Annotated in this window: 55 protein-coding genes and 4 tRNA genes (2 of these 59 only partly in view); 41 read left to right on the forward strand and 18 right to left on the reverse strand. The window is 59.5% G+C overall.

The window, feature by feature from the left end:
* From hpf to ACE3SE_RS09465, 9 genes are all read left to right on the forward strand, one after another.
* Positions 1–233, forward strand: partial view of a ribosome hibernation-promoting factor, HPF/YfiA family gene (gene hpf / locus ACE3SE_RS09425; protein ID WP_045845546.1) — the 3' portion only. It extends 94 nt beyond the left edge of the window; the window shows 233 of its 327 coding nt (coding positions 95–327); the start codon falls outside the window, past its left edge; the stop codon is at positions 231–233.
* Between the two features lie 121 nt (positions 234–354).
* Positions 355–819 carry a PTS IIA-like nitrogen regulatory protein PtsN gene (gene ptsN, locus ACE3SE_RS09430; RefSeq protein ID WP_045845545.1) on the forward strand — a complete coding sequence of 155 codons (465 nt, stop codon included), beginning with the start codon at positions 355–357 and terminating at the stop codon, positions 817–819.
* Positions 812–1,768: an HPr(Ser) kinase/phosphatase gene (gene hprK, locus ACE3SE_RS09435; RefSeq protein ID WP_045845544.1), complete on the forward strand. Its 957-nt coding sequence runs from the start codon at positions 812–814 to the stop codon at positions 1,766–1,768. The genes ptsN and hprK overlap by 8 nt, the downstream gene beginning before the upstream one ends.
* Entirely contained in the window at positions 1,749–2,591 is an 843-nt protein-coding gene (rapZ, locus tag ACE3SE_RS09440; RefSeq protein WP_045845543.1) for an RNase adapter RapZ, read from the forward strand. The genes hprK and rapZ overlap by 20 nt, the downstream gene beginning before the upstream one ends.
* Positions 2,592–2,656: 65 nt before the next feature.
* Positions 2,657–3,277, forward strand: a complete 621-nt coding sequence (locus tag ACE3SE_RS09445; protein WP_045845542.1) for a flavin prenyltransferase UbiX — start codon at positions 2,657–2,659, stop codon at positions 3,275–3,277.
* 2 nt (positions 3,278–3,279) lie between these two features.
* Positions 3,280–4,740: an NAD(P)H-hydrate dehydratase gene (locus ACE3SE_RS09450; RefSeq protein ID WP_374554860.1), complete on the forward strand. Its 1,461-nt coding sequence runs from the start codon at positions 3,280–3,282 to the stop codon at positions 4,738–4,740.
* A gap of 139 nt (positions 4,741–4,879) precedes the next feature.
* A complete protein-coding gene (locus ACE3SE_RS09455) occupies positions 4,880–5,815 on the forward strand; it encodes a DMT family transporter (RefSeq protein ID WP_374554862.1) in 936 nt (311 codons plus the stop codon).
* 225 nt (positions 5,816–6,040) lie between these two features.
* Positions 6,041–7,588 (forward strand): sensor histidine kinase, encoded by a 1,548-nt coding sequence (locus ACE3SE_RS09460; protein ID WP_165494100.1) that lies wholly within the window; start codon positions 6,041–6,043, stop codon positions 7,586–7,588.
* A complete protein-coding gene (locus ACE3SE_RS09465; RefSeq protein WP_131355588.1) occupies positions 7,585–9,168 on the forward strand; it encodes a DUF3369 domain-containing protein in 1,584 nt (527 codons plus the stop codon). The genes ACE3SE_RS09460 and ACE3SE_RS09465 overlap by 4 nt, the downstream gene beginning before the upstream one ends.
* 66 nt (positions 9,169–9,234) lie before the next feature.
* On the opposite strand, the gene trhA is transcribed toward ACE3SE_RS09465, so the two are convergent.
* The 7 genes from trhA to ACE3SE_RS09500 form a co-directional block, all read right to left on the reverse strand.
* Positions 9,235–9,852, reverse strand: a complete 618-nt coding sequence (gene trhA, locus ACE3SE_RS09470) for a PAQR family membrane homeostasis protein TrhA (protein WP_045845537.1) — start codon at positions 9,850–9,852, stop codon at positions 9,235–9,237.
* Positions 9,853–10,078: 226 nt separating this feature from the next.
* Positions 10,079–10,735 (reverse strand): adenylate kinase, encoded by a 657-nt coding sequence (gene adk / locus ACE3SE_RS09475; RefSeq protein WP_062788051.1) that lies wholly within the window; start codon positions 10,733–10,735, stop codon positions 10,079–10,081.
* Between the two features lie 79 nt (positions 10,736–10,814).
* On the reverse strand, positions 10,815–11,576 hold the full coding sequence (gene kdsB / locus ACE3SE_RS09480) for a 3-deoxy-manno-octulosonate cytidylyltransferase (protein ID WP_374554865.1): 762 nt from the start codon (positions 11,574–11,576) through the stop codon (positions 10,815–10,817).
* Positions 11,573–11,755 carry a Trm112 family protein gene (locus ACE3SE_RS09485; RefSeq protein ID WP_045845534.1) on the reverse strand — a complete coding sequence of 61 codons (183 nt, stop codon included), beginning with the start codon at positions 11,753–11,755 and terminating at the stop codon, positions 11,573–11,575. Before ACE3SE_RS09485 ends, kdsB begins: the two co-directional genes overlap by 4 nt.
* A complete protein-coding gene (lpxK, locus tag ACE3SE_RS09490; protein WP_374554867.1) occupies positions 11,745–12,776 on the reverse strand; it encodes a tetraacyldisaccharide 4'-kinase in 1,032 nt (343 codons plus the stop codon). The genes ACE3SE_RS09485 and lpxK overlap by 11 nt, the downstream gene beginning before the upstream one ends.
* Positions 12,773–13,192, reverse strand: a complete 420-nt coding sequence (locus tag ACE3SE_RS09495) for an ExbD/TolR family protein (RefSeq protein ID WP_374554869.1) — start codon at positions 13,190–13,192, stop codon at positions 12,773–12,775. The genes lpxK and ACE3SE_RS09495 overlap by 4 nt, the downstream gene beginning before the upstream one ends.
* Positions 13,189–13,812, reverse strand: coding sequence for a MotA/TolQ/ExbB proton channel family protein (locus ACE3SE_RS09500; RefSeq protein ID WP_045845531.1), 624 nt, complete (start codon positions 13,810–13,812; stop codon positions 13,189–13,191). The genes ACE3SE_RS09495 and ACE3SE_RS09500 overlap by 4 nt, the downstream gene beginning before the upstream one ends.
* Before the next feature lie 381 nt (positions 13,813–14,193).
* Here ACE3SE_RS09500 and xseA point away from each other — a divergent pair, with 381 nt between their 5' ends.
* Both xseA and ACE3SE_RS09510 read left to right on the forward strand, forming a co-directional pair.
* Entirely contained in the window at positions 14,194–15,549 is a 1,356-nt protein-coding gene (xseA, locus tag ACE3SE_RS09505) for an exodeoxyribonuclease VII large subunit (protein WP_374554872.1), read from the forward strand.
* Between the two features lie 72 nt (positions 15,550–15,621).
* The gene (locus tag ACE3SE_RS09510) at positions 15,622–16,077 is read left to right on the forward strand and encodes a DUF4442 domain-containing protein (RefSeq protein ID WP_374554874.1); all 456 of its coding nucleotides are present in this window, start codon (positions 15,622–15,624) and stop codon (positions 16,075–16,077) included.
* Positions 16,078–16,113: 36 nt separating this feature from the next.
* On the opposite strand, the gene ACE3SE_RS09515 is transcribed toward ACE3SE_RS09510, so the two are convergent.
* Entirely contained in the window at positions 16,114–16,410 is a 297-nt protein-coding gene (locus ACE3SE_RS09515) for an ArsR/SmtB family transcription factor (protein ID WP_045845528.1), read from the reverse strand.
* Between the two features lie 113 nt (positions 16,411–16,523).
* Between ACE3SE_RS09515 and gpmI the strand changes: the two genes are divergently transcribed.
* From gpmI to ettA, 8 genes are all read left to right on the forward strand, one after another.
* Positions 16,524–18,044, forward strand: coding sequence for a 2,3-bisphosphoglycerate-independent phosphoglycerate mutase (gene gpmI, locus ACE3SE_RS09520; protein WP_374554876.1), 1,521 nt, complete (start codon positions 16,524–16,526; stop codon positions 18,042–18,044).
* 101 nt (positions 18,045–18,145) lie between these two features.
* Positions 18,146–19,474: a murein hydrolase activator EnvC family protein gene (locus ACE3SE_RS09525; protein ID WP_374554878.1), complete on the forward strand. Its 1,329-nt coding sequence runs from the start codon at positions 18,146–18,148 to the stop codon at positions 19,472–19,474.
* A gap of 45 nt (positions 19,475–19,519) precedes the next feature.
* On the forward strand, positions 19,520–20,932 hold the full coding sequence (locus tag ACE3SE_RS09530; RefSeq protein WP_131355603.1) for a S41 family peptidase: 1,413 nt from the start codon (positions 19,520–19,522) through the stop codon (positions 20,930–20,932).
* A gap of 153 nt (positions 20,933–21,085) precedes the next feature.
* Complete coding sequence (argA, locus tag ACE3SE_RS09535; RefSeq protein WP_374554880.1) at positions 21,086–22,393, forward strand: amino-acid N-acetyltransferase; 1,308 nt, start codon at positions 21,086–21,088, stop codon at positions 22,391–22,393.
* Between the two features lie 96 nt (positions 22,394–22,489).
* Entirely contained in the window at positions 22,490–22,762 is a 273-nt protein-coding gene (locus ACE3SE_RS09540; RefSeq protein ID WP_045845523.1) for an oxidative damage protection protein, read from the forward strand.
* Positions 22,763–22,830: 68 nt separating this feature from the next.
* A complete protein-coding gene (gene ppk1 / locus ACE3SE_RS09545) occupies positions 22,831–24,888 on the forward strand; it encodes a polyphosphate kinase 1 (protein ID WP_374554882.1) in 2,058 nt (685 codons plus the stop codon).
* 93 nt (positions 24,889–24,981) lie between these two features.
* Positions 24,982–25,461 (forward strand): DUF456 domain-containing protein, encoded by a 480-nt coding sequence (locus ACE3SE_RS09550; protein WP_374554884.1) that lies wholly within the window; start codon positions 24,982–24,984, stop codon positions 25,459–25,461.
* Positions 25,462–25,543: 82 nt separating this feature from the next.
* Entirely contained in the window at positions 25,544–27,211 is a 1,668-nt protein-coding gene (gene ettA / locus ACE3SE_RS09555; RefSeq protein WP_062788067.1) for an energy-dependent translational throttle protein EttA, read from the forward strand.
* Between the two features lie 58 nt (positions 27,212–27,269).
* Here ettA and ACE3SE_RS09560 read toward each other — a convergent pair whose 3' ends face one another.
* Positions 27,270–27,515, reverse strand: coding sequence for a CDGSH iron-sulfur domain-containing protein (locus ACE3SE_RS09560; protein ID WP_374554886.1), 246 nt, complete (start codon positions 27,513–27,515; stop codon positions 27,270–27,272).
* A 107-nt stretch (positions 27,516–27,622) separates the two neighbouring features.
* Here ACE3SE_RS09560 and ACE3SE_RS09565 point away from each other — a divergent pair, with 107 nt between their 5' ends.
* Positions 27,623–28,291, forward strand: a complete 669-nt coding sequence (locus ACE3SE_RS09565; protein WP_374554888.1) for a peptidoglycan DD-metalloendopeptidase family protein — start codon at positions 27,623–27,625, stop codon at positions 28,289–28,291.
* On the opposite strand, the gene ACE3SE_RS09570 is transcribed toward ACE3SE_RS09565, so the two are convergent.
* Positions 28,285–29,208: a 2-hydroxyacid dehydrogenase gene (locus tag ACE3SE_RS09570; RefSeq protein ID WP_374554890.1), complete on the reverse strand. Its 924-nt coding sequence runs from the start codon at positions 29,206–29,208 to the stop codon at positions 28,285–28,287. The genes ACE3SE_RS09565 and ACE3SE_RS09570 overlap by 7 nt on opposite strands.
* A gap of 153 nt (positions 29,209–29,361) precedes the next feature.
* Here ACE3SE_RS09570 and ACE3SE_RS09575 point away from each other — a divergent pair, with 153 nt between their 5' ends.
* Complete coding sequence (locus ACE3SE_RS09575) at positions 29,362–30,576, forward strand: DUF1615 domain-containing protein (protein WP_374554892.1); 1,215 nt, start codon at positions 29,362–29,364, stop codon at positions 30,574–30,576.
* Between the two features lie 150 nt (positions 30,577–30,726).
* Here ACE3SE_RS09575 and ACE3SE_RS09580 read toward each other — a convergent pair.
* The 5 genes from ACE3SE_RS09580 to fdhD form a co-directional block, all read right to left on the reverse strand.
* Positions 30,727–30,801, reverse strand: a tRNA-Glu gene (locus ACE3SE_RS09580).
* 2 nt (positions 30,802–30,803) lie between these two features.
* Positions 30,804–30,880 (reverse strand) — tRNA-Arg (locus tag ACE3SE_RS09585).
* A gap of 6 nt (positions 30,881–30,886) precedes the next feature.
* Positions 30,887–30,980 (reverse strand) — tRNA-Ser (locus ACE3SE_RS09590).
* Between the two features lie 59 nt (positions 30,981–31,039).
* A complete protein-coding gene (locus tag ACE3SE_RS09595; protein ID WP_045845515.1) occupies positions 31,040–32,266 on the reverse strand; it encodes an aspartate kinase in 1,227 nt (408 codons plus the stop codon).
* Positions 32,267–32,467: 201 nt separating this feature from the next.
* The gene (fdhD, locus tag ACE3SE_RS09600; protein ID WP_374554894.1) at positions 32,468–33,292 is read right to left on the reverse strand and encodes a formate dehydrogenase accessory sulfurtransferase FdhD; all 825 of its coding nucleotides are present in this window, start codon (positions 33,290–33,292) and stop codon (positions 32,468–32,470) included.
* A 194-nt stretch (positions 33,293–33,486) separates the two neighbouring features.
* On the opposite strand from fdhD, the gene fdnG reads away from it, so the two are divergent.
* The 13 genes from fdnG to ACE3SE_RS09665 all read left to right on the forward strand — a co-directional run bounded on the left by fdnG (position 33,487) and on the right by ACE3SE_RS09665 (position 47,586).
* On the forward strand, positions 33,487–36,543 hold the full coding sequence (fdnG, locus tag ACE3SE_RS09605; RefSeq protein ID WP_374554896.1) for a formate dehydrogenase-N subunit alpha: 3,057 nt from the start codon (positions 33,487–33,489) through the stop codon (positions 36,541–36,543).
* A 9-nt stretch (positions 36,544–36,552) separates the two neighbouring features.
* Positions 36,553–37,428, forward strand: a complete 876-nt coding sequence (gene fdxH, locus ACE3SE_RS09610; protein WP_062788080.1) for a formate dehydrogenase subunit beta — start codon at positions 36,553–36,555, stop codon at positions 37,426–37,428.
* Positions 37,425–38,054: a formate dehydrogenase subunit gamma gene (locus ACE3SE_RS09615; protein WP_045845510.1), complete on the forward strand. Its 630-nt coding sequence runs from the start codon at positions 37,425–37,427 to the stop codon at positions 38,052–38,054. The genes fdxH and ACE3SE_RS09615 overlap by 4 nt, the downstream gene beginning before the upstream one ends.
* Positions 38,051–38,980 carry a formate dehydrogenase accessory protein FdhE gene (fdhE, locus tag ACE3SE_RS09620; protein ID WP_374554899.1) on the forward strand — a complete coding sequence of 310 codons (930 nt, stop codon included), beginning with the start codon at positions 38,051–38,053 and terminating at the stop codon, positions 38,978–38,980. The genes ACE3SE_RS09615 and fdhE overlap by 4 nt, the downstream gene beginning before the upstream one ends.
* Before the next feature lie 240 nt (positions 38,981–39,220).
* Positions 39,221–39,589 (forward strand): response regulator, encoded by a 369-nt coding sequence (locus tag ACE3SE_RS09625; RefSeq protein ID WP_131355628.1) that lies wholly within the window; start codon positions 39,221–39,223, stop codon positions 39,587–39,589.
* A 9-nt stretch (positions 39,590–39,598) separates the two neighbouring features.
* On the forward strand, positions 39,599–39,889 hold the full coding sequence (locus ACE3SE_RS09630) for an STAS domain-containing protein (RefSeq protein WP_062788087.1): 291 nt from the start codon (positions 39,599–39,601) through the stop codon (positions 39,887–39,889).
* Positions 39,876–42,014: a chemotaxis protein CheA gene (locus ACE3SE_RS09635; protein ID WP_374554901.1), complete on the forward strand. Its 2,139-nt coding sequence runs from the start codon at positions 39,876–39,878 to the stop codon at positions 42,012–42,014. Before ACE3SE_RS09630 ends, ACE3SE_RS09635 begins: the two co-directional genes overlap by 14 nt.
* Positions 42,011–43,621: a methyl-accepting chemotaxis protein gene (locus ACE3SE_RS09640; protein WP_374554903.1), complete on the forward strand. Its 1,611-nt coding sequence runs from the start codon at positions 42,011–42,013 to the stop codon at positions 43,619–43,621. Before ACE3SE_RS09635 ends, ACE3SE_RS09640 begins: the two co-directional genes overlap by 4 nt.
* Before the next feature lie 10 nt (positions 43,622–43,631).
* Positions 43,632–44,207 (forward strand): chemotaxis protein CheW, encoded by a 576-nt coding sequence (locus ACE3SE_RS09645; protein WP_374554905.1) that lies wholly within the window; start codon positions 43,632–43,634, stop codon positions 44,205–44,207.
* Positions 44,200–44,718, forward strand: coding sequence for a chemotaxis protein CheW (locus tag ACE3SE_RS09650; RefSeq protein ID WP_374554907.1), 519 nt, complete (start codon positions 44,200–44,202; stop codon positions 44,716–44,718). Before ACE3SE_RS09645 ends, ACE3SE_RS09650 begins: the two co-directional genes overlap by 8 nt.
* A 68-nt stretch (positions 44,719–44,786) precedes the next feature.
* Positions 44,787–45,302, forward strand: coding sequence for a chemotaxis protein CheD (locus tag ACE3SE_RS09655; RefSeq protein ID WP_045845504.1), 516 nt, complete (start codon positions 44,787–44,789; stop codon positions 45,300–45,302).
* A complete protein-coding gene (locus ACE3SE_RS09660; RefSeq protein WP_062788101.1) occupies positions 45,299–46,360 on the forward strand; it encodes a protein-glutamate methylesterase/protein-glutamine glutaminase in 1,062 nt (353 codons plus the stop codon). The genes ACE3SE_RS09655 and ACE3SE_RS09660 overlap by 4 nt, the downstream gene beginning before the upstream one ends.
* 14 nt (positions 46,361–46,374) lie before the next feature.
* Complete coding sequence (locus ACE3SE_RS09665; RefSeq protein ID WP_374554910.1) at positions 46,375–47,586, forward strand: EAL domain-containing response regulator; 1,212 nt, start codon at positions 46,375–46,377, stop codon at positions 47,584–47,586.
* Positions 47,587–47,604: 18 nt separating this feature from the next.
* On the opposite strand, the gene ACE3SE_RS09670 is transcribed toward ACE3SE_RS09665, so the two are convergent.
* Positions 47,605–48,597, reverse strand: a complete 993-nt coding sequence (locus ACE3SE_RS09670) for a serine/threonine protein kinase (protein ID WP_045845502.1) — start codon at positions 48,595–48,597, stop codon at positions 47,605–47,607.
* Positions 48,598–48,931: 334 nt separating this feature from the next.
* On the opposite strand from ACE3SE_RS09670, the gene selA reads away from it, so the two are divergent.
* Entirely contained in the window at positions 48,932–50,350 is a 1,419-nt protein-coding gene (gene selA / locus ACE3SE_RS09675) for an L-seryl-tRNA(Sec) selenium transferase (RefSeq protein ID WP_374554912.1), read from the forward strand.
* On the opposite strand, the gene ACE3SE_RS09680 is transcribed toward selA, so the two are convergent.
* Complete coding sequence (locus ACE3SE_RS09680; protein ID WP_062788159.1) at positions 50,347–50,685, reverse strand: GlpM family protein; 339 nt, start codon at positions 50,683–50,685, stop codon at positions 50,347–50,349. The genes selA and ACE3SE_RS09680 overlap by 4 nt on opposite strands.
* A 174-nt stretch (positions 50,686–50,859) precedes the next feature.
* On the opposite strand from ACE3SE_RS09680, the gene ACE3SE_RS09685 reads away from it, so the two are divergent.
* From ACE3SE_RS09685 to ACE3SE_RS09695, 3 genes are all read left to right on the forward strand, one after another.
* The gene (locus ACE3SE_RS09685; RefSeq protein ID WP_374554914.1) at positions 50,860–51,798 is read left to right on the forward strand and encodes a cation diffusion facilitator family transporter; all 939 of its coding nucleotides are present in this window, start codon (positions 50,860–50,862) and stop codon (positions 51,796–51,798) included.
* On the forward strand, positions 51,795–53,708 hold the full coding sequence (gene selB / locus ACE3SE_RS09690; protein WP_374554916.1) for a selenocysteine-specific translation elongation factor: 1,914 nt from the start codon (positions 51,795–51,797) through the stop codon (positions 53,706–53,708). Before ACE3SE_RS09685 ends, selB begins: the two co-directional genes overlap by 4 nt.
* A 22-nt stretch (positions 53,709–53,730) precedes the next feature.
* A tRNA-Sec gene (locus tag ACE3SE_RS09695) sits at positions 53,731–53,825 on the forward strand.
* Positions 53,826–54,032: 207 nt separating this feature from the next.
* Here ACE3SE_RS09695 and ACE3SE_RS09700 read toward each other — a convergent pair.
* Entirely contained in the window at positions 54,033–54,497 is a 465-nt protein-coding gene (locus tag ACE3SE_RS09700; RefSeq protein ID WP_374554918.1) for a hypothetical protein, read from the reverse strand.
* A gap of 402 nt (positions 54,498–54,899) precedes the next feature.
* On the opposite strand from ACE3SE_RS09700, the gene ACE3SE_RS09705 reads away from it, so the two are divergent.
* From ACE3SE_RS09705 to ACE3SE_RS09715, 3 genes are all read left to right on the forward strand, one after another.
* Positions 54,900–56,225 carry a methyl-accepting chemotaxis protein gene (locus ACE3SE_RS09705; protein ID WP_374554920.1) on the forward strand — a complete coding sequence of 442 codons (1,326 nt, stop codon included), beginning with the start codon at positions 54,900–54,902 and terminating at the stop codon, positions 56,223–56,225.
* A gap of 104 nt (positions 56,226–56,329) precedes the next feature.
* Positions 56,330–57,085, forward strand: a complete 756-nt coding sequence (locus ACE3SE_RS09710; RefSeq protein ID WP_045845495.1) for a (Fe-S)-binding protein — start codon at positions 56,330–56,332, stop codon at positions 57,083–57,085.
* Positions 57,082–57,325, forward strand: partial view of a lactate utilization protein B gene (locus ACE3SE_RS09715; RefSeq protein WP_374554922.1) — the beginning only. 1,148 nt of this gene lie beyond the right edge of the window; 244 of the gene's 1,392 nt are visible here — the first part of the coding sequence; its start codon is at positions 57,082–57,084; its stop codon lies beyond the right edge, outside the window. Before ACE3SE_RS09710 ends, ACE3SE_RS09715 begins: the two co-directional genes overlap by 4 nt.

Raw genomic sequence — 57,325 nt, forward strand, 5'->3', positions numbered from 1 at the left:
ATCACGTGATTGACGTTGCTGTCACCCTGTCGGTAGACAAGCTGGTGCACAAGGCGGAAGTGAATGTTCACCTCTCCGGCAAGGATATCCATGTAGAGGCCACCGACTCCGACATGTACGCTGCCATCGACGCGCTGATGGACAAGCTCGATCGCCAAGTACTCAAGCACAAGGAAAAACAAAGCGAACACCGTGCAACAAGCCCACAGGTTCAACAGGAAGCCAGCTTGTAAACATTAAGTATTCGATGCGGGAACCCGGCGGGTTCCCGTTTTTATTTGCTCGGAGCCTTTTTCATTTTGATGAAGGCAACGTAGAATTGGCCAGTTTCTGTAGCCGCGTGCAACCATTCCTATGAGCCTGATTGGCAAAATCCTGACACAGGATCACATCCTCCCGGACCTGGATGTCGCCAGCAAGAAGCGCGTCTTCGAGCAGGTGGGCCTCCTTATCGAAAACACCCACGGCATCGCCCGCAGTGAAATTTTCGACTGCTTGTTTGCCCGGGAAAAACTGGGCTCTACCGGCCTTGGCCAAGGGGTGGCCATTCCGCATGGCCGTGCCAGAGGGCTCAAGGAAGCGGCGGGCGTGTTCATTCGCCTGAAGAACCCGATTCCTTTCGATGCGCCGGATGGCAAGCCGGTACAAAGCCTGTTTGTCCTGCTGGTGCCGGAACAGGCAACCGACCTGCACTTGCAGGTACTCTCGGAACTGGCACAGCTGTTCTCCAGCAAACAGCTGCGTGAACAACTGCTCAGCGCAAGCTCGCGTGCCGATCTGTACCAGCTGCTCACCGGATGGAATACCAACCATGCCTAGCATTACCGTGCGCCGGTTGTATCAGGACAACCAGCAAAAGCTCAACCTGACCTGGGTTGCAGGAACCGGCGGCGCGGACAGCCCCATCGGCAACGACGAACAACGCCCCACCCTGGCCCTGGTCGGCCACCTGAATTTCATTCACCCCAACCGGGTGCAAGTGCTGGGTCTGGCCGAGGTGGACTACCTCAACCGGCTGGAACAATCCGCCGCCAAGACCGCGCTGGACCAACTGTTCCACAAAACCATGTCGGTGGTGATGGTGGCCAATGGCCAGCCAGTGCCCAAACTGCTGCGCGACTACTGCCACACCCACAATGTGCCGCTGATGAGCACGCCGCTGGAAAGCCCCTACCTGATGGATGTGCTGCGCATCTATCTGGCGCGCGCACTGGCGGTTTCCACCGTGTTGCATGGCGTGTTTCTGGATGTACTGGAAATCGGCGTGCTGATCATGGGCGATTCGGCCATGGGCAAGAGCGAACTGGCACTGGAGCTGATTTCCCGTGGTCACGGCATGGTGGCCGATGATGCGGTGGAACTGTACCGCATCGGCCCGGAAACCCTGGAAGGCCGTTGCCCGCCGCTGCTGCGCGATTTTCTGGAAGTGCGCGGCCTGGGCATCCTGAATATCCGTACCATTTTTGGCGAAACCGCCGTGCGGCCCAAAAAGGTGCTAAAACTGATTATTCACCTGGTCAAGGCCAACGACCAGGCGATGCAAGCCTTGGACCGGCTGAATATCCAGTCGGAAACCCAGGACATCATTGGCGTGACGGTGCGCAAGGTAGTGCTGCCGGTGGCGGCGGGTCGCAACCTTGCGGTGCTGGTTGAAGCGGCTGTGCGCAACTACATCCTGCAACTGCGCGGCATCGACAGTACCCGAGAGTTCATCGAACGCCATACCAACTTCCTCAGAGATCAGGAAAATGCGCCTGATATTGATTAGCGGCCTGTCCGGTTCCGGTAAATCCATCGCCCTGCGCGCACTGGAGGACTCCGGCTTTTACTGTGTGGACAACCTGCCAGCCACCATGCTGCATGAAGCCATGTCGCTTTATGCCGATTATGGCTACCAGCAGATTGCCATCAGCGTGGACACCCGCTCCAGCCCTTCGCTGGGCGCACTGCCTGCCGAGGTGGACAAGCTGCGTCAGCAAGGCGTGGATGTACGCTTGCTGTTTCTCGAGGCCAAGCCGGAAACCCTGGTCAAGCGCTTTTCCGAAACCCGCCGCCGGCACCCGCTGTCGGGTAGCGGCTCCACGGTGGAGGAATGTATCCAGCTGGAGCAGGAACTGCTGGCCAGCGTGCAGGAAATGGGTATTCGCATAGACACCAGCGAGTTGTCTGCCAATGCCTTGAAAACGGCCATCAAGCAACTGGTGGAAGCAGACAGCAGCCGGCTCACCATCATTTTCGAATCCTTCGGCTTCAAGCATGGCGTACCGCTGAACGCCGACTTCGTGTTTGACGTCCGCTGCCTGCCCAATCCCTATTACGACCTGGCTTTGCGCCCGTTTACCGGTCGCGACCAACCCATCATCGACTTCTTTGCAGGGCAACCGCTGGTCGCCCAGATGGCCGAAGATATCCGCTGCATGATTCTGAAATGGTTGCCGGAATTCAGCCGGGAAAACCGCAGCTATCTCACCGTGGCCATCGGCTGTACCGGTGGTCAGCATCGCTCTGTCTTTATTGCCGAACAACTGGCCAAGGCCTTTCCGGCCGAACAGGTCCTGTTGCGACATCGCCAGTTGTTTCGCGAATCCTGACCGGTCACCTGCCCGGCTCGCAGCATCCCGCTGCGCCGGCAGGCAGGACCGCCACTGGAAACAAGATGCAAACACCCCAAACCGTTACCGTTGCCCTTACCGGAGCCTCCGGCCTGCCCTATGGCCTGCGGCTGATCGACACCCTGATTGGTGCAGGCGTCCGCGTATGGGTACTTTATTCCCAGGCAGCACAAATCGTAGCCAAGCAGGAGATGGACCTGCAACTCCCCTCCCGCCCTGCCGAATTTGCCCAATGGTTGCAACAACGCACAGCTGCCGCAGAAGGACAGCTGGCGGTATTTGGCCGTGAAGAATGGTTTGCTCCGGTCGCCTCCGGCTCCAACCCGGCCGACGCCATGGTGGTCTGTCCCTGCTCCATGGGCACCCTGGCCGCCATTGCACAAGGCATGAGCGACAACCTGATTGAACGGGCTGCCGATGTCAGCATCAAGGAAGGGCGCAAGCTGATTCTGGTACCACGGGAAACACCATTCTCCGTCATTCACCTGGAAAACATGCTCAAGCTGGCGCGGCTTGGAGTGGTGATCCTGCCACCGTCACCAGGCTTTTATACGCACCCGTCCACCATCGAAGACATGGTGGACTTTGTGGTCGCGCGAATACTGGACCAGCTACGCGTTCCCAATAGCCTGATGCCCCGCTGGGGAGAACCCGGCAAGGAGTAAGCATGCACAATGCAGCCCTGTGGAGCCTGGAGGACTTGCGTCAGCTGGAAGTGGTCACCGCACAGCGTGGCATCCAGCTGATGCAGCAGGCCGCGCAAGCCACGGTCGATTGGGTGGAGCAGCATGTCGCGCAAGGTGCGCGCATTCTGGTAGCTGCCGGTCCGGGCAATAACGGCGGCGATGCCTTGGTGGCAGCAGTACTACTGATGCAGCAAGGTTATCAGGTGGATGTGCTGCTGCCACAGCCACCGCTCAGTACAGAAGCCCGTGAGGCACTCCAGACCCTGCGCCAGGCTGGCGGCCTGCCGCTACAGCAGTTGAGTACTGATTACCCTCCGCCTGCCCTGCTGATTGATGGTCTGTTTGGCATTGGTCTGAACCGGCCGCTGGATGACTTCTGGTGCCAGCTCATCAAGCAGCTGAACCAGCTGTCCTGCCCCACACTGGCACTGGATTGCCCCAGTGGCCTGAATGCCTATACCGGCCAGGCTCCTTCAGCCTGCATCAAGGCCAGCCACACGCTGACCTTCCTGTGCCACAAACCAGGTTTGTTTTATGCCGCCGGTGCCAACCATGCAGGACAAGTGGAATGTGCACCGCTGGACTATCCCGCAGAACTACAACCAGTGGCTGCCGGTTATTTGAACCGGCAGGATGCCCGCATGCTGCGACGAGAACCGGATAGCCATAAAGGCAGCCACGGCACGGTCAGCATTGTGGGAGGCTGCCCCGGCATGAGCGGTGCCGTGTTGCTGGCCGGACGCGCCGCACTGGCCGGAGGCGCGGGCAAGGTCCATGTGCTGAGCCTGGATCCACGACTGGTCGTCGATACTGCCTTTCCCGAATTGATGCTGCATGGCGACGCCCAGCCTGCCAAGCAGCCAGCTTGTGATGTCCTGGCAGTGGGCCCCGGCCTCGGGCAAAGCGTGCAAGCTGTGCAGTGGCTGCAACAATCGCTGGGCAGCCCGCTGCCGCTGGTGCTGGATGCGGATGCCCTCAATCTGCTGGCAGCCGATACCGGTTTGCAAAAACATCTGCGCCAGCGAAAGGCCGCCACCATCATCACGCCGCATCCGGCAGAAGCTGCCCGTCTGCTGGACTGTACCACTGTGGATATTCAGGCAAACCGGCTACAGGCCGCACAACAACTGGCCGCTACACTCAATGCAGTTGTGGTGCTCAAGGGGGCGGGCAGCCTGATATGCGCGCCCAGACAGCCCTATTACCTGAATACCAGCGGCGGCCCGGCACTGGCAGTCGCCGGACAGGGTGATGTCCTGACCGGCCTGATTGCCGCCTTATTGGCGCAGGGTATGAGCGCACTGGCAGCCAGCTGCCTTGCGGTCCGGGTTCATGGCCTGGCCGGGGACCAGTATCAACAGGAAGCTGGCGGCCCCATTGGCCTTACCGCATCGGCTACTGCCTTGCGCTGCAGCGCCATCCTTAATCGATTAAGCAGTTAAAGCACCGTCCACGATCGCGATTCGGAGCGCTATCTCTCCACACACAAAGTCGATTAATGACATAGTCATTATAAAATTTATAAATTATTCTTTTTTTATAGAAAAGTACCGTTCTCTGTGCTGTACACGGCTAGGTAGAATGGAGCCATTCCGTGATGGGAGATTTTCCTTGCAGCAACAGAAGAAAGCATATTTGTTCGGGCTGAGCGCCGTATTGGCATGGTCTACCGTGGCAACCGCCTTCAAGATCAGCCTGGCCCATTTGTCTCCGGCACAACTGGTTTTGTATGCAAGCATTGCCTCCACCCTTTGCCTGTTGGGAATTTTGCTAGCCCAGGGCAGGCTTGGCAGCCTGTGGCCTGCATTACGACAACACTGGCGCCATTCCTTAGTACTGGGTGCGGTTAACCCGCTGATTTACTACCTGATCCTGTTTCAGGCCTATGCGCTGCTGCCGGCACAAGAGGCCCAGGCCATCAATTACACCTGGGCGCTCACCATGACGCTGCTCTCGGTCCCCTTGCTCAAGCACAAACTCAGCCTGCACGACGCCCTGGCTGCCATCATTTGCTATCTGGGCGTGCTGGTGATTGGCACCCACGGTCAGTTGCTGAGCCTGCATTTTTCCAGCTTGCGCGGCGTGGGCTTCGCTCTGGCTTCCACTTTGCTGTGGGCGGCCTACTGGATCTTCAATGCCCGTGACAAGCGCGAACCGGTGCTGGGACTGACGCTCAATTTCTTGATGTCACTCCCCTTGGCCCTGCTGTATTGCGCACTCACCGGCCAGCTGACTCCCGTTGCCTGGCAGGGACTGGCCGGAGCTGCGTATGTCGGTGCGCTGGAAATGGGCTTCACTTTTGTCTTGTGGCTCAGTGCGATGAAACTGACCTCCAGCACGGCCAAGATCGCCAACCTGATTTTCCTGTCACCGCTGTTATCGCTGGTGCTGATCCACTTTGTCATCGGGGAAGCCATCCTGCCATCCACACTGCTTGGTCTGGGGCTGATTCTCGGTGGTCTGCTGCTGCAAAAGCTGCAACGCAGCCAAGCCAGTTGTGCGGTACAGGCACAGTAGACCATCAGGCACAGGCTGGATATTGCTGGTCAGCACCGCGGATTACACACCTTCTTCTGCACAAAAGTGGTGCCATTTACCACCGGAATCCATGGAACTGACGTTTCCCTGACAGATTGAAGTGACATCCTCATGCAAGCAGTGACACCATGCATGACAGGCAAAAGTGGCATTTCAGTTCAAGACTTCCTAGGATTAAGCAGGCCTAAAGGGATAATAAAAGTAATGAACAGTATCAAATCCAAGCTCAGGCTCTGGCTGATGATAGGGGTGACGGTAGTGGTGGCCATTACCGGCTTGATGACGTACCAGCAAAACCGTAGCCAGGACGAAGAAGACTATCAGGCACAGCGCGCCTCACTGCAGGCACGGCTGGCACTGGCCTTGCCGCATGGTGTGTGGCAAATGGATGATGCCTACACCAGGCTGACACTGGATGCCGAACTGGGCTGGAGCTCCGTACTGGCCATCCGCATCACGGGTGATGCCGGACTGAACATCGGCCGGATCCGCAATAATGACACGGCCTCTCTGCGGGATATGGCACCTGCAGAAAAACCGGTTGCCGACGACACGCTGACCATTCCCATCATCTATCAGAACCGTGAAAAGCTGGGTGTGGCGACCATCTATCTGTCACGTAGCCAACTGGCCCATCGCCAGACCATGCACTTGCTGGAAATCCTGCTGGAAATCCTGGTGCTGGATGGCCTGATTTTCATTGTGATGACGTATAACCTGAACCGCTTTGTGTTCGACCCGCTCAAGGAACTGCAACGCGCGCTGGACCAGGCAGCCAGCAGCAACGATGCCAGGTCACTACGCCTGACCGAAGCCACGCAGGATGAATTCGGCGCGGTCAGACGCAGTTTCAACCGTATTGTGGATCGCATCTCGGCTGATCTGGCCATGCGGACGGCAGCCGAAGCACAGGCGCGCCAGGAGCGCGACAATGCAGAACAAGCCCTGCAACAACTGGTGCAAACCCAGCAAACGCTGGTGGAAAGCGAAAAACTGGCCTCGCTGGGTAGCCTGGTGGCCGGTGTGGCCCATGAAATCAACACGCCTGTCGGCATCACGCTGACCACGGCCTCCCATCTGGCCACCAGTACACTGCACATCACCGAGAAACTGGACAACGGCGGCATCAAGAAAAGCGACTTCCAGGCCTATCTGGATTCGGCCCGTGAATGCTGCGACCTCATCCTGTCCAATTCCGAACGCGCAGCCAGCCTGATCCACAGCTTCAAACAGGTTGCCGTCGACCAGACCAGTGAACAACGGCGGGATTTCCAGCTAAACGATTACCTGAGCGAAATCGTCACCAGCCTCAAGCCGCGTTTCAAGCGCTCCCAAACCAATATCACCATCGACTGTGAAGATGACTTGCTACTGGACAGCTACCCCGGAGCCATCTCCCAGGTGGTGACCAATCTGCTGGTCAATGCCCTGGTACATGGATTTGAAGAAAAACCGGGCGGCAATATCCACATCCGCGCCGAGCGCTACCAGGCGGCCGAAGTGCGCCTGAGCATCCAGGATGATGGCAAAGGAATACCGGCAGAAAACATCAACCGGGTGTTCGATCCTTTTTTCACCACACGACGTGGCAATGGCGGCAGCGGCCTGGGCTTGCACATCGTCTATAACATCATCCGGCAACGTCTCGGTGGCACGATCGAAGTGCACAGCGAAGTGGGCAAAGGCAGCGTATTCATCATTACCATGCCCTGCACCGCTCCCGAGGTTTCCCACAAGGAGGGTAAGCGATGAGCCAGCAAGAGAGTAACGATGACAACTGGCTGCTGGAGGACGACCCGGCAGACGCCGGCAATGCACTGCAGTCGTACAAACGGCCATGGAAAATCCTGATCGTTGATGACGAACCGGATGTGCACAGTGCGACATCGCTGGCGATACGCAACATCCGTTACAAGGATCGCGGGCTGGAACTGATCAGCGCCTATTCCGCGGCACAAGCCGAGCAGATGCTGCAGCTGCACGATCATGTCGCCCTGATCCTGCTTGATGTGGTAATGGAAACCGATGATGCCGGATTGCAGCTGGTACAGCGCATTCGCGAAGTCATGCAGAACAACACCACCCGCATCGTGCTGCGCACCGGCCAGCCCGGCCAGGCACCAGAGCAGGAGGTGATCCTCAATTACGATATCAACGACTACAAGACCAAGACCGAGCTGACGGTACAAAAGCTGTTCACTACCGTGATTGCCTCCCTGCGGGCCTATGAGAACCTGATTACCATCGAAAAGAACCGTCAGGGGCTGGCCAAGATTCTGGAAGGTGCGGCCGATTTGTACCAGATGTTCTCGCTCAAGGAATTTGCCTCCGGGGTGCTCAAGCAGATCAGCGCCATTCTGGACGTAGGCACCGATGGCATTCTGTGCGTGGAAAGCACGCCGGACCTGACCGGTCGGCCACAACTGGAAATCCTGGCCGCTGCAGGTGCCTATGAAACCCTGCTCGAAAGCGGCAGCCTGGACGATTATCCCGAATTGGCCCAGGCCATCCGTCAGGCCTTGCTGGAAAAGCGCAATATCTATCAGCACCCCTACGATGTGCTGTGCATCACGGCCCAGAACGGCCGGGAATTTGCCGTACACTTCACGCCACCCTGGCCGCTGGATGATGTCGAGCGCAATCTGCTGGAAGTCTTCTGCCAACGGATTTCCTCGGCCTATGACAACCTCTACCTGTACAACCAGCTGCGCCATTCGCAAGAGGCCACCGTGGTGGCACTGGCGGCCCTGGCCGAATACCGCGATACGGACACCGGGGCACACGTACAACGGGTACAGAAACTGACCCATGCCATTGCCAGTGAAATCCGCCGGGGCGGACATTATCTGGAACAGCTCAGTCCGGACTTCATGGACATGGTGGGCATGGCCAGCATCCTGCACGATGTGGGCAAGGTCGGAACGCCGGACCACATCCTGTTCAAGCCCGGCAAGCTGGACCCGGACGAACGCCGCATCATGGAACAACACGCCAGCATTGGTGCCAGCATTCTGGCCAAGTCGGCCCAGATGGTGGAAGGACAAAGCTATTTGTCACTCGGCTCGGAAATTGCCGGCGGGCATCACGAACACTTCGATGGCAATGGCTACCCGCAAAAGCTGAGTGGCCAGGCCATCCCGCTGTCGGCGCGCATTGTCGCCGTGGTAGATGTGTTTGACGCCCTGCTCAACAAGCGTCCCTATAAAGAACCATGGGAGCTGTCCGAAACCCTGGACTATATCCGCAGCCGTGCCGGCAGCCAGTTCGACCCGGTGGTGGTCACCGCACTGTGCACGCTGGTGGAGGAAAACCGTCTGCCTTTCGAGCTATAACATCTGCTGCAACGAAAAAAGCCGCGCTGATTTATCAGGGCGGCTTTTTCAATACTGGGGCAAGGCTCAGGCAACGTAGAACATCACGCTGACGAACTGGCAGATGCTGCCACCCATCACGAACAAATGCCAGATGCCGTGCCCGTGACGGATCTTCTCGTCATTGATGAACCAGTAAATGCCCACGCTATAGATCACCCCGCCCAGCGCCAGCCAGAACAGGCCACCCCAGGACATGGCTGCAATCAGGGGCTGCATTGCAATCACCACCAGCCAGCCCATCACCACATAGAGAATCATCGACAACAAACGCGTACGTCGCCCCAGCGTGAGTTCCTGGACGATGCCGAAAATGGCCAGCCCCCAGCTCAAACCGAACAAGGTCCATCCCCATGCACCACGCAAGGTCACCAGACAGTATGGCGTGTAGCTCCCCGCGATCAGCAGGTAGATGGCCGAGTGGTCGCACTTTTGCAAAATCGCCTTGGCACGGCCTTTGGCGCTGTGATACAGGGTGGAAATCAGATACAGCAATACCAAGGTGGAACCGTACAGGCTGAAGCTGACGATCTTCCAGGGGTCACCCTGCTCGGCAGCCACATACACCAGGCTGATCAGCCCGGTCACCGCCAGAACGGTACCAATCAGATGGGAAATGCCGTTGAAGCGCTCTCCGTAATACATGTCACTCTCTCTTCTTACTGCAACCATGTGCATGGCCAGCTACGACTACGAGTCAAACAAACGATTGACTGTTCCCGGTACAGGCAGTTCCTGCAGGGACTACAACTAGTTGGCGGCACAAACCGGCAATGCAAGTTCAAACCGCCACTTATTCTCGATATCAAACAGTATACAAAAACAAAGCGGGCCGCAGCCCGCTTTGTCACATTGGCAGTAAAAACGTCGCTCAGGCGCCCAATGCCTTCAGCACGTTGCCACGAACCACTTCAACCGGTTGTGTGCCATCAATCTTCACATACTTCGGTGCCTTGGCATCACCGCTGGCAGCACGCTGGCCGTAGAAACCAACCAGGACTTCGGTTTGCTCGTGATATACCGCCAGACGCTTTTTCACGGTTTCTTCGTGGTCGTCGTCACGCTGGATCAGGTCTTCACCGGTTTCGTCATCCTTGCCAGCCACTTTCGGCGGGTTGAAGGTAACGTGGTAAGTGCGACCAGATGCCACGTGTACGCGACGGCCAGCCATGCGCTCGACAATGGCGGCATCCGGCACGTCGATTTCCACCACGTAGTCGATATCCACACCAGCCGCAATCATGGCTTCAGCCTGCGGAATGGTGCGCGGGAAACCGTCAAACAGGAAACCCTTGGCACAGTCGTCCTGTGCAATACGCTCCTTGACCAGACCGATGATGATATCGTCACGCACCAGGCCGCCGGCATCCATGATGGCCTTGGCTTCCAGACCCAGCGGCGTACCGGCCTTCACGGCAGCACGCAGCATGTCGCCGGTGGAAATCTGCGGAATGCCGAATTCCTCGCGGATATAGTTAGCCTGGGTACCCTTGCCAGCGCCCGGAGCGCCCAACAGAATCAATCGCATAATTACTCCCGTCAGTTTGTATGTCGTTTATTGTGATTGGTGTTCTTCGGCCGTCTTGCATTGCGGCCTTGCCTGACGCTCAGCGTCCGGCCAGTACGGCACGCACCCGTTCCAGATCCTCCGGCGTATCCACGCCGGCTGCGGGTGCCTCGCTCACCGTGGCCACCATGATGGGGTAGCCGTGCCACAACACGCGCAGTTGTTCCAGTGCTTCAAACTGTTCCAGCGGTGCCGGGCTCAATGAGCTGTAGGTTTGCAAAAAACCTGCCTGGTAGGCATACATGCCAATGTGCCGCAGGACCGGTAGGTCGGCAGGCAACACGCTTGTATCGTGTGCAAACGCGTCACGGGCATAGGGGATGGGCGCCCGGCTGAAATACAGGGCCCGCCCAGCGTGATCCAGTACCACCTTGACCACATTGGGATTGAACATGTCCTGCGCGGCATGAAAAGGGTGCGCCACCGTTGCCATCGGTACACCTGTTTCTGCCATCAGTGCTGCCAGCTTGTCGATCAGGGCCGGGTCGATCAAGGGCTCGTCGCCCTGTACGTTCACCACCACCTGCCCGGCAGGCCATTGCATGCGCTGCGCGACTTCAGCCAGACGGTCAGTACCGCTGGCGTGATCTTCCCGCGTCATCACCGCTTCGATGCCATGTGCGACACAGGCTGCGAGAATGTCGGGATGATCGGTTGCCACCACCACCTGGCTGGCGCGGCTTTTTGCTGCCTGCTCGGCCACGCGCACCACCATGGGTTTGCCACCCAGGTCGGCAAGCGGCTTGCCTGGCAGACGGCTGGACGCCATGCGCGCCGGAATGACGATGGCAAAACCGCTCATTTTACTTCTTCTTCCGGCGCCAGTTCGCGCGCCTCGGTTTCCAGCATCATCGGGATGCCGTCCTTGATCGGGAATGCCAGACGGTCGCCCTTGCAGATCAGTTCCTGCCGGGTCTTGTCGAGTACCAGCGGGCCTTTGCACAGCGGGCACACCAGAATGTCCAGAAATTTAGCGTCCATGTCTTATCTTCAATCGGGAAAGTAGCCAGCCGGCAAGATCCGGCGTCAGCTGGGCCGTCACCGGCAAGGTCCATAGTCTAGCACGCTGCGCCGCATCATGAATCACTCCCCGCAATTTCACCGCATCTTTGCTGGTGACGATGACGGGACTGTCGCCGCCAGGCAAATCGGCAGCACTGAAAACATGATGATCGGGAAAATGCAGGCACTGCTGCAAAGTAAAGCCTTGCTGTTGCAAGGTTTGGAAAAATCGCTCCGGGTGACCGATGCCAGCCAGCGCAATCACCGGCTGCCCGGCAAAATCTCCTGCCGGGCGATAACGGTCTGGCTGGGCCAGCGATTGCAGCATCCCGCACTGCAATTGCATGTCAAACCGCGGCAGGTCTGCCGGCAAGGGCAAGTCGGCACCATGACCATTCACCACCACGGCATCAACACTGGCCAGCCGGCTGGCAGGCTCGCGCAAGGGGCCACCAGGCAACAGGTGTCCGTTACCCAGCCCGCGGGCCCCGTCCAGCACCACCACCTCCAGCGTGCGAGCCAAACGATAATGCTGCAGGCCGTCATCGGTCAGGATCAGCTGTGTTTCGGGGTACAGACGTAACAGGTGCTCACCCGCGGCCACCCGGTCCCGCCCGACCACTACCGGCGCACCACTGGCGGCCAGCAGCAGCGGTTCATCCCCCACTTCGTCAGGCGTGCTCTCCGGCAAGACCAGGGTTGGCTCAGCATGCGAACCGCCGTAACCACGGCTGATCACCCCCACCCGGACACCTTGCTGATGCAGGCTGGCCAGCAAACCCAGGGTGAGCGGCGTCTTGCCCACACCACCGACATTGATGTTGCCGATGACCACCACCGGCACACCCAGGCGCTGGCTGCGCAATATACCAAGCCGATACCCTGCCCTGCGCAGGCCCGCCAACAGAGCAAACAGCCCTTCCAGCGGAGCCAGAAGGGCTGTCAGCCACCATCTCGGTTGATACCAGTGGCGTTCGATCAGTTGACTGAGTCGACTCACGGTGTGGTGTTCTGCGTGGCAAATGTCAGCTGCAACAAACCGGCTGCCCGGGCAGCCTCCATCACGCTGATCACCGATTGATGGGTCGCCTTGGCATCGGCATTCACCACCACCACCGGGTCTTTCTTGCCGGCAGCCGCATCACGCAGCTGGGCTTGCAAGCCGGCCTTATCACCCGGCAACAGTTTATGGCCCGCCACCTCCATTTCACCGGAAGCCGCCACAGCAACGGTAATCGGAGTGGCTTCCTGCTGACTGGTATCGGCCTGCGCCGTGGGCAGGTTGATCTTCATCTCGGCAAATTTGGAATAGGTCGTGGTGACCATCAGGAAAATCAGGATCACCAGCAACAGGTCAATCATCGGGATGAAGTTGATTTCCGGCTCCTCACGGTGCCGTCCGCGACGGAAATTCATGACTGGTTACCGTTCTGACGCTCGCCATGCACCACTTCAACCAGCTTCACTGCCTGTGCTTCCATTTCCACCAGCAAGCCATCCACACGAGCGCGGAAATGACGGTAGAACATCATGCTGGGAATGGCCACGATCAGGCCGAAAGCGGTGTTGTACAGGGCAATGGAAATACCATGGGCCAACTGTTGCGGATTGCTGGAACCACCCGGTGCCTGGGAACCAAAGATTTCAATCATCCCGATTACCGTACCCAGCAAACCCAGCAGCGGTGCCATGGCGGCAATGGTACCCAGCGTATTGAGAAAACGTTCCAGCTGGTGCGCCACCACACGGCCTTCGTCCTCGATGGCATCTTTCATTACTTCACGACTGACACCAACATTACGCAGGCCCGCAGCGAACAGCTTGCCCAGCGGGGAATGGTTCTGGAGCAACTGCAACAATTCGGCAGAGGCTCCGGCGCGGCGGTATTCGGCCACGGTTTGTGCCAACAGACCATCAGGAACGATCAACGAGGCACGCAAACTGAACAGACGCTCGAAGATGATGGCCAGCGAAATGACCGAGGCCAGAATGATGGTCCAGATCGGCCAGCCGGCCGCTTCAACAATTGACCACACGAAACACTCTCCAAAGCTTTAGCTAAACGCTAAACTTTAGCGGTTGCGCCAGTTCTCGGCAACCATGGCGGCTGTCATGCAGCGCAGAAAAACAGGAAATTACGAAACAAATACAAGAAAATTCCCTAAGCTGTGATTTTGTAAGGGAAATTTGCCTGCATCCACAGATCCTGTGGATAACTTTGTTGATAAGCATGTGAACAGATAGGGCAAAACCGCACGGCAGGCCCATTTCCGGCAACTGACCGCAATTTGTACAAACAATATAACATATTGATTGTACAGTGATTTATTTTCAATCACTTAACGCCACATCCTTCTTTGTCCGACAATTTACAGACGACAAAAACCGGTATTTTTGTTGTGGATGACTTGACAACCATGAATTTCAATAGCACGGCCAATGACGTCATCAGCGTCTCTTCCCTTAATCGCATGGTGCGTGACTTGCTGGAGTCCGGCCTGCCACCGTTGTGGATTGGCGGAGAAATTTCCAACCTGACCCTGGCTGCGTCTGGTCATGCCTATTTCTCCCTCAAGGATGGCGGCGCACAAATACGCTGCGTGATGTTCCGCCACAAATTGTCCTTGCTGCCGTTTCGTCTGGCAGAAGGCATGCAAGTGGAACTCAAGGGCCTGGTCACCCTGTACGAGGCCCGCGGCGATTACCAGATCAATGTTGACACCATGCGCTCTGCGGGGCTTGGCCGCCTGTACGAGGCCTTCGAAAAGCTGAAAAGCCGCTTGAGTGCTGAAGGCTTGTTTGATGCAGCACGCAAACGTCCGCTGCCAGCACACCCTGCAGCCATCGGCATTGTCACCTCACCGGCTGCGGCGGCGCTGCGCGACGTGGTCACCACGCTGGCCCGGCGCATGCCGGACATCCCGGTCATTCTTTACCCTGCGCAGGTGCAAGGGGAAAGCGCTGCGCGACAGATTGCAGCCGCCATCGAGCAAGCCTCGGCACGGCAGGAAGTAGAAGTGCTGATTGTCTGTCGCGGCGGTGGCAGCATTGAAGACTTGTGGTCGTTCAACGAAGAGATTGTTGCGCGTGCCATTGCCGCCTGCCGGATTCCGGTGGTCAGCGGTGTCGGCCACGAAACCGACTTCACCATTTGCGATTTTGTTGCTGACCGCCGCGCCCCTACGCCGACTGCGGCAGCAGAACTGGTTTCCCCCAGCCAGGAGCAAGTGCGCCTGCAACTGGAGCAAGCCAAACGCGGGCTGGAGCGAGCACTGGGTCGGCTGCTGGTGGATAAATCACAGCAACTGGACTACCTGTCCCGCCGGCTGAATCACCCGGGAGAAATACTGCGACGGCAAGTGCAAAGCCTGCAGCAGGCATCCGTGCGTTTACGTCGTAGCCTGGATGGCGTATTTGACCGTCGCCGCTTTGGCTTGCAATTGGCAAACAGCCGCCTGCAGCGGCATCAGCCACAGTTGCTGCGCCAGCAACATCAGCTGAACCAGTTGCAGGGAAGCTTGCAACGCGGCATGCAACTGCTTATCAGCCGCCGCAAACAGATGCTGCAACAACAGGCAGCCACGCTCGAAGCCATGAATCCGCAGGCAGTACTCAACCGTGGTTATGCCATCGTGCAAAAGCAGGATGGTCATGCGGTGAAGTCGCCACAGGAATTGCTGAACCGCGAGCGCGTGCTGTTGCGCCTGGCCGATGGCGTCACCGAAGCGCTGGTCGATCACCCCACTGGCGCGCAACCGGAGTTGCCCTTCTGAAAAGCAAGGGCGCTTGACAGCGGGATGAAATGTATCGAGGATGAATATCAAACAACCGTTTGAATTTAAGCCATGAAACTTTCACCACGCCTGCTCAAGACACTGATCAATCTGTGGCCGCCCTTTCTGGGTGCCGGCATCAAGGTGGGGCATATTGCGCCAGACTGGCAGCAGGTGGATGTACGCCTGCGGCTCGGGCTGACCAATCGCAATTACGTTGGCGTGCATTTCGGTGGCAGTCTGTATGCCATGACAGACCCGTTTTTCATGCTGATGCTGATGCAGTCGCTGGGACCGGACTACGTGGTATGGGACAAGGCGGGCAGTATCGAATATCACAAACCGGGCAAAGGGGTGGTGCACGCCCGTTTCAATCTGGACCATCAGCAGATCGCAGATATCCGACGCCATACTGCGACTGGAGAAAAACACCTGCCGCAACTGAAAGTCGATATCCGGGACAGTGCTGGCGACGTGGTGGCGACGGTGCACAAAACCCTGTACGTCAGACGCAAAAAAGGCCACTGAGCGGCCTTTTTGCATTGACGATGCCAGGCTGAAAGATCAGTCGACAAAGCCACAAAATACTTCTCGCATCATTTTCAGTACTTCCAGCGTCCGGATATCACCAACCCGGTAATATACCCGGTTGGCATCTTTTCGTGTCCGGAGAACACCCTTGTCACGCATGATGGCCAGATGCTGGGAAATGTTGCTCTGCGAGGTTCCCACCTGCTCCACAATATCCTGCACGCTGACTTCCTGGTCGCCCAGTACCGAAATGATCTTCAACCGCAAGGGATGAGACATTGCCTTCATCGCCCGCGAGGACTGTTCGATCTGGTCATCGTTGAACAGCAAGCTCTGCTCCTAAGTAGTTTGCAATGCGTATTTATATTGGTTTGACTACGGTACAATACTAACTAAAAAAATCAATACCATCAAGAATTTCTAATATTCTGATTGTGGACATCATGACAGCTATCACACCCGTTTTACTCCTTATTCTCGACGGCTTCGGACACCGGCTGGAAGGTGACGACAATGCCATCCTGCATGCAAACACCCCCACTTGGGACGCCCTGAAACAGCAGTATCCCTACGGCGTGATTGATGCCTCTGAAGGCTTCGTAGGGCTGCCCAGCGGGCAGTTTGGCAACTCTGAAGTGGGGCACCTGAATATCGGCGCAGGTCGGATTGTCCAACAGGACATCAGCCGCATCGACTGCGATATCGAAGAAAACCGCTTCGACCAGAACCCGGTATTGCAGCAGGCCATCCAGCAAGCCAAAGGCTCGGCACTGCATGTCATGGGACTGTTGTCCGATGGCGGCGTCCACAGCCATGAAAATCACATTTTCGCGCTGATCCGTGCCGCCCAGGCTGCCGGCGTGCCCCATATTTACGTGCATGCCTTCCTGGATGGCCGAGACACCCCGCCGCGCAGTGCCGAAACCTATCTCAAGCGTCTGGATGAAGTGCTGGCCGGCTGCCCTGCTGCCCGTCTGGTTTCCGTCACTGGCCGCTACTGGGCGATGGACCGCGACAAGCGCTGGGAACGCGTGGAGCCGGCTTACCGCCTGCTGGTGGAAGGCGAAGGCCTCTACCATGCGGACAGCGGCCTGCAAGCGCTGGCTGCGGCCTATTCCCGTGATGAAAACGACGAATTCGTTGCGGCAACCGGCATTGGCGCCCCGGTCAAGATGCAGGATGGTGATGTTGCCATCTTCATGAACTTCCGCGCCGACCGTGCGCGCCAGCTCACCACCGCCCTCACCGACCCTGTCTTCAGTGGCTTCAGTGCGCGTCAGCCTAAACTGGGGCAGTTCGTCACGCTCACGTCCTATGGCGAGGCCTACAGCAACCCGGTGGCCTATGGCCCGCAGAAAATCAGCAATGGTTTTGGCGAATACCTCGCCAGCCTGGGCCTGAAGCAGCTGCGCATTGCCGAAACCGAAAAGTATCCGCACGTTACCTACTTCTTCAATGGCGGCGAAGAGCAGGTTTACCCCGGCGAAGACCGCATCCTGGTGCCCTCCCCCAAGGTGGCCACCTACGACCTGCAGCCGGAAATGAATGCCCCGCAAGTCACCGACCACATCGTCGAAGCCATTGCCTCCGGCAAGTACCAGGCCATCATTTGCAACTACGCAAATGGCGACATGGTGGGCCATACCGGCAAGTTCGATGCCGCGGTCAAGGCAGTGGAAACGCTGGACGCTTGCGTCAAGCGTTGCGTGGAAGCCATGCAGGCAGCAGGTGGCGAAGTATTGATCACGGCGGATCACGGTAATTGCGAGCAGATGTACGATGCAGCACACCATCAGCCGCATACCCAGCACACCCTGGACAAGGTGCCCTTCCTGTATGTCGGTCGCAAGGCACACATCAAGGAAGGCGGCGCGCTGCGCGACATCGCACCGTCGCTGCTCGCCATGATGGGTTTGCCGCAGCCTGCAGAAATGACTGGCCGCTCGCTGATCGACTTCGAGTAAGACCCCACGCCGGCCTGCCACGCAGGCCGGCAATGCGGCTGCCTTGTCTGCGCCGCCCTGTTATCATGCTGGCAACAGGTGTAATCCGAAGCGAAAATGGAATGAAACCGATATTGCTGCTAGCCCTGCTGGCTGGCGCGGCCCAGGCCGCCCCCTCCTCTGCCTCTCTCCCCCTATCCACTGCGCCACAACAACAGAATCTGCAATCGGTCCGCAAGGAAATCGATAACCTGAAAAGAGACCTGGCGCAGAAGCAGGCTGTCCAGCAGGAAGCCAAGTCCGCCATTCAGGAGTCGGAACAGGCCATCGCCCAAACCAATCAGGTGATTGCCAAGCTGGAAAACAAGCAGAACAACTCGGCACAGCAACTGGCCGACTTGCGTCAGCAAGTCCAGACCACCGCCCACAAACTGGCAGAAACCCGCCAGCGCGTGGCGCAAATGCTGGCAAGACAGTACAAGAGCGGCGATCACGACGCCATGAAGCTGATGCTCAATGCCGACGACCCGAACCAGACCTCGCGCGACATGGTGTATTACCAGCATATTGCCAAGGCGCAGCAACAAATGGTGACGCAGCTGATCAGCCACCAGCATGAGCTGGAAGCGCTGACCTATCAGCTGGAACAGGAATTGGCGCGGCTGGATGCGCTGTCCAACCACAAAAGCCGGGAAAAGAACGCCCTGCTCAACAGCAAGAGCAACAAGCTGGCCCAACTGAACAAGATCGCCGGTGAAATCCAGGCCGGACAAAGCCGGCTGGGCAAGTTGCAGGAAGACGAAAAGCGGTTGACCAACCTGATTGCCCAGATCAACCAGGAAATCGAACGTCGCCGTCAGGAAGCCATCCGCAAGGCGGCCGAAGAACGCAAGGCCCGTCAGGCTGCTGCGCTGGCAGCGAAGAAGGAAAACGAGCGCCGTCGCAAACTGGCCGAAAACGCCCGCAAACAAGGCAAGCCGGTGCCGGAAGTGGCCAGGAAGTCGGTGCCGGTACCGGTTGAAAAACCGGTGGCGGAAGTGGCCGACGGCAGTGCATCCGGCAAAGCCTTTGCCAGCCTGCAAGGCCGCATGAAGATGCCGGTGTCCGGCCAACTGGCAGGCCGCTTTGGCAGCGCGCGCAGTGAAGGCACATCGTGGAAAGGTGTGTTCATCAAGACTGCGCCGGGCCAGCCGGTTCATGCAGTCGCCGATGGCAACGTAGTGTATGCTGATGCGCTACGCGGATTCGGTAACGCCGTGATTGTGGATCACGGTGGCAATTACCTGACGGTGTACACCGGCCTCTCTGCCATCGGCAAGAGTGTGGGCAGCACGGTCAAGGCCGGCGAAACACTCGGCAACACTGGCGCACTGGACAGCGGCGAATCCGGCCTGTACTTTGAAATCCGGCATATGGGACAACCTCTCAACCCGCAAACCTGGGTACGTTAAGCCCCGCGGTATCGGAGACCAACACACAATATGACTAGTCATCGCATGAAAAAAATTGCCTGGCTTGCCGCCGGCGCACTGGCAGGCGGCGCCCTCACCCTCAGCGTGCAGGCTTTTGCCGGCAAGGAGCCCACCACGCTCCCACTGAATGAATTGCGTACCTTTGCCGAAGTGTTTGGCCGTATCAAGCAGGATTATGTCGACCCGGTCGATGACAAAAAGCTGATTACCGAAGCCATCAAGGGCATGCTCAGCGGGCTGGACCCTCACTCCGACTACATGGATGCGGAAGCCTTCAAGGAACTGCGCGAAGGTACCCAGGGTGAATTTGGCGGCCTGGGCATCGAGATCGGTGCCGAAGACGGCCTGGTGAAGGTGGTGTCGCCAATCGAAGATACCCCGGCACAGAAGGCCGGCATCAAGAGCGGTGACCTCATCATCAAGATTGACGACACGCCGGTACGCGGCCTGTCGCTGAACGACGCGGTGAAACGCATGCGCGGCAAGCCGGGCAGCAAGGTTACGCTCACCATTGCCCGCAAGAATGAAACCAAGCCGCTGGTATTTGCCATCACCCGCGCCATCATCAAGACCAAGAGCGTGAAATCCAAATTGCTGGAACCGGGTTATGGCTATGTGCGCATCACCCAGTTCCAGGAGCACACCACGGAAAACCTGGCCGAAGCCATTGCCAGCATGACCAAGCAGAACAAGCAGCCGCTCAAGGGCCTGGTGCTGGACCTGCGTGACGACCCGGGTGGCTTGCTGACCAGCGCCGTCGGGGTATCCGCCGCCTTCCTGCCCAAGGATGCGCTGGTGGTGTATACCGAAGGCCGTACTGCTGACGCCAAGATGAAACTGACAGCTTCCGCACAGAACTATGGCCGACCCGGCATGCCGGACCCGCTGTCGGTACTGCCGCAGGAAACCCACAAGGTGCCGCTGGTGGTATTGGTGAATGGTGGCTCGGCCTCGGCGTCCGAAATCGTTGCCGGTGCCCTGCAAGACCACAAGCGTGCGGTACTGGTGGGTACCCAGACCTTTGGCAAGGGCTCGGTGCAATCCATCCTGCCGCTGGGCAGTGCCGGTGGCATCAAGCTGACCACCGCCCGCTACTTTACCCCTAGCGGCCGCTCCATCCAGGCCAAGGGCATTGTGCCGGATGTGGTGGTGGAAGACGCAACCGTCACTGCGGCGGATCAGGCATTGCGCGTACGCGAGGCTGATCTGGAAAACCATCTGGCCAATCCAAATGGCGAAGAAACCCCGTCCAAATCGGCCAAGCCAGCCAAGCCGGCGACTCCTCCTGTGATCAAACAGGAAGCGCCCAAGCCGCAGGATGACAAGAACGCCAGCCCGGACAATCCGCGCGAGCCAAACCCACAAAAGGACTACCAGCTGTCCCAGGGCCTGAACATCCTGAAAGTGCAGCAAATCCTGATCAAACAAGGCAATTGAGCCTTGTTGCGACAGCCACCCCGTCAGCCGATGGGGTGGCTGTTTTCATTTGCAGCCACCGCGCGGCAAGCGGCAAAAGCCCTGCCCATCCCCTTGTATTCCTGCTAGGCTTGTCGCTTCTGACGTATTTATCTGGCGGGAGCCAATCCAACAATGCTGAACCGGGAATTTGTCCTCTCCTTCCGTGAAGCCGCCCCCTACATCAACACCTTCCGCGGGAAAACCTTCGTACTGGCAGTCAGTGGCGAAGCCGTGATGGAAGGCGGTTTTCACAATCTGTCGCAGGATATCAACCTGTTGGTAAGCCTGGGCGTGCGCGTGGTGCTGGTACATGGCATCCGCCCCCAGATCGAAGCCTTGCTCAAACGCTTCGGCCTGAACCGGCTGTTTCACCGCGACCGACGAGTGACCGATGCCAGCACCATGGAAATCGTCAAGCAAGCCAGCGGGGCAACCCGCTACGGCATTGAGGCTCAGCTGTCGATGGGCATGCCCAACTCGCCCATGTTCGGTGCCCATCTGCGCGTGGCCGGCGGCAATTTCATCACTGCCCAGCCGCTGGGTGTGCTGGATGGTGTGGACATGCAGTTCACCGGCCAGGTAAGGCGCATCGACGTGGACGGCATCAATACCCGGCTATCCTCCGGTGAACTGGTGTTGCTCTCGCCGGTAGGCTATTCGGTGACCGGCGAAGCCTTCAACCTCACCATGGAAGAAATGGCCGCCCAGCTGGCGTCAGCCCTCAAAGCCGAAAAGCTGATCTTCGTGATTGAAGGACGTGGTGTCACCAATGAGCTGGGCCAGCATGTCAGCTCGCTCACCGCGCAGCAGGCGGAAGACCTGTTGCAGGCAGGCCATCTGCAACGCGACGTCACCGCCTACCTGCCCTATGCCATCAAGGCCACCCGCGATGGCATCCCGCGTGCCCATCTGGTCAGCCATCACGAAGATGGTTCGCTACTGGCCGAACTGTTCACCAATGGCGGCACCGGCACCATGATTGCCCGCGACAGTCTGGTGAAGGTACGCAATGCCAGTGTGGACGACATCGGCCCCATCCTGAACCTGATCCGCCCGCTGGAAGAACAGGGCATCCTGGTCAAGCGCAGCCGCGAGCATCTGGAAATGGAAATTTCCCAATACTCGGTGCTGGAACATGACGGCAAAATCTACGGTTGCGTGGCCATGCATGTGTTTCCCGAAGCCGGCATGGCCGAACTGGCCTGCCTGGCGGTGGCACCGGAACGGCGTGAAGGCCGCTTTGGCGAAACCCTGCTCAAACACGTGGAATACCAGGCACGTACCCGCGGCCTGAAAGCCTTGTTCGTGCTGACCACCCAGACAGCCCACTGGTTTGTTGAGCGCGGTTTTGCCGAAGCCGGCCGTGGCCAGCTGCCACTGGCGCGTCAGGCCTTTTACAACAACCAGCGCCGTTCCAAGATCTTCGTCAAGGAATTGTAAGCCGGCATACCACCCCGGCGGCGGCATGGTTGGAAGGGTGTCATGGTTGTGACACAATAATGCAGTATATTCAGTTCAATTTTGCAAGGATTAGCAATGGCCAGAAACGTCAATTGCATCAAGCTGGGCCGCGAGGCTGAAGGTCTGGACTTTCCGCCCCTGCCGGGCGAGCTTGGCAAGCGTGTGTATGAAAATGTCTCCAAGGAAGCCTGGCAAGGCTGGCTGCGTTATCAGACCATGCTGATCAACGAAAACCGTCTGAGCCTGGCGGATGCGCGTGCGCGCCAGTATCTGGCTGCACAGCTGGATGCCTACTTCTTCGGTCAGGGTGCCGATGCACCGGCTGGCTACACGCCACCGCAGCAGTAATTGTTTCAAGCCCTCCTGCGCGAGGGCTTTTTTGTCTCCACACCTCATCACCATTGGCGCGAAACCGTATGTCACAAAGCCACGAGTTGCTGCTTAACCGTGAACTAGGCCTGATCGAATTCAACCGCAGGGTACTGGCCCAAGCAGAAGACCCAAGCCTGCCGCTGCTCGAACGCCTGAAATACCTGTGCATCGTCTCCTCCAATCTGGACGAATTCTTCGAAGTGCGCATGGCCTGGCTGAAAGATACCGCCCAGCTCACTCCGGGGCGCATTCTGGCAGACGGTTCGACACCGGCGCAGATCATGGCGCGGATTTCGTCCGCCTCGCACGAACTGGTGCGCCAGCAATATGCGGTGATGAGTGATGTCCTGTTCCCGGCGCTGCGTGAAGAAGACATCATCTTCCTGCGCCGTAACGAATGGACCGAACAGCAACAGGAATGGGTGCACGACTTCTTCAGCAACGAGCTGATGCCCATCCTCACCCCGATCGGGCTGGACCCGTCCCACCCCTTCCCCAAGGTGCTGAACAAGTCGCTCAACTTTGCCGTGGAACTGGAAGGTCGCGATGCCTTTGGCCGTCAGTCGGACATCGCCATCGTGCAGGCCCCGCGCATTCTGCCACGCGTGATCAAGGTGCCGCCGGAAGTGTGCAGCGGCCACCCGCATACCTTTGTTTTCCTGTCCTCCATCCTGCACTCGCATGTGCACGAGCTGTTCCTGGGCATGACGGTCAAGGGCTGTTACCAGTTCCGCGTCACCCGCGACAGCGAACTGACGGTGGAAGACGAAGACCTGAAAAACCTGCGTACGGCCTTGCAGGGTGAATTGAGTCAGCGCCAGTTTGGTGATGCGGTACGGCTGGAAATTGCCGACACCTGCCCACCACACATGGAAGAGTTCCTGCTGACCCAGTTCAACCTGAAGAAGCCGGACGTATACCGCGTCAACGGCCCGGTGAACCTGGTACGCCTGATGCAGGTGCCGGACCTGGTTGACCGGCCGGACCTGAAATTCCCGCCTTTCGTACCCTCGCTGCCCGACCAGCTGAGCAAGAAAGTGCCGCTGTTCGACGCCATCCGCAAGGGTGACATCCTGCTGCACCACCCCTTCCAGAGCTTCCAGCCTGTCATTGACATGCTGAACCTGGCCGCGACAGACCCGCAGGTAGTCGCCATCAAGATGACGGTATACCGCACCGGTACTGACTCGGTGCTGATGGAGTCGCTGATTGCCGCCGCCCGCGCCGGCAAGCAGGTGACGGTGGTGCTGGAACTGATGGCGCGCTTTGACGAAGAAGCCAACATCAGCTGGGCCAGCCATCTGGAAGATGCAGGTGCGCACGTGGTGTATGGCGTGTTCGGTTACAAGGTGCACGCCAAGATGCTGATGGTGATCCGTCGTGAGGACAAGCGCCTGCGCCGCTACGTGCACCTGGGCACCGGCAACTATCACCCGCGCACCGCCCGTTTCTATACCGACCTTGGCCTGCTCACCTGCAACGAAGAAATCGCCAGCGATGTGAATGACATCTTCGTGCAGCTCACCGGTCTGGGCCGCGCCAGCCAGCTCAAGCAGCTGCACCAAAGCCCGTTCACCCTGCACAGCTTGCTGATCGACTCCATCGAGCGGGAGATCGAGCACGCCCAGCAAGGTCGCCCGGCACAGATCATCGCCAAGATGAACGCACTGCTGGAACCGCAAGTCATCCATGCGCTGTACCGCGCCAGCCAGGCCGGGGTGAAGATCCAGCTCATCGTGCGTGGCGTCTGCGCGCTGCGCCCCGGCGTACCGGGGCTGTCGGACAACATCACCGTGCGTTCGGTGGTGGGGCGCTTCCTGGAACATCCGCGCGTCTACTACTTCTACAACGACAAGCAGGAAAACCTGTACATCGCCAGCGCCGACTGGATGGGTCGCAACCTGTTCCGCCGTATCGAAACCTGCGTGCCGATTCTGGACCCCAAGGTCAAACGCCGGGTGATCAAGGAAGCACTGCGCCTGTATCTGGAAGACAACGTCAACGCCTGGGACATGCAGGCAGACGGCAGCTACAAACGTCGCCCCAACCGCGGCAAGGAACGCTGCGCCCAGAACCTGCTGCTGGAAGAATACGCGCGCTGACAGGTATTGCTTGTCTGCATGCCCGCGGCCGGTCGGTGGAACTTCCACCCACCGGCCGTTTTCTTATGGCAGCCACCTTATCAAGGAATGTCTGTGGAAATCCTGTTTACCCTGCTTGCTGTCCTGCTAATCGTACTGGGCATGGCCGGCACCCTGTTTCCCGCCCTGCCCGGCCTGCCGCTGATGCTGGGTGGCTTTCTGCTACTAGCCTGGGCCGATCACTTCGCCCATCTGGGCAGCAGCGCCCTGCTCATCATGGCACTGCTGACTGTATTGGGCTTGCTGATCGACTTTGTCGCCGGCTTGCTCGGGGCCAAACTGACTGGAGCCAGCAAGCAGGCATTGTGGGGAGCTTTTATCGGCAGCATTGTCGGCCTGCCGCTGGGATTGGTCGGTGTCATTCTGGGGCCGCTGCTGGGAGCGGCCATCGGCGAGCTGCTGGCCCGGCGTGATGCCTGGCAGGCCGGGCGTGTGGGCCTGGGCACACTGGCCGGTTTCCTGATCGGCACGATAGCCAAGATTGGCTGCGCCTTTGCCATGCTGGCCACTGCCCTGTTTGCCTGGTTCTGGTAAGGACAAACACGGGCAGCACAGCGCAGCCGGCCCGCTTTTGGTAGAATCTACCGCTTAACGATTATCTTCAGCAGGGTCCCTCATGGCTCAATACGTAATGTCCATGCTCCGCGTGAGCAAAGTGGTGCCGCCCAAGCGCCAGATCATCAAGGACATCTCCCTGTCCTTCTTCCCCGGTGCCAAAATCGGCCTGCTGGGCCTGAACGGTTCCGGCAAATCCACCGTGCTGCGCATCATGGCCAATGTGGACAAGGAATACGACGGCGAAGTACAGCATCTGCCTGGCGTGAAAATCGGCTATCTGCCGCAGGAGCCGCAGCTGGACCCGGAGAAGACCGTGCGCGAAGAAGTGGAAAGCGGCATGGGCGACGTGATGGGTGCGCAAAAGCGACTGGAAGAAGTGTATGCCGCCTATGCCGACCCGGATGCCGACTTCGACGCGCTGGCCGAAGAACAGGCCAAGCTGGAAGCCATCATCTCTGCCGGTGCCGGCGACAATGTACAACTGCAGCTGGAACTGGCTGCCGACGCGCTGCGCCTGCCGCCGTGGGATGCCAAGATCGGCCCGCTGTCCGGTGGTGAAAAACGCCGCGTCGCCTTGTGCAAGCTGCTGCTGTCCAAGCCGGACATGCTGCTGCTGGACGAACCCACCAACCACCTGGACGCCGAATCGGTAGAGTGGCTGGAACAATTCCTGGTGCGCTTCCCCGGTACCGTGGTGGCCGTTACCCACGACCGCTACTTCCTCGACAACGCCGCCGAATGGATTCTGGAACTGGACCGTGGCGAAGGCATTCCGTGGAAAGGCAACTATTCCAGCTGGCTGGAGCAGAAGGAAGAACGCCTGGAGAAGGAAGCCAAGAGCGAAGGCGCCCGCATGAAGGCGATGAAGCAGGAACTGGAATGGGTACGCCAGAACCCCAAGGGCCGTCAGGCCAAGTCCAAGGCGCGTATCGCCCGCTTTGAAGAACTGTCGAGTTACGAAACCCAGAAGCGTAACGAAACCCAGGAAATCTTCATCCCGGTGGCCGAGCGCCTGGGGAATGAAGTGATCGAATTCGATGGCGTATCCAAAGGCTTTGGCGACCGCCTGCTGATCGACAACCTGTCGTTCAAGGCACCGGCTGGTGCCATCGTCGGCATCATCGGCCCCAACGGCGCGGGTAAATCCACCCTGTTCAAGATGATTGCCGGCAAGGAACAGCCGGACAGCGGTACGGTGAAAATCGGCCAGACCGTGCAGATGGCCTTTGTCGAACAGAGCCGTGAAGGTCTGGAAGACGACAAGACCGTATTTGACGACGTATCTGGCGGTGCCGACCTGCTGACCGTGGGCCGCTTTGAAATGTCCAGCCGCGCCTATCTGGGCCGCTTCAACTTCAAGGGTGCCGACCAGCAGAAGAAGGTAGGCATGCTGTCCGGTGGTGAGCGTGGTCGTCTGCATCTGGCCAAGACCCTGCTCAAGGGCGGCAACGTATTGCTGCTGGACGAACCGTCCAACGACCTTGATGTGGAAACCTTGCGTGCGCTGGAAGATGCACTGCTGGAATTCGCCGGCACCGTGTTCGTGATCTCCCACGACCGCTGGTTCCTCGACCGTATCGCCACCCACATCCTGGCGGCGGAAGGCGAATCGCAGTGGACCTTCTTCGACGGCAACTATCAGGAATACGAAGCCGACAAGAAGAAACGACTGGGCGAAGAAGGTGCCAAGCCCAAACGTATCCGCTACAAGCCGATTACCCGCTGATCGGCCAGTCACAAAAAAACCCCGCCTTGGCGGGGTTTTTCTTTACGGTATCAACGGTTCAGGACAACTGGCTGTGCGAGCCATCGCACAAGGGCCGACCTTCGCTCAACTTGCAGCCACAGAAGTACACCAGGCCGCTTTTGTCCGCCACATACTCGACCGGACTGAAACAGGAGCCGGCATGACTGCCATCACAAAACGGCTGCTTTTCACTCTGCCCGCAAGCGCACCACCAATAATGCTTGCCGGCCTCCACTTCAACTGCATAGGGAAAACTCTGCGGTGAAAACGGTTGATCAGCCATGCGACACTCCTTGCAGAACCACACCCGGGCTTTCAGCTTAGAAGACCACTGCCCGCTGCGCCAGCCTGCCTCATGCAGGCAATCAGGGAAATGTTAAAATGCCAGGCATGCGCTACCTCGTTTGCCTGTCCTTCCTGCTGCTGGCAGCCTGCAGCACCCTGCCCGACACCTCGCCCGCCCCGGCAGGGTATTACCGTGTACGCCCCGGGGATACCTTGTACCGCATTGCGCTCAATCATCATCAAAGCGTGAACGCACTGGTGGCGTGGAACAAGCTGGCAGACCCGTCCAGCATCACGGCCGGACAGTTGTTGCGCGTCAGCCCTGCAAGCACCGCTCCGGCCAAGACACCCCCTCCTGCCACCACGATCAAAACCACACCACCTCCTGCCACTCGCCCGGCTGCACCTGGGATCAGCCTGCAATGGCCCATTCGTGGTGCCTTGCTTGGCAAGTTCAACGGCAACAGCAACAAGGGCATCGATATTGCCGGCAAGGCGGGCGACCCGGTACGGGCGGCAGCCAGCGGTACTGTGGCCTATGCCGGCAAGGGCATCCGTGCTTACGGTAATCTGCTCATCATCAAGCACGGCAATGACTACCTGACCGCCTATGCCCACAACCAGACCTTGCTGGTGAAGGAAGGCCAAACCGTACAGACTGGCCAGCAGATTGCCACTGTGGGCCATACCGGCAGCAATCGCGACATGCTGCATTTCGAGTTACGTCGCCAGGGGCAGGCCATCGACCCGCTGAGCGCGCTCCCCGCTCAATAGCCCCGCTCGCGCTCTACCAGGCCTTGCGGCAACCGCCCCTGACTGATGGCCTGCACATTGGCGGCAATCTGCTCCACTGCAGGTTCCACCAGGGTCATGGCAGCAATGTGCGGGGTCAACAGCACCGAGGGGTGACTCCACAAGGGATGCACGCTTTCCAGTGGCTCCACCTCGAACACATCCAGCATGGCAAAGCGCAGATGCCCGCTATCGAGCAGGCCCAGCAAGGCCGCTTCATCCACCTGCTCGCCACGCCCGGCATTGATGATTGCCGCACCGGACGGCAAGTGCGACAACATACGTCCATCAAGCAGGCCACGCGTCTGTGCTGTGGCAGGCAGCAGATTTACCAGGATATCGCTACGCGCCAGCATATCCGGTAGCGCAGCCTGGCCGATGTAGTCCTGCACGCCCGGCAATTGCCGGCCAGCACGGCTCCAGCCAGACACCGCATAGCCCATGGCGGCCAGCGACTGTGCCACCCAGCCACCAATCTCGCCCAGGCCAAGCACACCGATGCGGATTTGCCCCGCCGATGGCGCAGTAAGCGCTTGCCACTGTCGCAGCGCCTGCTGGCGGCGGTATTGCCCCATCTGCCGCTGTACATGCAGCACACCGTACAACACGTACTCCAGCATTTGCTGCGCCATGCCGGCATCGGTCAGCCGCACAATCGGTACTGTCGGATCCAGATCGTCACGCTTCAGGATGCGGTCTACCCCGGCTCCCAGCACAAATACGGCCTGCAGATTCACCATATCCTTGAAAAAACCGGCTGGCGGGTTCCACACCACCGCATATTTCACCTGCCCGGCAGCCACCTCTTCCGGCCAACACCTCACCTCCTGCTGTGGCAGGGCCTGTTGCAAGGCATGCTGATAACGCGCCATGTCCTGCGGGGTATAGAGGTATAACATTGGCATCTCCGGATTTGACCAGCTCGCTGGCATGAGTCATGCATTGTAGATAATGCTGCCCTGTCTGGGCAGCCCCAACGCGTTTTATCCCGGATTGCCCCAAACCGCACAATGCGCCAAGATCACGGCTTGGGATTCAGGAACAACAAACGCATGAGCCGTCATCTTCCCCTCTACCTGTTGCTGGGCAGCCTGAGTGCATGTACTACCGTCGCACCGCCACCGATCAGCACCACACCAGCCCCGGCAAGCACCCCGGCAGTCAGCAGCCCCACCCCGACTGCAGCAAGCGCACCACCGCCCGTCGTACCGGTTCCGCAGCCACCGCAGCCACCGGTCAGCACCAGCAAACCGGTACTGAATGAAGCACAAGGCCGGGCCTTGCTGGACCGCTTGCTGCCACCACGCATCAGCGATCGCCAAGGCTGGAACAACGATATCGTTACTGCCTTTACTGCGTTGAAAATACCGTATCGTGCCGATAACTTCTGTGCGGTGGCCGCCGTTATCGAGCAAGAATCCAGCTGGCAGGCGGACCCGACGGTCCCCAATCTGCCAGCCATTGTCTGGGAAAAAATTGGCGAACGCGCCAACAAATACCTGGTGCCGCTGCCGGTGGTGAAGGCAGCGCTGCTCAAGACATCGCCCAATGGCAAAAGCTACAAGGCACGCATCGACAATTTGCGTACCGAACGGGAAATGAACCTGCTGTTCGAGGACATGTCCGCCGAAGCCAGCAAGCTGGGCTTGCCGATGAATATGAAAAACCCCATTCGCACCGGCGGTCCGATGCAGGTGAGCGTGGAATTTGCCGAAGCGCACGTCAAAATCTGGCCCTACCCTTACCAAAGCGGCAACAGCATCCGCAATGATGTGTTTACCCGCCGTGGCGGTATTTATTTCGGCAGCGCCATCCTGCTGCAATACCCGGCACCGTATCAGGACATGATCTACCGTTTTGCCGACTTCAATGCCGGGCGCTACAGCAGCCGCAATGCGGCCCTGCAAGCCGCCATCAGCCAATTGACCGGGCACAAGCTGGCGCTGGATGGTGATTTGCTCAGTTACAGCGGCAAACAAGCCAGCGGCAGCACATACCAGGCCTTGCTCAGCTTGCGCAGCCGCCTGGACATGAGCCAGAGCGCCATTGAAAGGGATTTGCAGCAGGAGAAAAACAGCGCCCTGGCGCAAACCGAGCTGTATCGCAAAGTATTTGCCATGGCAGACCGCCAGGCGGGAAAGCCGCTGGCACGCGAACGCATGCCGCAAATCGACCTGCATAGCCCGAAAATCAGCCGCAAGCTGACCACACAATGGTTTGCCGACAAGGTGAATGGGCGCTATCAGGCCTGCATGGCAAGACAATAGCAATAGAAAGACAGTGAAATGATTGGACAAGCAGGCTGGGGACGGCCTGCTTGTGAAGATGGCTGGCACATCATGGCGATGTGCATTGCAAGAGCAAATCGGACAAAAACGAAAAAGCCCAGTCTTGCGACTGGGCTTGATCTTGAATCCTGGCGTCCCCACGGGGAATCGAACCCCGGCTACCGCCGTGAAAGGGCGGTGTTCTAACCGCTAAACTATAGGGACTTTGGTGCACCCGGAGCGATTCGAACGCCCGACCCTTTGGTTCGTAGCCAAATACTCTATCCAACTGAGCTACGGGTGCAGATTCTGGCGGAGAAAGAGGGATTCGAACCCTCGATACAGGTTTAAGCCCGTATGCTTCCTTAGCAGGGAAGTGCCTTCGACCACTCGGCCATTTCTCCGTTCAGAGAGCGCCATATTAAGCAAGGCAGCGCCCCCTGTCAAGCATTTGCGTAAAAAATTACGCCGGCTGATCCAGGCCGAATACCTTGTGCAACACGCGCACGCCCAGCTCCAGGTATTTCTCGTCAACCAGTACCGATACCTTGATTTCGGAAGTGGAGATCATCTGGATGTTGATGCCCTCTTCTGCCAGGGTGCGGAACATGGTGGAAGCCACGCCACAGTGCGAACGCATGCCAACGCCGACGATGGAGATTTTGGCAACCTTCTCGTCCGCGTCAATCTTGGCAGCGCCAATGTGGGTTTGCACTTCGCGCAGGATATCCATGGCGCGGTGGAACTCGCCACGCGGTACGGTGAAGGAGAAGTCGGTGGTACCGTTCTCGCCCACGTTCTGGATGATCATGTCGACTTCGATGTTGGCATCGGCGATGGGGCCAAGAATCTGGTAAGCGATACCCGGCTTGTCCGGCACGCCTTTTACATTGATGCGTGCTTCATTACGGTCAAATGCGATGCCTGCAACGACGGCCTTTTCCATGTTTTCATCTTCCTCGAACGTAATCAGCGTGCCTTCCCCTTCATCCTCGAAGCTGGACAGGACGCGCAGACGTACCTTGTATTTCCCTGCGAACTCTACCGAACGGATCTGCAATACCTTGGAACCCAAGGAAGCCATTTCCAGCATTTCCTCGAAGGTAATGGTCTTCAGACGGCGGGCTTCCGGCACCACGCGCGGATCGGTGGTGTAGACACCATCCACGTCGGTGTAGATCTGACATTCATCCGCATTGAGTGCGGCAGCCAGTGCCACGGCGGAGGTATCGGAACCACCACGGCCCAGCGTGGTGATGTTGCCGTTTTCATCCACACCCTGGAAGCCGGCCACCACCACTACCGAACCGGCAGAGAGGTCTGTCCGCATGGCGGCTTCGTCGATGGATTGAATACGGGCTTTGGTGTGGGAGTCGTCCGTGGTGACACGAACCTGCCAGCCACAGTAGCTCTTGGCGTCGACGCCGATTTCCTTCAGCGCCATGGCCAACAGGCCGATGGTGACTTGCTCGCCGGTGGAAATGATCACGTCCAGCTCGCGCGGGTCCGGATAAGCCTGGATCTCTTTGGCAAGGGCAATCAGTCGGTTGGTTTCGCCACTCATGGCAGATACCACCACCACGACATCATGTCCCTGCGCTTTCCATTTGGCGACACGGCGGGCCACGTTCTTGATGCGCTCCGGAGAGCCCATCGAGGTACCGCCGTACTTTTGTACGATGAGTGCCATGCTTGCTTCTTATATAGAAAGGTTGATATGTCGGACTTCGATTCTGACCCGATCCTTGCCACAAAAGCAAGGCCATTGTTCGACAATGCCCATCCGCCTTTGCGCAATGCAACAAAAGCAGTCCTCTGCCCGGCCGGATTATTGGGAATGAATACAGCCGGAGCACCACTTGCAGCGTTTCAGCCCATGGGCTGCGGTCGCTCAGACAGCTTCGGTCAACAGGCGCTGCGGGTGGGTGTACACATTCACCCGGCCTGGGCGGGCAAAACCCAGCAAGGTAAGCCCGTATTGCTCGGCCATTTGTACGGCCAGCGCGGTGGGGGCTGCCACTGCCACCAGGATTTCAATCCCGGCAGCGGCGGCCTTTTGCACCATTTCATAACTGGCACGGCTGGTCACCAGCGCCACACCCGCGCCCCAGTTGCCTAGCGCACGGCAGCCAATCAGCTTGTCCAGCGCCACGTGCCTCCCCACGTCCTCGCACACTTGCAATAACTGTCCATCCAGCGTCAGCCAGGCCGCCGCATGCGCGCAGCCGGTCGCCTGCGACAACACCTGTTGTACCGGCAGGCTTTCCAGCGCCTGATTCAAGGCCGGCAAGGCGAGGCGCACGCTGTGCGGCAGGGCCGGCAGCGGGCGGAATACTTCGGCCAGTTGCTCCACCCCACACAGGCCACAGCCGGTGCGCCCGGCCAGCTGACGGCGCCTTTCCTTGAGTGCGGCAAAGCAGGCGCTGGCCAGCTCGACATGAATTTCAATCCCGCTGACAACTTCTCGCACTTCGATGTCGAAGATGTCAGCCACCGTGCGGGCAATACCTTCGGCCAGGGTGAAGCCACGAGCAAACTGCTCCAGCTGCTGTGGGCTGACCATCATCACCACATGCGCCAGCCCGTTGTAGACCAGCGCCGCCGGCACTTCGCAGGCCAATACGTCCTCACTTGCCTGCAATGCCTTGTCATCCCGCCATTGCCAACGCTGGACATGCTGATGCAGCGGAAACGACGAATCGGGTTCTGTGCTCATCTGATTGAGATTTTCAATAGTTGAATTGACATCGGCTATTTGAGCTTAAGCATTTTGCTGACGATAATGCGTTAAGGCTACAACCGTCTTATGGGTCAGGCCAGTCCTTATTGTCGTGAGTACCATGGGGCTGGACAGGCCGGATGGCATCCCGGAGCCCATCATTTCTTTCTTGTTCAACAAGGAGTCCCTTCATGCAGGTCAATCGGCGACAGTTTTTCAAACTGTGTGCCGGGGGTATGACAGGTTCGACCATTGCAACCCTGGGGCTGCTGCCGGCAACGGCAATGGCTGATGTGCGCAGCTACAAGCTGCTGCGTGCCAGTGAAACACGCAATACCTGTCCTTACTGCTCGGTAGGCTGTGGCATTCTCATGTACGGCCTGGGCGATGGCGCCAAGAACGCCAAGTCCGAAATTTTCCATATCGAAGGCGACCCGGATCATCCGGTCAACCGTGGAGCGCTCTGCCCCAAAGGCGCTGGCCTGGTGGATTTCATCCACAGCCCCAACCGCCTGAAGCACCCGGAAGTGCGCGAAGCAGGCAGCAATGAATGGAAGCGCATCAGCTGGGATGAAGCATTTGCACGCATCGCCAAACACATCAAGCAGGACCGCGATGCCAACTTCACCGAAAAGAACGCCGATGGCGTGACGGTAAACCGCTGGTTGTCCACCGGTTTTCTGGCGGCTTCTGCCTCCAGCAATGAAGCTGGCTGGCTGACCCACAAATTCACTCGCAGCCTGGGCATGCTGGCTGTCGACAATCAGGCGCGTGTATGACACGGACCAACGGTGGCAAGTCTTGCCCCAACATTTGGTCGCGGTGCCATGACAAACCATTGGGTCGACATCAAGAACGCCAATCTGATCGTGGTGATGGGTGGCAATGCCGCCGAAGCACACCCGGTTGGCTTCCGCTGGGCCATTGAGGCCAAGACCCGCAACAAGGCCAAGCTGCTGGTCATCGACCCGCGCTTTACCCGTACTGCCTCGGTGGCAGACTTCTACGCGCCCATCCGCACCGGCACGGACATTACCCTGTTGTCCGGCGTGATCCGCTATTTGCTGGAAACCGGCAAGTACAACAAGGAATACACGCTCGCCTATACCAATGCAGCACTGCTGGTACACCCGGACTTCAAGTTTGAAGACGGCCTGTTCAGCGGCTACGACGCGGAAAAACGCAAGTACGACAAATCCACCTGGGCCTACCAGCTGGATGAGAAGGGCATGGCCAAACGCGACGACACGCTGAGTGACCCGCGTTGCGTGATCAACCTGCTCAAACAGCATGTGTCCCGCTATACCGCCGATGTGGTGGCCAATATCTGTGGCACGCCCAAGGAAGCCTTCCAGGCCATTTGCGAGCATCTGGCGGAAACCAGCGCACCGGACAAGACCACCTCCTTCCTGTACGCCCTGGGCTGGACCCAGCATTCGATTGGTGCGCAGAACATCCGCACCATGGCGATGATCCAGCTGTTGCTGGGCAATATGGGCATGGCCGGTGGCGGCATCAATGCGCTGCGCGGGCATTCCAATATCCAGGGTCTGACCGACCTGGGCCTGCTGTCCACCAGTCTGCCGGGCTACATGACCATGCCATCGGAAAAAGAGCCGACGCTGGACAGCTATCTGGCCAAGTACACCAGCAAGCCGCTGGCCGACGGCCAGATGAACTACTGGCAGAACTACCCCAAGTTCTTCATCTCCTTCATGAAGGCGATGTGGGGCGACAAGGCCACGGCGGACAACAACTGGGGTTATGACTGGCTGCCCAAGTGGGACAAGGGCTACGACGTGCTGCAGTACTTCGAGCTGATGCACCAGGGCAAGGTGAATGGCTACTTCTGCCAGGGTTTCAACCCGGTGGCCTCCTTCCCCAACAAGAACAAGATCGTGGCTTCGCTGTCGCGACTGAAGTTCCTGGTGATCATGGACCCGCTGGTGACGGAAACCTCCACCTTCTGGCAGAACCACGGCGAGCAGAACGATGTCGATCCGGCCAAGATCCAGACCGAAGTATTCCGCCTGCCCACCACCTGCTTTGCCGAGGAAGACGGCTCCATCGTCAATTCCGGCCGCTGGCTGCAATGGCACTGGAAAGGCGCGGAAGGCCCAGGCGAAGCCATGACCGACCCGCAAATCCTGGCCGGTATCTTCCTCAAGCTCAAAGCCATGTATGCCAAGGATGGCGGCACCTTCCCGGATGCCATCAACAGCCTGTCCTGGGCGTATGGCGACCCGCACGAGCCCAAGCCGGAAGAATTGGCCAAAGAGCTGAACGGCAAGGCGCTGGCTGATCTGCCGGACCCGAAAAACCCCGGCCAGTTCCTGGCGAAGAAGGGCGAGCTATTGCCCGGTTTTGCCCTGCTGCAAGCCGATGGCAGCACCGCGTCCGGGTGCTGGATTTTCGCCGGCAGCTGGACCCAGGCCGGCAACCAGATGGCACGGCGCGACAACAGTGACCCGTCAGGCCTTGGCAACACCCTGGGCTGGGCCTGGGCGTGGCCGGCCAACCGCCGCATCCTGTACAACCGCGCCTCCTGCAAACCCGATGGCACGCCATGGGACAAGAAGCGCACGCTGATCAAGTGGAACGGCGAGAAGTGGGTGGGTGTGGACGTGCCGGACTTCAAGGCCGACGAACCGCCGGGCAGCGCCATGGCCCCCTTCATCATGCAGGCCGAAGGGCTGGGACGCCTGTTTGCGCTGGACAAGATGGCCGAAGGGCCGTTCCCGGAGCATTACGAGCCGTTCGAAACACCGCTGGGCACCAACCCGCTGCATCCCAAGGTGATCTCCAACCCGGCAGCCCGCCTGTTCAAGGACGACAAGGCCGAGCTGGGCCAGCATCAGCAGTTCCCCTATGCGGCCACCACTTATCGCCTGACCGAGCACTTCCATTACTGGACCAAGCATGCACGGCTGAACGCCATCATGCAGCCGGAACAGTTTGTGGAAATCGGCGAGGAACTGGCCAGGGAAAAAGGCATTGCCCACGGCGACATGGTGAAAGTGTCGTCCCGGCGCGGCTATATCAAGGCCAAGGCAGTGGTGACCAAGCGCATCAAGGCACTGAAGGTGAATGGCCAGCTGGTACACCATATTGGCGTGCCGATTCACTGGGGCTTTGAAGGCGTGGCCAAGAAAGGCTTTATCGCCAACACGCTGACGCCGTTTGTCGGGGATGCCAATACCCAGACGCCGGAGTTCAAGTCCTTCCTCGTCAACGTTGAGAAAGCTTAAGGAGCGACCATGTCACTGCAATCGCAAGATATCCTGCGCCGCTCCGCCAGCCCCACCCAGCCGCCGATTGCACGCGAGCACAAGGCGGAGGTGGCCAAGCTGATCGACGTGTCCACCTGCATTGGCTGCAAGGCCTGTCAGGTGGCCTGTTCGGAGTGGAATGACCTGCGCGACGAAATCGGCAGCAATGTCGGGGTGTACGACAACCCGGCTGACCTGACAGCCGAAAGCTGGACGGTGATGCGTTACAGCGAAGTGGAGCAAAACGGCAAGCTGGAATGGCTGATCCGCAAGGACGGCTGCATGCACTGCGCCGACCCCGGCTGCCTGAAAGCCTGTCCTTCGCCCGGAGCCATCATCCAGTACGCCAACGGCATCGTGGACTTCCAGTCCGAGCACTGCATTGGCTGCGGCTATTGCATTGCCGGCTGTCCGTTCAATGTGCCGCGCATCAACCAGAAGGACAACAAGGCCTACAAGTGCACCTTGTGTTCCGACCGGGTAAGCGTGGGGCAAGAGCCGGCCTGTGTGAAAACCTGTCCCACCGGCGCCATCCGCTTTGGCAGCAAGGAGGACATGAAGGAATACGCACAGGTACGGGTGGACGAGCTGAAAACCCGTGGCTACGCCAATGCCGGTCTGTACGATCCGCAAGGCGTGGGCGGCACCCATGTGATGTACGTGCTGCACCATGCCGATCAGCCCGAGCTGTACCACGGGCTGAAGAAGGATCCGCAGATCAGCCCGGTGGTCAGCCTGTGGAAAGGCATTCTCAAGCCGCTGTCCACCATCGGCCTGGCCGCCTCGGTGCTGTTCGGCTTCTTCCACTACATCGGCGTCGGCCCCAACAAGGCCGAAGATGACGAAGAGGAGGACAAGGCATGAGCAAGGAAAAGCTGATCAAGCGCTACAGCGCGGCGGAACGCATCAACCACTGGATCGTGGCGGTGTGTTTCGTGCTGCTGGCCATCTCGGGCCTGGCCTTTTTCTACCCGGCCTTCTTCTGGCTTACCGGGGTGTTCGGCACGCCGCAGCTGGCACGCATCATCCACCCCTTTGTCGGGGTGCTGATGTTTGTCGGCTTTGCCCGCCAGTTCTTCCGTTACTGGCATCACAATTTCATCGACAAGGAAGACATCAAGTGGATGAAATCGGTGAAGTCGGTGCTGGCCGGGCATGAGGTGGGCGATACCGGCAAGTACAACGGTGGTCAGAAAGGCATGTTCTGGCTGATGACGGGCTGCCTGCTGGTGCTGATTTGCACCGGTGTCGTCATCTGGCGGCCCTACTTTGCCTACTCCTTCCCCATTGATGTGGTGCGCATTGCCCTGCTGTTGCATGCCTGGAGCGCACTGGCGCTGATTGCCGGCATCGTGGTGCATGTGTACGCCGCCATCTGGGTGCGCGGCACCATCCGCGCCATGGTGGAAGGCGTGGTCACCCACGCCTGGGCCAAGAAGCACCATCCGCGCTGGTACCGTGAAATGACTGGAGACAAGCACAAGCCATGAGCATCCGCATTGTTCCGGCCGAGCAATTGGCCGAACGTCAGGCAGCCAGCCTTGACATCACCCCGCTGCTGCTGCCGCAGCCTGCAACGCTGTATCGTCAGCGTGCCGAGCGGCTGCAGCAACTGGCAGCGGGGCATGTGATGGCCGATTACCTGCAACTGGCCCGCCGCATTGCTGAGGCACAACACCAGCTGGTACACAGCCAGCCGGTGTTGCTGCCGGTGCGGGAGGATTACTTCCGGCACTGTGCCGAGCACGGCCTGCCCCCCCTGGGGGCCATGGCCTGGCAACGCGACAGTCAGTGGCAGCAACTGCTGTCAGCCCTGTGTGCACAGCTGGCGGAAGGTGCCAGTCCGCTGCTGGCCGGTGTGCTGAACGGACTTCTCGACAGCACTCCGGCACAGCGGGAAGCGGCAGCCCAGAAGCTGTTGTCGGGAGATCTGGCAGCGGTGGATAGTGCGCAGGCACCCTTCATCTGGGCGGCCTTGTCGGTGTACTTCAGCCAGCTGGCCAGCCAGCTGCAAATCGCCGCTGTGGCCGAACCAGGCGATGCGCGTCACCTGTGCCCGGTATGCGCCAGCGCCCCGGTAGCGAGCATGGTGCGCCAGGGCAATGAAGCCGGCCTGCGCTATCTGCATTGCAGCCTGTGCGAAAGCGAGTGGCATCTGGTGCGGGCAAAGTGCAGCAACTGCGAAGCCACCCGCGACATCGGCTACTGGTCGCTGCAGGACGCGCATACTGCCGTGCGCGGCGAGTCCTGCGGCGATTGCGGCAGCTATCTGAAAATCCTGTCGCTGGACAAGGACCAGCAGGCCGAAGCGGTGGCCGACGACCTGGCCAGCCTGGCGCTGGATGCCGCACTGGAGGAACAGGGCTTTGCCCGCAGCGGGCTGAACCCGCTGTTATTTCCCGGCAATACTGCCTGACAGCTGCAACCGGCCCGCGTGGCCGGTTTTTTTTGGCCTGCGGCCGACCGGGCATCCTCCGCTGGCAGTCATCCGCCTGCAACTGCAGACCGCTTTGCGGTTTGCATTCAATCGGGCGAGCAACTAGAAAGAAAAAATAACAAGTTCATGCGCGGCCGTCAGGCATGCAGGCATGAATGAACAAGCCGCAGCAGCAACCATTGGCGTACAGCGGCTGTTGAACCGGGTAAGAGGGAGGCCATGAGCAAAACCATCCTGATCGTCGACGATTCGCTCAGCCTGCGCCTGGTGGTGAAAATGACACTGGAAGGCGCAGGCCACACCGTGTTGCAGGCGGCCGACGGCAAACAAGCTTTGGACATGCTGGATGGCCGTCAGATCGACCTGATCCTGTCCGATCTCAACATGCCGGTACTCGATGGCCTGGGCTTGCTGGAGCACATCCGCCAGCACCCGCTGTATGCCAGCACCCCCGTCATCATGCTGACCACACAGGATGCCCGCCACTTGCAACTGCGCGGCCAGCAACAAGGCATCAGTGCCTGGATCATCAAACCCTTCGAACCACCCTATCTGCTGGCAGCCATTGCCCGGCTCACAACGCGGTAACAGCCTTTCATGGAAAAGTGCATCACGCTGGGTGCTGAGCTGACCCTCTATCAGGCAGCAAGCCTGCATCAGCAGCTACTGGAGGCCAGTCGCGACGCTGCCGACCTGGTACTGGACTTGTCCCGGGTCAGCGAAATGGACTGTGCTGCAGCCCAGGTGCTGTTATGGCTGCTGGCCCGGCAGCAAGGGCAGCAACGCACATTGCGGCTGAGCCAGCCCAGCCAGACGGTGCGCAGCTTTATCCGGCTGATGGGCCTTGGCGCATTGCAAGCCTGCCTGGAGAGCAATGATGAATCTTGAACAGGCACGGCAATCCTTCTTGCAGGAGTCCGCCGAACTGCTGGAGGAAATGGAAGGCATCCTGCTGGATGCCGAAGCCGACAACATCACGGCAGAGCAGCTGGGTGCACTGTTCCGTGCCATGCATACCATCAAGGGTTCGGCCGGCCTGTTCGGGCTGGAGGACATCGTTCACTTCACCCATCAGGTAGAAGACCTGCTCGACCAGCTGAGGGATGGCAGCTTGCAGCTGGACGCCGAACTGGATGGCCTGTTGCTGCGCTGTCATGACCACGTCAAGGCCCAGCTGGCGGCACTGGATGGCGGCATGCCGCCCTCTGGCGAAGAACAGGCCAGCATACTGGCCGATATCGCCGCGATGATGCAGCACGGCAGCGACACACTGCACTATGCATCCGGCGAGCATCTGGAGCCGCCACCGGCCCAGCAGCCCAGCAGCGACTGGCTGCTGTCACTGCGCTTCGGGCCGGATGTACTGCGCAACGGCATGGACCCGGCGTCCTTCATCCGCTATCTGGACACCCTGGGCGAAATCCAGGCCATTGCCAGTTGCTGCCCGGGGCTGGCCACAGAAGGCGATGAGGACCGGTTTGATCCGGAGCGCAACTATCTGCGGGTGGAAGTGCAATTCCGAGGCCCGGTCGATGCCGCACAGCTGGAAAGCGTGTTTGCCTTTGCCAGCGAAGATGGCCAGTTCATCATCAGCCCGCGCCAACAACTGGACAGTCACTTGCAACAGGCGCTGTCCGCCGGGGATGCCGCCGAGAAACAGGCGGCCAGTGCAATCTGGCAGCAATGGGGCCTGTGGCAGCCCCCGGCAGCCAGCCCGTCCGCAAGCAGGGCTGATGAAGTACAGCCGGCAGCCGTGGCGGCAACAGACACGCCCAAAACCGGCAAAAGCAACGAAAGCCGCTTCATCAAGGTGGAAGCGGCCAAGCTGGACCAGTTGATCAACCTGGTCGGCGAACTGGTGATTGCCGGTGCAGCCAGCCATCTGCTGGCCAGACAGCATGGCAATGCGCCCTTGCTGGAATCCACCTCGGTGCTGGCCGGACTGATCGAACAGATACGCAGCCAGACCCTGGGCATGCGCATGGTGCCCATCGGCGAATGTTTCAGCCGCTTTGGCCGCGTGGTGCACGATGTGAGCCAGGCACTGGGCAAGGACATCCGCCTGTTTGTCAGCGGTGCGGACACCGAGCTGGACAAGTCCATGGTGGACAAGCTGACCGACCCGCTGACCCATCTGGTGCGCAATGCCATCGACCATGGCATCGAGGACACGGCGCAGCGCCGTGCAGCGGGCAAGCCGGAAGCCGGTCGCCTGTGGCTGGATGCGTATCACGAATCCGGCAGCGTGGTGATTGAAGTGGCCGATGATGGCCGTGGCCTGAACCAGCACACCATCCTGGAAAAAGCACGACAACGCGGCCTGATCACCGGCGACCGGGAACTGGCGGAACAGGAAATCTACCGCCTGATCTTCGAGCCCGGTTTTTCCACCGCGGCCACCATCAGCAATCTGTCCGGACGTGGAGTAGGCCTGGATGTGGTAAAACAGAACATTGCCCGGCTGCGCGGCACAGTGGAAGTGGAAAGCGAAGCCGGACTTGGCACCACCTTCCGTCTGCGCCTGCCGCTGACGCTGGCCATCATTGACGGCTTTCTGGTCACGGTGGGTACGGCCACCTTTGTCGTTCCGCTGGACTGCATCGCCGAGTGCATTGCCCTGCCGCAAGGCTGGCAAACCGCCACTGCTGCCGGACAGTTCAACTTGCGTGGCGAAATGCTGCCCCTGCTGTGCCTGCGCCGTTTTCTGGGGCTGGACGGCCAGCCGGCTCGCCGCCAGAACGTGGTCATCATCCAGACCGGCGAATACAAGGTGGGCCTGCTGGTGGACGCACTGCATGGCGAATACCAGACCGTCATCAAGCCGCTCAGCCCGTTGTTCCAGCATCTGAAAGCCATCAGCGGCTCCACCATACTGGGCAGTGGTGAAGTGGCGCTCATTCTGGATGTGCTGGCGCTGAGCGAGCACGCGCGCAGCCTGGAATACGCACAGCATCAGCAAACGGCCTTGGGCCATCCGCCCTCAACCATTCTGTCTGCGGGGAAAACAACATGAAATCAACCAAATCCATGCGGGTCACCACACGGTTGAGTCTGGGCTTTGGCAGCATCTTGCTGTTGCTGGTCCTGTGCGTGCTGGTTGCACTCAACGGCTTTGCCCGCAACAGCGCCATGCTGGCCGACATGCAAATCAACGACCGCGATGCCACCCGGGTTTCCTCGCTGATCGAGCAGGCACAGGAGCTGCGGGTGAGCTATCGCAACATCATCATTTACCCCGACCTGCACGCCATCAACACCGCGATCCAGCAATACAATCAGGCAAAACAGCGCTATCTGGACACCGAACAGCTCACCCAGCGCGACATGCTGGCCGAAGCAGGGCTGACCCAGCGGGAGCGTGATTTATTGAACCAGCTGGCCAGGGTACGACCGGTCGCCTTCAACCTGATGGATAAATCAGAAGCACAGGCAGCCATCAATGAAAAGGAAGCAGCCACCCGCATCATGCAGGCTGAAGTAGCCCCCGCCATGAATCAGCTGATGGAAGTGCTGCGCCAGTTGTACGACACCGAGCTGCGACTGAACGCACAGGCGCGGCAGGAAAGTGAGCGCGAGATGCGGCAGGCTCACCGCATCATGCTGTTGCTGTCGTTTGCCGCCATCGTGCTGGGAGGCTTGCTCGCCTGGCTGACCGTTCGCTCCTTGCGCCGTACCCTGGGCGGCGAACCACAGGAAGTGGCCCACATCATGCATCAGCTGGCTGCCGGCAAGCTGGATGTGCATCTGCCGCTGCGCAAGGGGGATGAGCACAGCATGATGCATGCCATCGCCAGTACGGTTCAAACCCTCACCGACATCATTCTGGAAGTGAAAAGTGGTGCCGCCAACCTTGCCTCCGCTGCCCAGCAGCTGAATGCCACGTCCGAATCCCTGGCGCAATCGGCCAGTGAATCGGCCGCCGGCATCGAGGAAACCACCGCAGCCATCGAAGAGATGTCCGCCGCCATCAGCCATAGCAATGACAATGCGCGGGTGACCGAAGGGCTGGCCGAACAGGCCGCCCGCGAAGCGCGGCAAGGCGGCGATGCGGTACGCCATACCACCGCAGCCATGCGCCAGATTGCCGACCGGATAGGCATCATCGATGACATTGCCTACCAGACCAACCTGCTGGCGCTCAATGCCGCCATCGAAGCCGCACGCGCCGGCGAGCATGGTCGCGGCTTTGCCGTTGTTGCCGGTGAAGTGCGCAAACTGGCAGAACGCAGCCAGGTTGCCGCCCAGGAAATAAGCCAGGTTGCCGCCAATAGCGTGGAGCTGGCCGACGAGGCCGGAAAACTGCTGGATGGCATGGTGCGCTCCAGCGGCCGCACCGCCGACCTGGTGCAGGAAATCGCCGCGGCCTCCAGCGAGCAGGCCACAGCGGTGAACCAGATCAGCAGCGCGGTGCAGCAACAAAACAGCAGCACCCAACAAAACGCCTCCGCCAGCGAAGAGCTGGCCTCCACCGCCGAGCAAATGAGCAGTCAGGCAGAGCATCTTCTGGCGCTGATGCGTTTTTTCCAGTTTGACGAGACGGCTGCACAGCCTGCGCAGCCGCACGGTGCCACGCCCATTGCCCGCGCCCGTCATCAAGCCTCCGGCTTCAGCACTTACTAGGCAGGACAGCATGGGAGCCCCACGTCATTGGCGACAGACGCCAGCCACGACAACGCACTTGCACAGCCCGGCCCCTGCCGAGGTCGCGCTGCAATACCTGCGCTTTCGCTGTGCGGATACCCGGCTTGGCATCCTGCTGCATCAGGTACGCGAACTGCTGGAATACCAGCCTCTTACACCCTTCCCCACCATGCCGGCCCCGCTGTGCGGCTTGCTCAACCTGCGCGGCAGCGCCGTGCCCATCATTGATCTGGCACAGCGACTGGGTTTGCCCGCCACCGAACCGCAACGGCGCAGCTGCATCATCATCCTGCAACTGGCCCTGCCATTGCAGATTCGCGAACTGGGCATGCTGGTGGATGAAGTGATGATGGTGGAAGACATCCAGCGCGACGACATTGAAACGGCACCGGCCCTTGAGCCCCTGATGTCCACCGGCATGCTGGCCGGCATGGTCCGCGAAACGACAGGCTTCACCTTGTTGCTGGATGCCAACCGGCTGCTGAGCAGCCACACCCTGGGCACACTGGCCCGGCATGTGACCGTCCTCACCCCCGAGCCGGACTGCGGAGCCGCCGATGACTGAACAGCACACATCGCGAGATACCGAATACCTGTGCTTCCAGCTGGGCACGCAATACTTCGCCTGCAACATCCTGCAGGTGCGTGAAATCCTGCAATACCAGCGCCCCACCACCATCCCGCAAATGCCGGGCTTCATTCACGGGGTGATGAATCTGCGCGGCAGCGTGCTGCCGGTCATCGACCTGGCACAGCGGCTGGGGCATGGCAGCGGTCGCGTGCTGCGCCGCAGCTGCATTGTCATCGTGGAAACAACCGCCAGCAGCGGCCAGGATCTGGGATTGCTGGTGGATGCGGTGCATGAAGTCATCAGCCTGCCTGCGGCAGACATCATGCCGCCACCGCCGTTTGGCAACCCGATCCGGCCGGACTTCATCGCCGGCATGGCCATGCAGGATGGCCGCCATATCCTGCTGTTGAACATGGAACAAGTGCTGTCGCTGGAGGAGATGATCGGTCTGGCGAAACCGGGTATTGAGCAGATAAAGGCGGCAATCACCGGTGCGGTGAACTAGATTGGGTTAAGCAGTTTGTTGCAACCCACCCTGCCTGGCAGGGCGAGATAGCCACCGGTCAGAACATCATGCCGAACATTGCTGACAAGGAGATTTTCCTCCATCCCGGGGAGTGGGCATTTGAAGCAGGCCATGTCCGCATCAGCACCCTGCTGGGCTCATGCGTGGCCATTGTGCTGTGGCATCCACAGCTGCAACTGGGCGGAATGTGTCATTACCTGCTGGCCAGGCGCAATGGCCCGAGCGATACCTTGTCAGGCCGCTACGGCGAAGAGGCCATGCTGTTGCTGCTGCGCGCTGTACTGGGCTGCGGCAGGCCGCTACATGAATTCCAGTGCCACCTGCTGGGCGGAGCATCGGTACTGGCCCATCCCGATGGCGATCATCAGCACGATGTGGCCGGGCACAATATCGAGCAGGCACGCCAGATGGCACGACAACTTGGTTTGCAGGTGCAATCGGAAAACCTGGGCGGTTGCTGTCCTCGCCTGGTGGTTCTGGATGTGCAAACAGGCGAGGTCCGGGTTCGCCTGTCCCAGGAAAGCGAGCTGCCAGCGCTGACAACAAAAAGGAAAAAAGCATGAGCATCAATGTCATGATCGTGGACGACTCCGCCGTGGTACGTCAGGTACTGAGCGAAATTTTTACCGCCAGCAGCGGCATCACCGTGATGGACGTCGCCACCGACCCCATTGTGGCGATGGAAAAAATGAAGCAGCACTGGCCGGATGTCATCGTGCTGGACGTGGAAATGCCGCGCATGGACGGCATCACCTTTCTCAAGCAGATCATGGCCAGCCGACCAACCCCGGTAGTGATTTGCTCCTCGCTCACCCAGAAAGGTGCCGATATCAGCGTGCAGGCCATGGCCGCAGGGGCCGTCGAGGTGATTGCCAAGCCCCACGCCGGGGTAAAGCAGTTTTTGCAGGACAGCAACAACCTGCTGGTGCAGGCGGTCAAGGCGGCCGCCACCGCCCGCATGAGCCGCATGCGCACCCTGCCGCCCACTCCGATGGAAACCCGCCCCAAACTGTCGGCCGATGCCGTGCTGGCCGCCCCCACCGGGCAGCAGATGTTCCAGACCACCGAGCGCATCGTCGCCATTGGTACCTCCACCGGTGGCACCCAGGCACTGGAAGCCATTCTGACCACCCTGCCGCGCACCTGTCCCGGCCTTGCCATCGTGCAGCACATGCCGGAGAAATTCACCGCATCATTTGCCGAACGACTGGACCGCCTGTCGGAAATCGAAGTGAAGGAAGCCGCCACCGGCGACCGCATCCTGCCGGGCCGGGCACTGATTGCCCCCGGCGGCAAGCACATGATGATCAAACGCAGCGGGGCCTACTACCAGGTGGAAGTGGTGGACGGGCCGCTGGTCAGCCGCCACAAGCCATCCGTCGATGTACTGTTCCGCTCGGCCGCCAAATTTGCCGGGCGCAACGCGCTGGGCATCATCATGACCGGCATGGGCGATGACGGCGCACGCGGACTCAAGGAAATGCACGATGCAGGCGCCAAAACCATTGCCCAGGATGAAGACAGCTGTGTGGTGTTCGGCATGCCCAAGGAAGCCATCAAACTGGGCGCTGCCGACGAAGTGATGCCACTGGACAATATCGCCAAGGCCATATGCCGCTGAAGGAGACGCCCAGCATGCAGCCTGCCGACATGCAAGATGTCCTGATCGTGGAAGACAGCAACTTGCACCGACAACTGGCCAGCGAAATCTGCCAGCAACTGGGCTTTGCCAGCGTTCGCCATGCCAGCAACGGTGAAGAAGGCATGGCCATGATGCGCCAGTGCGTGCCGGACTTGCTACTGCTTGATCTGGAAATGCCGCTCATGGACGGGGTGCAGGTGATGCAGCAGCTGGCGGCTGAAAAGCTGACGCCGCACATCATCCTGACCTCCGGCAAGGATTACATGCTGATATCCACCCTGGAGCTGATGGGTGCCGGTTTGGGCCTGCCCGTGCTAGGCGGGCTGAAAAAACCCCTGAACAAGAACCAGCTGCAGGACTTGCTGCAACGCCTCTGCCCGCAAGCCGGGAAAAACCGTGAAGCCTGCCCACTATACGAGCCGGCCAGCGTGCGCGAGGCGCTGGATCTGGGACAGATCATTCCCTACTACCAGCCGAAAATCGACTTGAAAACCGGACACATCAAGGGTGCTGAAATGCTGGCCCGCTGGCAGCACCCGGAATGCGGCTTGATTCCGCCGGCGAGCTTCATTCCGGTCATCGAACAACAGGACTGGGATACCGACCTCACCCTGTCCATGCTGGATCAGGGACTGCACCAGTGGCAGGAATGGGCACGGCAAGGCTTGCGCCTGCCCCTGTCGATCAACCTGTCCGGCCGCTCCTTGCATGGCAGCAGCCTGAGCGAAGCAGTGGAGAAGCGCTTGCAACGCAGCAAGGTGCCCGCACGTTACATCACCTTTGAAATTACCGAAACCGCCATCTCCGACAGCCTGACCGACGCCATCGGCATTGCCGCGCGCTTGCGGCTGGCCGGCATCGGCCTGTCGATTGATGATTTCGGTACCGGCTTTGCCACCTTCCAGCAACTCACCCGTTTTCCGTTCACCGAACTGAAAATCGACCAGTCGCTGGTGACAGCCATTGCCGACAAGCCGCATTTGCAGGCCATCACCGATAGCATCATCGAACTGGGCAACCGCATGCAGCTATGCACCGTGGCCGAAGGCATCGAAACCCAGCAAGACCTGGACATCATGCAGCAGCGTGGCTGCCAGTTGGGACAAGGCTATTTCATTGCCCGCCCGATGCCAGCTGCCCAGTTGCTGCCCTGGGCCAAACAGCATCAGCCCGGCCTGAACCTGACGCAACGCACACCGGGCTGAACGCTACCGCCGCTCAGGCTAGGGCAGCGTCCACAACGGCGGCTCGTCCATCAGCGCAATCTGTTCGCGTAGTGACAGGATTTGCTCCTCCCAGAAACGGGGGGCTGCGAACCAGGGAAAGGCCAGCGGGAAAGCCGGATCATGCCAGCGCCGGGCCAGCCAGGCGGCATAGTGCAGCAAGCGCAGCGTTCGCAGCGCCTCCACCAGATACAGTTCGCGCAAATTGAAGTCGCAGAAATCCTCGTAACCGGCCAGGACATCGGCTAGCTGGCCGGATTGCTCTTCCCGCGAGCCGGACAGCAGCATCCAGATATCCTGCACCGCAGGCCCCATGCGGCTGTCGTCAAAATCGACAAAGTGCGGGCCATCGTCCGTCCACAGCATATTGCCCGGATGGCAATCGCCATGCAGGCGCAACTGGCGCACCGTGCCGGCCCGGTCAAAACAGCGTCGCACCCCATCCAGCGCCTGCGATGCCACACCGCGATAGACCTCGCGCAAATCCGCAGGCACCACCGCGGCATCCAGCAGATACTGCACCGGCTCCTCGCCAAAACTGAAGATATCCAGCACCGGACGTTGCTGGTAAACCTGCACCTGGCCCAGCGCGTGGATGCGCCCCAGAAAGCGGCCTATCCACTCCAGCGTATTGCTGTCGCCCAGCTCCGGCACACGCCCGCCACGCCGGGCAAACAGGGCAAAACGAATGCCCTGGTAATCATGCAGGCTGGCCCCGTCAAACAGCATGGGCGGCACCACGGGGATTTCCCGCTCGGCCAGCGCCAGGCTGAACGCATGTTCTTCCAGAATCTGCGCATCGCTCCAGCGTGCCGGCCGATAAAACTTGGCCACCAGCGGCGGGCCGTCTTCCATGCCCAGCTGGTACACACGGTTTTCATAGCTGTTGAGTGCCAGCAGGCTGCCTGAAGCACGCAGGCCCAGGCTTTCTACCGCATCCAGCAGCACATCCGGCGTCAGGCCGGCAAACGGGGGCGTGGTTTCTTGTGTCATGGGCGCATTATACGTGCAGATCAGTCATCGCTATCCATGTCTGCTCCGAGTCGGCTAGTATCCAGAATGCAAGACCACCCAATCGCAGGAGACTGCCATGCACACCAGCAACCCGCGTCACGCAAAAAACCTGTTGTCACTGCCTGCCGATATTGCCGAATCCACCTAGAGCGGCTGGCAATGCATTGCCAACACCCTCCACCGCCAACGTTGCGAAGCACCCGACACGCAATCGGCACGCTGGCGTCATCTGCTGCGCTGGCTGGCCGGCAACCTGGTCCTGGTAGGGCTGCTGTATCTGCTCTATCGTTTTTCCCGTTTCTGAACACCCACCATGCCACTGAAAACCCTGTATTCGCGCCTGCCATCGGTAGACCGCTTGCTCAACCACCCGCTGGTGGAAAAGCTGATTGACCGGCATGGCAATGCCGCACTGACCGAAGCCGTGCGCCAGACCCTGGACGAAGCACGCCAGCATATCCGCAACACACACAGCCTGCCGCAATGGGCTGAGGACGAAGGACAGCTGGCGCATGCCGCCAGTCAGCGGGTTTGTGCGCGTCAGCAGGTGCAGATGCGACCGGTGTTCAACCTCAGTGGTACGGTGCTACACACCAATCTGGGGCGTGCGCCGATGGCAGAAGAAGCCGTTGCCGCCGTGAGCAACGCCATGCGCGAAGCAGTGACACTGGAATACGATCTGGACGGCGCAGGCCGCGGTCACCGCGACAGCATCATCAGCGCGCTGCTGCAAGAGCTGACCGGTGCCGAGGCCGCCTGCGTGGTCAACAACAATGCCGCGGCCGTGCTGATCATGCTGTCTACGGTGGCGGCCGGGCGCGAAGTGATTGTGTCGCGTGGCGAGCTGGTGGAAATTGGCGGGGCCTTCCGCATGCCGGATGTCATGCGGCAAGCCGGCTGCCAGCTGGTGGAAGTGGGTGCCACCAACCGCACCCATCTGCGCGACTACCGCCAGGCCATCACACCGGACACCGGCCTGCTGATGAAGGTGCATACCAGCAATTACCAGATAGAAGGCTTCACCCACAGCGTGAGCGAGGCCGAACTGGCCACGCTGGCCCGCGAGCATGGCTTGCCGGTAGCCACCGATCTGGGTTCGGGCGCACTGGTGGACCTTTCCGCCTATGGCCTGCCAGCCGAACCCATGCCGCAGCAGATGATTGCGCAGGGCGTCGATCTGGTCAGTTTCTCCGGCGACAAGCTGCTGGGTGGACCACAAGCAGGGCTGATCATCGGCAAGCAAAGCTGGATAGACAAAATCCAGAAGCACCCACTCAAGCGTGCCCTGCGCTGCGACAAAATGACGCTGGCAGCACTGGAAGCCACCTTGCGCCTGTACCTGCAACCGGACAAGCTGGTACAGCAGCTGCCCACCCTGCGCCGCCTCACCCGACCGCAGGCTGAAATCCGTCAGCTCGCGGAGCGTCTGCTACCGGCACTGAGTAGTTACGCTGGTGGCGGTTTTGACCTTGGCAGCAGCGCCTGCCTGTCGCAAATCGGCAGTGGTTCCCTGCCGGTGGACCGCCTGCCCAGCTGGGCCATCACCTTCAGCCCGCGGGATGGACGCGGCAGCACGCTGGAAGCACTGGCCCAGCAATTGCGCAGTCTGCCCTCTCCGGTGATCGGGCGGTTATACGACGGAAAGTTGTGGCTGGACCTGCGCTGTCTGGAAGATGAAAGCGCTTTTCTTGCCAACCTGCAGCCAGCAGACGGTGCCAGTCAGCCCCGTTAACCGTGCCAGCGGCTCCAGCCCAATATCAGCACCAGGGCGGCCACACCCCAGCTGCAAGTGGCCGCCGCCAGCGCCCACGGCAGGCGCAGACGGTCCAGCAGGCAATACAGGCTGAACAAGTAGACGAAATACGGCAGCAAGGACCACATGCCAAACAGCACCGTGGTCTTGAGAGCCAGTGCGCCACGTTCGCTGCCGACAATATAGTGGGCGATCAGGGCAAACGTGGGAAACAAGGGCACCAGGCCAGCGATATAGTAATTGCGCGAGCGGGACAACAGGCTGATCAACACCACCGCCAGTGCACCCAGCAAAGACTTGAGCAACAGCGCCAAGATCATTCCAGAAATAAATGCAGACAGTCGCTATTCTGACATGAACCACTACAGCAGCTGAATGCACATTATTCTTATTATTGTTTTTATTTACTAAACAATAACATCCAATTAAGAAAAACTTAAGGCAGCTATGGCATACTGCACAACCCACCTGATTTGAAACAGACAGCCATGACCCTGCACACCAGTCATTCTCCCCAGGAAACCACCGACGAAGCCACGCGCAACAAGGCTGCGCGTCGCAGCACCATGGTCAGCGTATGGGTCAATATCGTGCTGGCCACCGCCCAGGTGCTGATTGGCGTATTTGCCAAATCCCAGGCGCTGGTGGCCGATGGTGTCCACTCGCTGTCCGACCTGCTGTCGGACTTTGTCGTCCTGCTGGCCGGGCACCACAGCCGCAAGGGACCGGATGCGGATCACCAATATGGTCACCAGCGTTACGAAAACGCTGCCTCGCTGGTATTGGGACTGCTCCTGCTGGCTGTCGGCATCGGCATGCTGTGGTCCGCCGCAGTGAAGTTTCACGACCCCTCGACCATTCCCACCGTGCACAGCATCGCCCTGTGGGTAGCCATCACGGCACTGGTCTGCAAAGAGCTGTTGTTCCGCTTCATGCTGGCGGTGGCGCAACGCGTCCGCTCCAGCATGCTGGTGGCCAATGCCTGGCATGCACGTTCCGATGCAGCCTCCTCGCTGGTGGTAGCGATTGGCATCATCGGCAACCTGATGGGCTATCCGATTCTGGACCCGGTAGCAGCGCTGATCGTTGGCTTCATCGTGGGAAAAATGGGCTGGAGCTTTGCCTGGAGTTCGCTGCACGACCTGATGGACCGTGCTGCCGATGCGGAAGAAACCGCCGCCATCCGCCAGACCCTGCTGGCGACCAAGGGGGTGCTGGCCCTGCATGATTTGCGCACCCGCAAAATGGGCGACCTGATTCTGGTTGATGTCCATCTGGAAGTGGATGGCCACATGAATGTGTTTGAAGCCCACGATATTGCGGAGCGCGCACGCGATGAAGTCATGCGCGCGCATCCGGTACTCAATGTGATGACCCATATCGACCCGGTTGGTCTGGAGCATCCGGCAGACCGCTCAGTCGCATGATTTTTGCCACGGCCGGCCATGTCGACCATGGCAAGACATCCCTGCTGACCGCACTGACCGGCCACGATGCCGACCGGCTGCCGGAAGAAAAAAAACGCGGCATGACCATAGACCTGGGCTATGTCTACCTGCCGCTGGACGATGGACGGATTGCCGGTTTCATTGACGTCCCCGGCCATGAAAAATTTCTGGCCAACATGCTGTGTGGTCTTTCCGGCATTCCGCATGCCCTGCTGGTCATTGCGGCGGACGACGGCATCATGCCGCAAACCCGCGAACACCTTGCCATCCTGCAACTCAGCGGCATTCCCCGGCTCACCGTGGTCATCAGCAAGTGCGATCTGGTGGATGAAACCACCTTGCAGGCGCAAAGCCGCGCAGTGCGCCACTGGCTGCAGGACAGTCCATGGCCGGATGCGCCGCTGTTTGCAGTCTCCAGTGTGCAAGGCCTGGGCATTGCCCAACTGCGCCAGCATTTGCTGGACAACCTGCACCCCTCCGGTCTGCCGCAAGGACAACGCTTTCGGCTGGCGATCGACCGGGCATTCAGCCTGAGCGGTGCCGGGCTGGTGGTCACCGGCACGGCACTGAACGGCCAGGTTGCGGTGGGTGACAGACTGTGGTTGAGCGGACGAGACAGCCAGGTCCGGGTACGCAGCCTGCATGTACAGAATACCGCTGCCGAATCTGGTCAGGCAGGACAGCGTATTGCGCTGAATCTGGTGGGTGACGTGCAAAAGCAGGATATCCAGCGCGGCGACTGGCTATTTGACACCCAGCCGCCCGCCCCCAGCCAGCGCATCGCCGTTCAGCTGCATGCCATTGAGACACTCACACACTGGCAAGCAGTGCATATCCACCACGCGGCACGTCACATCACCGGACGGGTGTGCCTGCTGGATCACAGCCAGTTGGCAGTCTCGGAAAGCGGCCTGGCCGAACTGGTGCTGGACCAGCCCTTGTGGCTGGCCGATGGCGACAGGCTGATCCTGCGCGATGCCAGCGCCCGCCACACCATTGCCGGTGCCAAGATACTGGAACTGCAAGTGCCGGAACGGGGCAAGCGTCAGAACGCACGACTGGACTATCTACGGCAATTGTCCGGTCCGGCACAGCCTCTGGCCGAGCAGTTGCAAAGGCAAAGCGAACAGCAGGCCGTGGCGCTGGATGCCTTTGCCTGGGCCAAGCAGCTGGACAGCCAGGCCATTCAGGCGCTGTTGAGTACCTGCCAAGGTCAACAAGTAGAAGGCTGGCTCTATCACCCGGCACATTGGCAGTCGATGCAGCACAGCGTGCTGGAGCGGCTGGCCATGCTGCATCAGCAACAACCGGATCAACTGGGTGCCAGCCGGGGACGGCTGCGACGACTGGCCCTGCCCGGACAGCCTGAAGCCGCCGTCAACCTGCTGCTGAACCAGCTACTGCAACAAGGCTTGCTGTGCCAGACGCGTGGCTGGCTGCACCTGCCGGAACATGTGCTTAGCTTCACCGCACAGGAACAGGAACAATGGCAGCGCCTGGCCCCCTGCTTTGCCGGCAGCGAACCGCAATGGGTGCGAGACCTGGCCCGCCTGCTCGCCATGGAAGAAACCGACATGCGTCGCCTGCTACACAAGGCGGCCCGGCTTGGACACGTGGTCGCCGTGGTGCAGGACCGCTATTTCGCCACCCATCACGTGCACCACATGGCCGACATCATCCGTACATTGTGCGAGCAGCACGGACATGCCGATGCCGCCCACTTTCGCGACCAGCTGGGCTGCGGTCGCAAGCTGGCCATCCAGATTCTGGAGTTTTATGACCGCAGCGGCTTTACCCGTCGTCTGGCGGACAGGCACCTGTTACGGGAAAGCATGCTGTTTGGCAGTGCCAGCCTGCAGGCGGACGCCCCCGCTGCAGGCCCGCAGTGAAACCGCTATAATCAGCCCTCACGGAAGAGAGGCACTCCCGGTGGGGTGGCTGGTCTTCAAAACCAGAAGGGGCCGCCAGCGGTCCCGGGTGGGTTCGACTCCCATTCTCTTCCGCCATCAACACCGCCCGTCCGCGCAGGCGCAGATCTTGCGCAACACGCAGCTCTCCTGCCCCGCTCCCTAACGAACGACGTTCAGCAAGCTGTAGCGCACTCTTGCTCCACGCTCATTCCGCCGTCACAGCAAAGCCAGCCCGCCAAAATGAAAAACCCGCAGCAGCGGGTTCGGCAGGGTAAAACGGGCTGTGCAAGGGCAAACGGCCAGTCAACCCGGCGGGTTGCCCTCGCCAATAAGACGATGGCGATAGTAGTCCAGATAAGCCGTGTACAGGTGATTCAGCACGCTGACACTGCGACGACCGGACTTTGCCATGCAGGCTTGCCGTGCAGCATTCAGCTCACGGACCTCGTAAGGCATCAACACGATTTCATCGCGGGACTGATAAACCGAAAACACCGACTTCAGGTTTTCAATCACATGCTGTATCAGTTTTGCCTCCGGTGAATGCACATTGACATACAGGACATGAAAGGCCTTGAACAGGGCAATGGTCTGGATGATCTTATCTTCGTCTGCTTTTCCGGAACACAGCGCTGCACAGCAAATCGTCATATTTTGTTTGATATTGATCATGATGCCACACTGACTTTCGCTGACTATTGCCTCTAACACCACATGCCCTGCACAGGGAAAGGCTTGCATGGAATGCAGGACATGGATTTCCTGCATGACAGCCATATCCGGAGAGCACGCGGTGGGGGCGCTGCTTGAGACCGGACAGGGCAACAGACGGTGGTCTCATTGCTTGCCATCACACAGGTTCTGCCAAGCATATCACTCCGGCACCACTTGCCAAGTGCGCGTGGCAGCCGGTTTTCCGCTTTGACCTGATTTTTCTAGTTATAAGTCATATCGGCACAATTAAACTGATTCATTTAAATTATTTGTCTTCCGATGTGCTTGTTGGCTGGCAAATGCCTGAGCATGGATAAACGCCAAGCAGACTGCAGCAAGCCTTTTGACAACAAAAGCGTATCACCCGCTGCGCCGGCAGAAGAACCTGCTTTCTCTCCACTTGGCCAGCTTCTATAACAAAACATACAAAAAAGCATCAGCCTGGGGATAAGAATCATGTTCAATCAACAATTCAAACAGCGAATTGCCACACTGGAACAACAACTGTCGGCGGCACGGCAACTGGAACAGGCGCTGGATCTCTCCATGGCGCTGATTCGCTTCAGCCCCGATGGCCAGATTCTGGAAGCCAATCAGAACTTTCTCGACACCATGGGTTATCAGGGGAGTGAAGAGCTGCAAGGCAAGCCGCATAGCCTGTTGTGCGAGACGGCCTACTCCGGCAGCGCGGAATACCGCCGTTTCTGGGAGCAACTGCGCCGCGGCGAGTTTTATCGGGACCGGGTCAAACGCGTCGCCCGCGACGGACACGTCGTGTGGCTGCAGGCCACTTACTCCCCGGTACTGGATGCCACCGGCCGGGTTGGCAGCATCATCAAACTGGCGACGGACATTACCGACAGCGTGATGAATGCGGCACGTAACAACGCCATATTGCAAGCCATCAACCGGGCCATGGCCTGTATCGAATTTTCAGCCGATGGCCAGATTCTTGAAGCCAACGACCACTTCCTGCAGGCCACCGGCTACAGTCGAGCCAGCCTGATCGGCCAGCAGCATCGCATCCTGTGCGACCCTGCCTTTGCCAACAGCCCGGAATATGCCGCGCTATGGGAGCGGCTGCGCAGCGGCCAGTACTACAGCGGGCGCATCAGTCGCCGCACACGTGACGGGAGAACCATCTGGCTGGAAGCCAATTACAACCCGGTACTGGATGAAAGCGGCCAGGTGTGCAGCGTCATCAAGTTTGCCACCGACATCACCGCCCAGGTCGAACAACAAACCATGGAGCGTGACTCTGCGCTGCAAGCCTATGCCTCGGCGCAGGAAACCCAGGCGCTGGCCAACGCCGGCGTATTTGATATCGAACAGAGCATCGACAACATCATGACCATGGCCAGTAATATCGAACGTGGCAGCCAGCAGGTTGTACTGCTGGGCGAGCGTTCGCAGCAAATCGGCTCCATCGTGCAAACCATCAAGGACATTGCCGACCAGACCAATCTGCTGGCACTGAATGCCGCCATCGAAGCCGCCCGCGCAGGCGAGATGGGCCGTGGCTTTGCCGTGGTGGCCGACGAAGTGCGCAAGCTGGCGGAGCGCACGGCCAGCTCGACGGTGGAAATCAATCGCATGGTGCATGACATCCAGAACCATACCGGACATGCGGTTTCCAGCATGGAACACCTGCTGGAACAGGCCAATAGCAATGTCGGCCTGTCCCAGCGGGTGGGGGAAACCATCAGCCAGATCAACCAGCAAGCCAAGGGCGTGGTCAGCAGTGTCAGCCGTTTTGCCGAGATGAAATCGCAGGCCGCCTGAGGCAACTGTCTGCGCGCAAGGGTAAATCCGAATTGGCAGCAGCAGGGCGATCATTATCTAATGCGGACCTGAACCCTGCTCCTGCCTGTCGGAGGCCCTGCCCCATGAAAATCGGCCTGTTCATTCCCTGTTTCATCAACGAACTGTTCCCACATGTCGCCATGGCAACCCTGGAGCTACTGGAAAGCCTGGGCTGCGAAGTCGAATTTCCGATGGAACAGTCCTGTTGCGGTCAGCCATTGGCCAATAACGGTGACAGCAAAGGCGCTTGCGATGCCGCACGCCGCTTTACCGATGTCTTCCAGCGCTACGATTATGTCGTTGCCCCTTCTGGCAGTTGCGTGTCCCACGTGACCCATCATTACGACTGGTACATTGCGGAAGATAGTGCCTACCAGCAACTCAAGCCCAAGGTCTACGAAATCATCGAATTCCTGCAGGATGTACTGAAGCTGGAAAAGCTGCCCAAGCCGGTGTATTTCCCGCACAAGGTTTCCATCCACCAGAGTTGCCACGGCCTGCGCGAACTGCATCACGCCAGCCCGTCCGAACTGATGATGCCCTATCACTCGCGTCTGGAGTCCATCCTCAAGCTGGTGGACGGCGTGGAAGTGCTGCTGCCGGAACGCCGTGACGAATGCTGCGGTTTTGGCGGCACTTTCTGTGTCGATGAACCGGAACTGTCCACCGCCATGGGCGAAGACCGCATTGCTCAGCACGAAGCCACCGGCGCGGAATACATCGTCGGCGCCGACCCCTCCTGCCTGATGCACATGGGCGGCATCATCCGTCATCAGGGCAAGACCATCCGCCCGCTGCACATTGTGGAAATCCTCACCGGCCGGGGAGCAGGCGCATGAAAGACGATAGCGTTAAACACCCGCAGGCAGCGGCTGAATTCCTGAAGGACCGTGCCCAGGCCAAGTGGCACGACAGCGCCATCTGGTGGGTCAGGCAAAAGCGCGATGCCCAGGCCAAGCAACTGCCGGAATGGGAAGAGCTGCGCCGACTGGCACGCGAAATCAAGGCCCATACCCTGTCGCAGCTGGACGACTACCTGGCCCAGTTTGAAGCCAATGCGCAAAAGAATGGCGTGACCG

This window comes from Aquitalea pelogenes (assembly GCF_041914625.1).
Lineage (GTDB): Bacteria > Pseudomonadota > Gammaproteobacteria > Burkholderiales > Chromobacteriaceae > Aquitalea > Aquitalea pelogenes.

Coding starts and splice junctions, on each gene's coding strand:
- ACE3SE_RS09705 (WP_374554920.1), top strand. CDS start 54,900: ATGTTCAATCAACAATTCAAACAGCGAATTGCCACACTGGAACAACAA.
- gpmI (WP_374554876.1), top strand. CDS start 16,524: ATGACAGCTATCACACCCGTTTTACTCCTTATTCTCGACGGCTTCGGA.
- ACE3SE_RS09575 (WP_374554892.1), top strand. CDS start 29,362: ATGAGCCGTCATCTTCCCCTCTACCTGTTGCTGGGCAGCCTGAGTGCA.
- ACE3SE_RS09670 (WP_045845502.1), bottom strand. CDS start 48,597: ATGACACAAGAAACCACGCCCCCGTTTGCCGGCCTGACGCCGGATGTG.
- trhA (WP_045845537.1), bottom strand. CDS start 9,852: ATGTATTACGGAGAGCGCTTCAACGGCATTTCCCATCTGATTGGTACC.
- hprK (WP_045845544.1), top strand. CDS start 812: ATGCCTAGCATTACCGTGCGCCGGTTGTATCAGGACAACCAGCAAAAG.
- ACE3SE_RS09650 (WP_374554907.1), top strand. CDS start 44,200: ATGACTGAACAGCACACATCGCGAGATACCGAATACCTGTGCTTCCAG.
- ACE3SE_RS09525 (WP_374554878.1), top strand. CDS start 18,146: ATGAAACCGATATTGCTGCTAGCCCTGCTGGCTGGCGCGGCCCAGGCC.
- ACE3SE_RS09455 (WP_374554862.1), top strand. CDS start 4,880: ATGGAGCCATTCCGTGATGGGAGATTTTCCTTGCAGCAACAGAAGAAA.
- ptsN (WP_045845545.1), top strand. CDS start 355: ATGAGCCTGATTGGCAAAATCCTGACACAGGATCACATCCTCCCGGAC.
- selA (WP_374554912.1), top strand. CDS start 48,932: ATGCCACTGAAAACCCTGTATTCGCGCCTGCCATCGGTAGACCGCTTG.
- fdhD (WP_374554894.1), bottom strand. CDS start 33,292: ATGAGCACAGAACCCGATTCGTCGTTTCCGCTGCATCAGCATGTCCAG.
- ACE3SE_RS09640 (WP_374554903.1), top strand. CDS start 42,011: ATGAAATCAACCAAATCCATGCGGGTCACCACACGGTTGAGTCTGGGC.
- ACE3SE_RS09660 (WP_062788101.1), top strand. CDS start 45,299: ATGAGCATCAATGTCATGATCGTGGACGACTCCGCCGTGGTACGTCAG.
- ACE3SE_RS09510 (WP_374554874.1), top strand. CDS start 15,622: ATGAAACTTTCACCACGCCTGCTCAAGACACTGATCAATCTGTGGCCG.
- ACE3SE_RS09635 (WP_374554901.1), top strand. CDS start 39,876: ATGATGAATCTTGAACAGGCACGGCAATCCTTCTTGCAGGAGTCCGCC.
- ACE3SE_RS09645 (WP_374554905.1), top strand. CDS start 43,632: ATGGGAGCCCCACGTCATTGGCGACAGACGCCAGCCACGACAACGCAC.
- ACE3SE_RS09460 (WP_165494100.1), top strand. CDS start 6,041: ATGAACAGTATCAAATCCAAGCTCAGGCTCTGGCTGATGATAGGGGTG.
- ACE3SE_RS09710 (WP_045845495.1), top strand. CDS start 56,330: ATGAAAATCGGCCTGTTCATTCCCTGTTTCATCAACGAACTGTTCCCA.
- argA (WP_374554880.1), top strand. CDS start 21,086: ATGCTGAACCGGGAATTTGTCCTCTCCTTCCGTGAAGCCGCCCCCTAC.
- ACE3SE_RS09560 (WP_374554886.1), bottom strand. CDS start 27,515: ATGGCTGATCAACCGTTTTCACCGCAGAGTTTTCCCTATGCAGTTGAA.
- ACE3SE_RS09665 (WP_374554910.1), top strand. CDS start 46,375: ATGCAGCCTGCCGACATGCAAGATGTCCTGATCGTGGAAGACAGCAAC.
- ettA (WP_062788067.1), top strand. CDS start 25,544: ATGGCTCAATACGTAATGTCCATGCTCCGCGTGAGCAAAGTGGTGCCG.
- xseA (WP_374554872.1), top strand. CDS start 14,194: ATGAATTTCAATAGCACGGCCAATGACGTCATCAGCGTCTCTTCCCTT.
- ACE3SE_RS09655 (WP_045845504.1), top strand. CDS start 44,787: ATGCCGAACATTGCTGACAAGGAGATTTTCCTCCATCCCGGGGAGTGG.
- fdxH (WP_062788080.1), top strand. CDS start 36,553: ATGTCACTGCAATCGCAAGATATCCTGCGCCGCTCCGCCAGCCCCACC.
- ACE3SE_RS09565 (WP_374554888.1), top strand. CDS start 27,623: ATGCGCTACCTCGTTTGCCTGTCCTTCCTGCTGCTGGCAGCCTGCAGC.
- ACE3SE_RS09530 (WP_131355603.1), top strand. CDS start 19,520: ATGAAAAAAATTGCCTGGCTTGCCGCCGGCGCACTGGCAGGCGGCGCC.
- ACE3SE_RS09485 (WP_045845534.1), bottom strand. CDS start 11,755: ATGGACGCTAAATTTCTGGACATTCTGGTGTGCCCGCTGTGCAAAGGC.
- ACE3SE_RS09595 (WP_045845515.1), bottom strand. CDS start 32,266: ATGGCACTCATCGTACAAAAGTACGGCGGTACCTCGATGGGCTCTCCG.
- kdsB (WP_374554865.1), bottom strand. CDS start 11,576: ATGAGCGGTTTTGCCATCGTCATTCCGGCGCGCATGGCGTCCAGCCGT.
- ACE3SE_RS09465 (WP_131355588.1), top strand. CDS start 7,585: ATGAGCCAGCAAGAGAGTAACGATGACAACTGGCTGCTGGAGGACGAC.
- selB (WP_374554916.1), top strand. CDS start 51,795: ATGATTTTTGCCACGGCCGGCCATGTCGACCATGGCAAGACATCCCTG.
- fdhE (WP_374554899.1), top strand. CDS start 38,051: ATGAGCATCCGCATTGTTCCGGCCGAGCAATTGGCCGAACGTCAGGCA.
- ACE3SE_RS09630 (WP_062788087.1), top strand. CDS start 39,599: ATGGAAAAGTGCATCACGCTGGGTGCTGAGCTGACCCTCTATCAGGCA.
- ACE3SE_RS09615 (WP_045845510.1), top strand. CDS start 37,425: ATGAGCAAGGAAAAGCTGATCAAGCGCTACAGCGCGGCGGAACGCATC.
- adk (WP_062788051.1), bottom strand. CDS start 10,735: ATGCGATTGATTCTGTTGGGCGCTCCGGGCGCTGGCAAGGGTACCCAG.
- ACE3SE_RS09625 (WP_131355628.1), top strand. CDS start 39,221: ATGAGCAAAACCATCCTGATCGTCGACGATTCGCTCAGCCTGCGCCTG.
- ACE3SE_RS09570 (WP_374554890.1), bottom strand. CDS start 29,208: ATGTTATACCTCTATACCCCGCAGGACATGGCGCGTTATCAGCATGCC.
- ACE3SE_RS09685 (WP_374554914.1), top strand. CDS start 50,860: ATGACCCTGCACACCAGTCATTCTCCCCAGGAAACCACCGACGAAGCC.
- ACE3SE_RS09445 (WP_045845542.1), top strand. CDS start 2,657: ATGCAAACACCCCAAACCGTTACCGTTGCCCTTACCGGAGCCTCCGGC.
- rapZ (WP_045845543.1), top strand. CDS start 1,749: ATGCGCCTGATATTGATTAGCGGCCTGTCCGGTTCCGGTAAATCCATC.
- ACE3SE_RS09450 (WP_374554860.1), top strand. CDS start 3,280: ATGCACAATGCAGCCCTGTGGAGCCTGGAGGACTTGCGTCAGCTGGAA.
- ACE3SE_RS09495 (WP_374554869.1), bottom strand. CDS start 13,192: ATGAATTTCCGTCGCGGACGGCACCGTGAGGAGCCGGAAATCAACTTC.
- ACE3SE_RS09700 (WP_374554918.1), bottom strand. CDS start 54,497: ATGCAGGAAATCCATGTCCTGCATTCCATGCAAGCCTTTCCCTGTGCA.
- ppk1 (WP_374554882.1), top strand. CDS start 22,831: ATGTCACAAAGCCACGAGTTGCTGCTTAACCGTGAACTAGGCCTGATC.
- ACE3SE_RS09540 (WP_045845523.1), top strand. CDS start 22,490: ATGGCCAGAAACGTCAATTGCATCAAGCTGGGCCGCGAGGCTGAAGGT.